At 66.8% G+C, this 57,314-nt stretch carries 53 protein-coding genes (2 of these 53 cut by a window edge); 24 read left to right on the top strand and 29 right to left on the bottom strand.

Annotated features, from left to right (window positions below; all coding sequences use genetic code 11):
* From CYU59_RS25510 to CYU59_RS25525, 4 genes are all read left to right on the top strand, one after another.
* Positions 1–179 carry the 3' portion of a hypothetical protein gene (locus CYU59_RS25510; protein WP_293004074.1) on the top strand. It extends 1 nt beyond the left edge of the window, so the window shows 179 of its 180 coding nt (coding positions 2–180); the start codon is cut by the window's left edge — 2 of its three bases fall inside, at positions 1–2; it ends in the stop codon at positions 177–179.
* Positions 172–552 (top strand): Asp23/Gls24 family envelope stress response protein, encoded by a 381-nt coding sequence (locus tag CYU59_RS25515; protein ID WP_293004075.1) that lies wholly within the window; start codon positions 172–174, stop codon positions 550–552. Before CYU59_RS25510 ends, CYU59_RS25515 begins: the two co-directional genes overlap by 8 nt.
* Positions 553–680: 128 nt before the next feature.
* On the top strand, positions 681–1,142 hold the full coding sequence (locus tag CYU59_RS25520) for a DUF6286 domain-containing protein (RefSeq protein ID WP_293004076.1): 462 nt from the start codon (positions 681–683) through the stop codon (positions 1,140–1,142).
* A complete protein-coding gene (locus tag CYU59_RS25525; RefSeq protein ID WP_293004077.1) occupies positions 1,139–1,675 on the top strand; it encodes a hypothetical protein in 537 nt (178 codons plus the stop codon). The genes CYU59_RS25520 and CYU59_RS25525 overlap by 4 nt, the downstream gene beginning before the upstream one ends.
* Before the next feature lie 69 nt (positions 1,676–1,744).
* Here CYU59_RS25525 and CYU59_RS25530 read toward each other — a convergent pair whose 3' ends face one another.
* Complete coding sequence (locus CYU59_RS25530; RefSeq protein WP_293004078.1) at positions 1,745–3,226, bottom strand: aldehyde dehydrogenase; 1,482 nt, start codon at positions 3,224–3,226, stop codon at positions 1,745–1,747.
* 45 nt (positions 3,227–3,271) lie between these two features.
* The gene (locus CYU59_RS25535; RefSeq protein ID WP_293004079.1) at positions 3,272–4,039 is read right to left on the bottom strand and encodes a class I SAM-dependent methyltransferase; all 768 of its coding nucleotides are present in this window, start codon (positions 4,037–4,039) and stop codon (positions 3,272–3,274) included.
* 123 nt (positions 4,040–4,162) lie between these two features.
* Here CYU59_RS25535 and CYU59_RS25540 point away from each other — a divergent pair, with 123 nt between their 5' ends.
* Positions 4,163–5,317, top strand: coding sequence for a glycosyltransferase family 4 protein (locus CYU59_RS25540; protein WP_293004080.1), 1,155 nt, complete (start codon positions 4,163–4,165; stop codon positions 5,315–5,317).
* Positions 5,318–5,374: 57 nt separating this feature from the next.
* Here CYU59_RS25540 and CYU59_RS25545 read toward each other — a convergent pair whose 3' ends face one another.
* Positions 5,375–7,072 (bottom strand): hypothetical protein, encoded by a 1,698-nt coding sequence (locus tag CYU59_RS25545; protein WP_293004081.1) that lies wholly within the window; start codon positions 7,070–7,072, stop codon positions 5,375–5,377.
* 12 nt (positions 7,073–7,084) lie between these two features.
* A complete protein-coding gene (locus tag CYU59_RS25550) occupies positions 7,085–8,329 on the bottom strand; it encodes a DUF3068 domain-containing protein (RefSeq protein ID WP_293004082.1) in 1,245 nt (414 codons plus the stop codon).
* Positions 8,330–8,533: 204 nt separating this feature from the next.
* Between CYU59_RS25550 and CYU59_RS25555 the strand changes: the two genes are divergently transcribed.
* Positions 8,534–9,718, top strand: a complete 1,185-nt coding sequence (locus CYU59_RS25555; protein WP_293004083.1) for an acyltransferase — start codon at positions 8,534–8,536, stop codon at positions 9,716–9,718.
* Here the strand turns inward: CYU59_RS25555 and CYU59_RS25560 are convergent.
* A complete protein-coding gene (locus tag CYU59_RS25560) occupies positions 9,684–11,150 on the bottom strand; it encodes an AMP-binding protein (protein ID WP_293004084.1) in 1,467 nt (488 codons plus the stop codon). The genes CYU59_RS25555 and CYU59_RS25560 overlap by 35 nt on opposite strands.
* Positions 11,147–12,127, bottom strand: a complete 981-nt coding sequence (locus CYU59_RS25565; RefSeq protein WP_293004085.1) for a phosphotriesterase-related protein — start codon at positions 12,125–12,127, stop codon at positions 11,147–11,149. Before CYU59_RS25565 ends, CYU59_RS25560 begins: the two co-directional genes overlap by 4 nt.
* A gap of 57 nt (positions 12,128–12,184) precedes the next feature.
* On the opposite strand from CYU59_RS25565, the gene CYU59_RS25570 reads away from it, so the two are divergent.
* The 3 genes from CYU59_RS25570 to CYU59_RS25580 all read left to right on the top strand — a co-directional run bounded on the left by CYU59_RS25570 (position 12,185) and on the right by CYU59_RS25580 (position 14,475).
* Entirely contained in the window at positions 12,185–12,655 is a 471-nt protein-coding gene (locus tag CYU59_RS25570; RefSeq protein WP_293004086.1) for a hypothetical protein, read from the top strand.
* Positions 12,656–12,855: 200 nt separating this feature from the next.
* Complete coding sequence (locus CYU59_RS25575) at positions 12,856–13,530, top strand: TetR/AcrR family transcriptional regulator (protein ID WP_293004087.1); 675 nt, start codon at positions 12,856–12,858, stop codon at positions 13,528–13,530.
* A gap of 9 nt (positions 13,531–13,539) precedes the next feature.
* Positions 13,540–14,475, top strand: a complete 936-nt coding sequence (locus CYU59_RS25580) for a R2-like ligand-binding oxidase (RefSeq protein ID WP_293004088.1) — start codon at positions 13,540–13,542, stop codon at positions 14,473–14,475.
* A gap of 86 nt (positions 14,476–14,561) precedes the next feature.
* Here the strand turns inward: CYU59_RS25580 and CYU59_RS25585 are convergent, their stop codons facing one another.
* Entirely contained in the window at positions 14,562–15,938 is a 1,377-nt protein-coding gene (locus tag CYU59_RS25585; RefSeq protein ID WP_293004089.1) for an NADP-dependent succinic semialdehyde dehydrogenase, read from the bottom strand.
* An 83-nt stretch (positions 15,939–16,021) separates the two neighbouring features.
* Here CYU59_RS25585 and CYU59_RS25590 point away from each other — a divergent pair, with 83 nt between their 5' ends.
* The gene (locus CYU59_RS25590) at positions 16,022–17,668 is read left to right on the top strand and encodes an acetolactate synthase large subunit (RefSeq protein ID WP_293004090.1); all 1,647 of its coding nucleotides are present in this window, start codon (positions 16,022–16,024) and stop codon (positions 17,666–17,668) included.
* Here the strand turns inward: CYU59_RS25590 and CYU59_RS25595 are convergent.
* The gene (locus CYU59_RS25595) at positions 17,611–21,798 is read right to left on the bottom strand and encodes an alpha-(1->3)-arabinofuranosyltransferase (RefSeq protein WP_293004128.1); all 4,188 of its coding nucleotides are present in this window, start codon (positions 21,796–21,798) and stop codon (positions 17,611–17,613) included. The two genes, CYU59_RS25590 and CYU59_RS25595, sit on opposite strands and share 58 nt — an antisense overlap.
* A gap of 115 nt (positions 21,799–21,913) precedes the next feature.
* The gene (locus tag CYU59_RS25600; protein WP_067342410.1) at positions 21,914–22,087 is read right to left on the bottom strand and encodes a DUF2613 domain-containing protein; all 174 of its coding nucleotides are present in this window, start codon (positions 22,085–22,087) and stop codon (positions 21,914–21,916) included.
* 125 nt (positions 22,088–22,212) lie between these two features.
* Here CYU59_RS25600 and CYU59_RS25605 point away from each other — a divergent pair, with 125 nt between their 5' ends.
* From CYU59_RS25605 to CYU59_RS25615, 3 genes are all read left to right on the top strand, one after another.
* Positions 22,213–23,325 carry a glycoside hydrolase family 3 N-terminal domain-containing protein gene (locus CYU59_RS25605; RefSeq protein ID WP_293004129.1) on the top strand — a complete coding sequence of 371 codons (1,113 nt, stop codon included), beginning with the start codon at positions 22,213–22,215 and terminating at the stop codon, positions 23,323–23,325.
* 61 nt (positions 23,326–23,386) lie between these two features.
* The gene (locus tag CYU59_RS25610) at positions 23,387–24,016 is read left to right on the top strand and encodes a TetR/AcrR family transcriptional regulator (RefSeq protein WP_293004091.1); all 630 of its coding nucleotides are present in this window, start codon (positions 23,387–23,389) and stop codon (positions 24,014–24,016) included.
* 4 nt (positions 24,017–24,020) lie between these two features.
* Positions 24,021–25,244 (top strand): chloride channel protein, encoded by a 1,224-nt coding sequence (locus tag CYU59_RS25615; RefSeq protein ID WP_293004092.1) that lies wholly within the window; start codon positions 24,021–24,023, stop codon positions 25,242–25,244.
* Here the strand turns inward: CYU59_RS25615 and CYU59_RS25620 are convergent.
* Positions 25,241–26,089: a MaoC/PaaZ C-terminal domain-containing protein gene (locus CYU59_RS25620; protein ID WP_293004093.1), complete on the bottom strand. Its 849-nt coding sequence runs from the start codon at positions 26,087–26,089 to the stop codon at positions 25,241–25,243. The two genes, CYU59_RS25615 and CYU59_RS25620, sit on opposite strands and share 4 nt — an antisense overlap.
* 47 nt (positions 26,090–26,136) lie before the next feature.
* A complete protein-coding gene (locus CYU59_RS25625) occupies positions 26,137–27,489 on the bottom strand; it encodes a 3-oxoacyl-ACP reductase (protein ID WP_293004094.1) in 1,353 nt (450 codons plus the stop codon).
* Positions 27,490–27,610: 121 nt separating this feature from the next.
* Between CYU59_RS25625 and CYU59_RS25630 the strand changes: the two genes are divergently transcribed.
* Positions 27,611–28,957 carry an acetyl-CoA C-acetyltransferase gene (locus CYU59_RS25630; RefSeq protein ID WP_293004095.1) on the top strand — a complete coding sequence of 449 codons (1,347 nt, stop codon included), beginning with the start codon at positions 27,611–27,613 and terminating at the stop codon, positions 28,955–28,957.
* Positions 28,958–29,233: 276 nt separating this feature from the next.
* Here CYU59_RS25630 and CYU59_RS25635 read toward each other — a convergent pair whose 3' ends face one another.
* Positions 29,234–31,069, bottom strand: coding sequence for an acyl-CoA dehydrogenase (locus CYU59_RS25635; protein ID WP_293004096.1), 1,836 nt, complete (start codon positions 31,067–31,069; stop codon positions 29,234–29,236).
* 197 nt (positions 31,070–31,266) lie between these two features.
* Here CYU59_RS25635 and CYU59_RS25640 point away from each other — a divergent pair, with 197 nt between their 5' ends.
* Together CYU59_RS25640 and CYU59_RS25645 are read left to right on the top strand one after the other, a co-directional pair.
* Positions 31,267–32,271 carry a 2-oxoglutarate and iron-dependent oxygenase domain-containing protein gene (locus tag CYU59_RS25640; RefSeq protein WP_293004130.1) on the top strand — a complete coding sequence of 335 codons (1,005 nt, stop codon included), beginning with the start codon at positions 31,267–31,269 and terminating at the stop codon, positions 32,269–32,271.
* A gap of 40 nt (positions 32,272–32,311) precedes the next feature.
* Entirely contained in the window at positions 32,312–32,800 is a 489-nt protein-coding gene (locus CYU59_RS25645) for a flavin reductase family protein (protein ID WP_293004097.1), read from the top strand.
* Between the two features lie 57 nt (positions 32,801–32,857).
* Here CYU59_RS25645 and CYU59_RS25650 read toward each other — a convergent pair whose 3' ends face one another.
* The 5 genes from CYU59_RS25650 to CYU59_RS25670 all read right to left on the bottom strand — a co-directional run bounded on the left by CYU59_RS25650 (position 32,858) and on the right by CYU59_RS25670 (position 37,427).
* On the bottom strand, positions 32,858–33,604 hold the full coding sequence (locus CYU59_RS25650) for a succinate dehydrogenase/fumarate reductase iron-sulfur subunit (protein ID WP_293004098.1): 747 nt from the start codon (positions 33,602–33,604) through the stop codon (positions 32,858–32,860).
* Positions 33,605–33,655: 51 nt separating this feature from the next.
* Positions 33,656–35,575 (bottom strand): fumarate reductase/succinate dehydrogenase flavoprotein subunit, encoded by a 1,920-nt coding sequence (locus CYU59_RS25655; RefSeq protein ID WP_293004099.1) that lies wholly within the window; start codon positions 35,573–35,575, stop codon positions 33,656–33,658.
* 43 nt (positions 35,576–35,618) lie between these two features.
* On the bottom strand, positions 35,619–36,449 hold the full coding sequence (locus CYU59_RS25660) for a hypothetical protein (RefSeq protein ID WP_293004100.1): 831 nt from the start codon (positions 36,447–36,449) through the stop codon (positions 35,619–35,621).
* 77 nt (positions 36,450–36,526) lie between these two features.
* Positions 36,527–36,823: a hypothetical protein gene (locus tag CYU59_RS25665; protein WP_293004101.1), complete on the bottom strand. Its 297-nt coding sequence runs from the start codon at positions 36,821–36,823 to the stop codon at positions 36,527–36,529.
* Positions 36,824–36,917: 94 nt separating this feature from the next.
* Positions 36,918–37,427 carry a helix-turn-helix domain-containing protein gene (locus CYU59_RS25670; protein WP_293004102.1) on the bottom strand — a complete coding sequence of 170 codons (510 nt, stop codon included), beginning with the start codon at positions 37,425–37,427 and terminating at the stop codon, positions 36,918–36,920.
* A gap of 83 nt (positions 37,428–37,510) precedes the next feature.
* Here CYU59_RS25670 and CYU59_RS25675 point away from each other — a divergent pair, with 83 nt between their 5' ends.
* Positions 37,511–38,026 carry a DUF302 domain-containing protein gene (locus tag CYU59_RS25675; RefSeq protein ID WP_293004103.1) on the top strand — a complete coding sequence of 172 codons (516 nt, stop codon included), beginning with the start codon at positions 37,511–37,513 and terminating at the stop codon, positions 38,024–38,026.
* Positions 38,027–38,078: 52 nt separating this feature from the next.
* On the opposite strand, the gene CYU59_RS25680 is transcribed toward CYU59_RS25675, so the two are convergent.
* From CYU59_RS25680 to CYU59_RS25700, 5 genes are all read right to left on the bottom strand, one after another.
* The gene (locus tag CYU59_RS25680) at positions 38,079–38,624 is read right to left on the bottom strand and encodes a GNAT family N-acetyltransferase (RefSeq protein ID WP_293004104.1); all 546 of its coding nucleotides are present in this window, start codon (positions 38,622–38,624) and stop codon (positions 38,079–38,081) included.
* Between the two features lie 9 nt (positions 38,625–38,633).
* Entirely contained in the window at positions 38,634–39,527 is an 894-nt protein-coding gene (locus tag CYU59_RS25685) for a 5-oxoprolinase/urea amidolyase family protein (RefSeq protein WP_293004105.1), read from the bottom strand.
* Positions 39,524–40,141 (bottom strand): allophanate hydrolase subunit 1, encoded by a 618-nt coding sequence (locus CYU59_RS25690; protein ID WP_293004106.1) that lies wholly within the window; start codon positions 40,139–40,141, stop codon positions 39,524–39,526. The genes CYU59_RS25685 and CYU59_RS25690 overlap by 4 nt, the downstream gene beginning before the upstream one ends.
* Before the next feature lie 3 nt (positions 40,142–40,144).
* Positions 40,145–41,122: an ABC transporter substrate-binding protein gene (locus CYU59_RS25695; RefSeq protein WP_293004107.1), complete on the bottom strand. Its 978-nt coding sequence runs from the start codon at positions 41,120–41,122 to the stop codon at positions 40,145–40,147.
* A gap of 66 nt (positions 41,123–41,188) precedes the next feature.
* Complete coding sequence (locus CYU59_RS25700) at positions 41,189–42,418, bottom strand: DNA polymerase domain-containing protein (protein WP_293004108.1); 1,230 nt, start codon at positions 42,416–42,418, stop codon at positions 41,189–41,191.
* Positions 42,419–42,484: 66 nt separating this feature from the next.
* Here CYU59_RS25700 and fadD2 point away from each other — a divergent pair, with 66 nt between their 5' ends.
* A complete protein-coding gene (fadD2, locus tag CYU59_RS25705) occupies positions 42,485–44,173 on the top strand; it encodes a long-chain-fatty-acid--CoA ligase FadD2 (protein WP_293004109.1) in 1,689 nt (562 codons plus the stop codon).
* 74 nt (positions 44,174–44,247) lie between these two features.
* On the opposite strand, the gene CYU59_RS25710 is transcribed toward fadD2, so the two are convergent.
* Both CYU59_RS25710 and CYU59_RS25715 read right to left on the bottom strand, forming a co-directional pair.
* Positions 44,248–44,757 (bottom strand): DinB family protein, encoded by a 510-nt coding sequence (locus tag CYU59_RS25710; RefSeq protein WP_293004110.1) that lies wholly within the window; start codon positions 44,755–44,757, stop codon positions 44,248–44,250.
* A 25-nt stretch (positions 44,758–44,782) separates the two neighbouring features.
* Positions 44,783–45,100, bottom strand: coding sequence for a hypothetical protein (locus tag CYU59_RS25715; protein WP_293004111.1), 318 nt, complete (start codon positions 45,098–45,100; stop codon positions 44,783–44,785).
* Between the two features lie 569 nt (positions 45,101–45,669).
* Between CYU59_RS25715 and CYU59_RS25720 the strand changes: the two genes are divergently transcribed.
* Positions 45,670–46,059 carry a hypothetical protein gene (locus tag CYU59_RS25720; RefSeq protein ID WP_293004112.1) on the top strand — a complete coding sequence of 130 codons (390 nt, stop codon included), beginning with the start codon at positions 45,670–45,672 and terminating at the stop codon, positions 46,057–46,059.
* 126 nt (positions 46,060–46,185) lie between these two features.
* Here the strand turns inward: CYU59_RS25720 and CYU59_RS25725 are convergent, their stop codons facing one another.
* Genes CYU59_RS25725 through CYU59_RS25740 form a run of 4 tightly spaced genes read right to left on the bottom strand, consistent with a single transcriptional unit; the run spans position 46,186 to position 51,142 of the window.
* On the bottom strand, positions 46,186–48,384 hold the full coding sequence (locus tag CYU59_RS25725; protein ID WP_293004113.1) for an acyl-CoA dehydrogenase: 2,199 nt from the start codon (positions 48,382–48,384) through the stop codon (positions 46,186–46,188).
* 48 nt (positions 48,385–48,432) lie between these two features.
* Positions 48,433–49,398 (bottom strand): 2-hydroxyacid dehydrogenase, encoded by a 966-nt coding sequence (locus CYU59_RS25730; protein ID WP_293004114.1) that lies wholly within the window; start codon positions 49,396–49,398, stop codon positions 48,433–48,435.
* Entirely contained in the window at positions 49,374–50,507 is a 1,134-nt protein-coding gene (locus CYU59_RS25735; RefSeq protein ID WP_293004115.1) for an alpha/beta hydrolase, read from the bottom strand. The genes CYU59_RS25730 and CYU59_RS25735 overlap by 25 nt, the downstream gene beginning before the upstream one ends.
* Positions 50,504–51,142 carry a TetR/AcrR family transcriptional regulator gene (locus CYU59_RS25740; RefSeq protein WP_293004116.1) on the bottom strand — a complete coding sequence of 213 codons (639 nt, stop codon included), beginning with the start codon at positions 51,140–51,142 and terminating at the stop codon, positions 50,504–50,506. Before CYU59_RS25740 ends, CYU59_RS25735 begins: the two co-directional genes overlap by 4 nt.
* A gap of 150 nt (positions 51,143–51,292) precedes the next feature.
* Here CYU59_RS25740 and CYU59_RS25745 point away from each other — a divergent pair, with 150 nt between their 5' ends.
* On the top strand, positions 51,293–51,868 hold the full coding sequence (locus CYU59_RS25745) for a VOC family protein (protein ID WP_293004131.1): 576 nt from the start codon (positions 51,293–51,295) through the stop codon (positions 51,866–51,868).
* Here the strand turns inward: CYU59_RS25745 and CYU59_RS25750 are convergent, their stop codons facing one another.
* Positions 51,869–52,501 (bottom strand): TetR/AcrR family transcriptional regulator, encoded by a 633-nt coding sequence (locus CYU59_RS25750; RefSeq protein WP_293004117.1) that lies wholly within the window; start codon positions 52,499–52,501, stop codon positions 51,869–51,871. It lies immediately after the preceding gene.
* Between the two features lie 79 nt (positions 52,502–52,580).
* On the opposite strand from CYU59_RS25750, the gene CYU59_RS25755 reads away from it, so the two are divergent.
* The 4 genes from CYU59_RS25755 to eccB form a co-directional block, all read left to right on the top strand.
* The gene (locus tag CYU59_RS25755; RefSeq protein WP_293004118.1) at positions 52,581–53,474 is read left to right on the top strand and encodes an oxygenase MpaB family protein; all 894 of its coding nucleotides are present in this window, start codon (positions 52,581–52,583) and stop codon (positions 53,472–53,474) included.
* Positions 53,475–53,594: 120 nt separating this feature from the next.
* Positions 53,595–54,500 carry a class I SAM-dependent methyltransferase gene (locus tag CYU59_RS25760; protein ID WP_293004119.1) on the top strand — a complete coding sequence of 302 codons (906 nt, stop codon included), beginning with the start codon at positions 53,595–53,597 and terminating at the stop codon, positions 54,498–54,500.
* 269 nt (positions 54,501–54,769) lie between these two features.
* Positions 54,770–56,611, top strand: a complete 1,842-nt coding sequence (gene eccA, locus CYU59_RS25765) for a type VII secretion AAA-ATPase EccA (protein WP_293004120.1) — start codon at positions 54,770–54,772, stop codon at positions 56,609–56,611.
* A gap of 48 nt (positions 56,612–56,659) precedes the next feature.
* Positions 56,660–57,314, top strand: partial view of a type VII secretion protein EccB gene (gene eccB / locus CYU59_RS25770; protein WP_293004121.1) — the 5' portion only. Its footprint extends 917 nt past the window's final position; only the first 655 of its 1,572 coding nucleotides appear in the window; the start codon lies at positions 56,660–56,662; its stop codon lies beyond the right edge, outside the window.

Genomic DNA, 57,314 nt, shown 5'->3' on the forward strand with positions numbered 1-57,314 from the left:
TGACGACAGCAACAGCCGGCATGTTGGCCGGTGTGCTTCTCGGGGTGGCGGGCGCCGCCGGCGGATTCACGGGATTTTTACTGGCATTGGTTCTGGGCGCCATCGGATATGTCATCGGCGGTCACCGGGACGGTGAATTCGATGCCACCACGTGGCTGCGGGGGCGCGGCCGTGGCTGACCTTGCTGCATCTGCGCCCCCTGACTCAGGCGACGCGGGCCGACTGGAGATACGCGAGCGCGCTGTTCAGAGCATCGTCGTCGCAGCGGCGTTGACGTCGCCCGACGTCTACCGACACCGCAGCGGACCGGGGAAGCTGGCCGGGCGGGCTCTGCCGCGGGCCACGGTCGCCGTCGCCGGTGAGCGGGTCTGCGCCGACGTCGAGATTGCGGTGGGCTGGGGCCGGCCGCTGAGTGACGTTGCGGCTGCCACTCGCGCTCACGTTCGCGACGCTCTTGAGTCTGTGAGCGGATTGGCGGTCGACCGCGTCACTGTGCATGTGGGCGCCGTCGTCCCGCCAGGCGACCCGACCTACGGGAGGGGACTGCTGTGAACACGACGGATCTGCACGCGACTGGCGCGGTCTCTGTTGATCGCGTCGGTCTGCACGTTCTTCCGGCGCCAGCGCCTGTAGCGGCGGCCGGCGCCAGCCGTGTCGGCGTTGCGATTGCTCTCGTCCTTGTGGCGAGCGGTGCAGTCGCGGTGCGTGATGCGGTGCTGTCGGCGGGATGGACGCAAGGTTCACCTTGGCTTCCGGTGGTGTTGCGGGCGATCGACAACGTGCGGCCGGGGCCTTGGCTGGTGCCCGCGGGCATCTTCCTGGCCGTGGTCGGCCTCGGACTGGCGCTGACCGCGCTGGCTCCCAGACGTCGTACGGCCCGTCTGTTGGCAGCCGACACCGCGGTGTATTTGCGCATCAAGGACGTCGGCAAGATCGCCGTCGCTGCGGCGCAAACCGTCGGCGGGGTGCTGGAGGCGCGGGCGAAGGTGTCTCGGCGACGGGTGGTGGTTCGATGCCGGATCACCGGAACCGCCAGCCGCGATGTCAAAAACTCCATTGCCGCAGCGGTGTCCGACGAATTGAGCAGCCTGAGAACACCACCGCGTGTCGTTGTCCGGCTCCGCACGGAGAGCCGCTCGTGACCCGGCGCGCCGTGGCTTTGGATCGGGTGGTGACGCTGCTGTCGGGCATCGGTCTGTTGGCGCTCGGCTGTTTCCTCGTCGCGTGGCAACAGAGAATCGTCAGCCCGCGAATCGAGCTGGCAAACTACGTGCAGGCTTGGTGGTGGCCGTGGGCCTGCGCCGCGACGGGGTTGGTGTCGGTAGCGCTGGGGTGCCGTTGGCTGGCAGCACACCGATACCCGCGGAAGGCGTCGAGGGTTTCCTTGGCCGCCAAGACCTACGACTTCACCGCCGACGCAGACTGCGTCGCCACCGCTGCCGCTGCCGCGCTCGGTCAAGAGACTGGCGTTGTCAAAGCCCGCGGCAGCGCAGTCATCGAACGCGGTCAACCGACGGTGACGCTCACGGCGGTAGTGCCGGCACGGCGCGGCATCCAGCCCGGAATCGCAGCGGCCGATCGCACAGCGCAGACGGTCGGCCGGATGCTGGGCGAGGAAGTGGCGGTGCGCAGCGTGCTGCGGATCGACTTCAAGCGTGGCGTGGTTGTGCAGTGAAACATTGCTGAGATAGATGGCCGCGCAGTCGAATTCGTACGCGCGGGCAACTGCCTCGGCGACCCGAAACTAGTCGGTGGTGTAGCCCATCGGCATCAGCACGCTCTTCTGCTGGGTGAAGTGTTCGACACCCTCGGGGCCGTTCTCGCGACCGATCCCGGAGTTCTTGTAACCGCCGAACGGACAGCACGGGTCGAACGCATACCAGTTGATCGCGTATGTCCCGGTGCGGATCTGCTCGGAGATCTTGATGCCGCGCGGCACATCGGTGGTCCACACGCTGCCGGCCAATCCGTACGCCGAGTCGTTGGCGATCTTGATCGCGTCCTCTTCGGTGTCGTAGGCAATGATGCTCAGCACCGGGCCGAAGATTTCCTCCTGGGCGATCGTCATTTTGTTGTCGACGTCGGCGAATACCGTTGGCTGAACGAAGAAGCCGTTGTCCAGTCCTTCGGGACGCCCACCGCCGGTCACCAGTCGGGCACCCTCCTCGACGCCCTTGGCGATGTACCCCTCGACGCGTTCCCGCTGCTTCGCCGAGATCAGCGATCCGATCTGCGCGCCCGGGTCCGACGGCGGTCCGACGGGCAGCGAGGCCGCGAAATTGCCGACGGCCTCGACGATTTCGTCGTAGCGTGAGCGTGGCGCCAGGATGCGGGTCTGGGCCACACAGGCTTGCCCGCTGTTCATGACGCCGGAGAACACCAGCATCGGCACCGACGCGGCCAAGTCGACATCCTCGAGCAGGATCGCGGCCGACTTTCCGCCGAGTTCGAGCGTGCAAGGCTTGAGCATTTCGGCGGCGCGCTTGCCGATCTCCTTGCCGACCGCCGAGCTCCCGGTGAACGAGAAGATGTCGATGTCGGGGTTGGCCGTCAGCGCCTGGCCGGTCTCGATGCCGCCGGGGACGATCGAGAGCACGCCCTCGGGCAGACCGGCCTCGGCGAACACCTCCGCCAAAGCGTTTGCGCTCAGCGGTGTTTCGGCGGCCGGCTTGAGCACCACGGTGCAACCGGCCAGCAGTGCCGGGCCCAGCTTGTTGATCGCCAGGAACAGCGGGACATTCCACGCCACGATCGCGCCCACCACGCCGAGCGGCTCACGGTGGACGATGGTCTGGCCGTAGCCACCGTTACGTACTTCTTGCCACTTGACCTGGTCGACGGCGGGGCCGGCGAAAAAGTTCAGGCAGCCGATACCGCTCATCCACTGCATCGTCTCGACCGACATCGACGGCTGACCGGTCTCGTCGCCGAGCAGTTTGACGAAGTGGTCCTTGCGCTCTTCCATCAGCTTGAGTGCGCCGGCGATCACGGCCGCGCGCTCTTTCGGCGGCGTCGAGGGCCATGGTCCGTGGTCGAAGGCCGCTCGGGCCGCGGCGACCGCGGCGTCGACGTCGGCTGCCGCAGCCAGGGGCACCTTGCCGACGTATTCGCCGGTCGCCGGGCAGTGCACCTCGATGACCTCGGACGTCGACGGTTCGGTCCATTTACCGCCGATGAAAAGCTTGTCGTACTCCGTCGTAGCTTGCTCGGTTGTGACTTGGGTCATGGTCGTCACCCTACCGAAGCCGCCGCGAAACGAGAACACGTTTCATTACTGCGGTTGGAGCACCAGCACGAGATTGCTCACCAGGAACTCGCGTACCACCGGCAGCGACGTCAGCCACCAAGCCCATTTCGGGTGGTAGCGCGGGAACGCGGCGATCAGCGCCCCCGTGCTGGACGCCCAGTCCAGCCCGTCCGCCGCCGACACCGCAAACAACGACGACCCGTAGTTGTTCTTGGCCGGATGGCCGTGTTTGCGGGCGTAGCGCGCCGCCGCGCGGGCTCCGCCCAGATAGTGGGTCAGGCCCATTTCGTGGCCGCCGAACGGGCCGAGCCAGACGGTGTACGACAGCACCACCAATCCGCCGGGACGTGTCACGCGGAGCATCTCGCTGCCAAGCTCCCAGGGGCGCGGGACGTGCTCGGCGACGTTCGACGACAGGCAGATGTCGACACAGTTGTCCGCGAAGGGCAGCGCCATCCCCGAAGCCCGCACGAAGGTCCCTGCCTTACGGGTCAAAACCGTTGCTGGAGAATGCATTTCACGGGGGTCTGGCTCGACCCCGATGTAGCGCAACCCGGCGTCGTCGAACGCCGAGGCGAAGTAACCCGGCCCGCCGCCGACGTCGAGCACGCTGCGCCCGGTCGGCCGCTCGCCGTGAACGCCCTGCCACAGGTCGGCGACCATGGCGGCGGTGTCGACGGCCAGTGGACCGTAGAACTTTGGCGGCTCACCCTGCTCATGGCGAAAGCTCGCCAGCAGCCGCACCGACCGGCGCAACGTCGCCCGTCGGGCGAACACTTCTGCCACGGCCACCGGCCAACCCTAAAGCCGCTCGCCGTTTTCGCGGCGAGCATCGTCACCCGGCTAGGTCGAAGTGCCGGGTTCCTCGGCTCGCCGTTTTCGCGGCGAGCATCGTCACCCGGCTAGGCTGACCCGATGTCCGCCGTTCGCTCAGTGCTGCTGCTGTGCTGGCGCGATACCGGTCACCCGCAGGGCGGCGGCAGCGAAACCTACCTGCAGCGCATCGGCGCCCAGTTGGCCGCTTCCGGGGTGGACGTCACTCTGCGGACCGCGCGCTACCGCGGCGCCGCCCGACGCGAGGTTGTCGACGGCGTCCGCGTCAGCCGCTCAGGTGGGCGCTACTCCGTCTACATCTGGGCCCTGCTGGCGATGGCGGCGGCCCGGCTCGGCGTCGGGTCGTTGCGCCACGTCCGACCGGACGTCGTCGTGGACACTCAGAACGGCTTGCCGTTTCTGGCCCGGCTCATCTACGGCCGCCGCGTCGTGGTGCTGGTACACCACTGCCATCGGGAACAGTGGCCGGTCGCCGGCTGGTTTCTCGGCAGGGTGGGGTGGTTCGTCGAATCGTGGCTGTCGCCGCGGCTGCATCGCGGCAACCAGTACGTGACAGTGTCCCTCCCGTCTGCGCGCGACCTGGTCGGCCTCGGTGTCGAGGACGCGCGAATTGCTGTGGTACGCAACGGGCTTGACGAGGCACCCGAGGCATCCCTGACCGGTGCCCGGGCGCGCGGCCCACGGGTGGTGGTGCTCTCGCGGCTGGTGCCGCACAAGCAGATCGAGGACGCGCTGGACGCGGTGGCCCGGCTGCGGGCGTCGATTCCAGACCTGCACCTCGACGTCGTCGGCGGCGGTTGGTGGGATCGGCGATTGACCGACCACGCTCGACGCCTGGGCATCAGCGATGCGGTGACGTTTCACGGGCACGTCGACGATGTTGCGAAACACCTTGTCATGCAACAGGCCTGGGTGCACGTGCTGCCGTCACGCAAAGAAGGATGGGGCCTGGCGGTCATCGAGGCGGCTCAGCATGCGGTGCCCACCATCGGCTATCGCTCGTCGGGCGGGCTGGCCGACTCGATCATCGACGGGGTGACCGGTGTACTCGTCGACCACCACGCCGAGCTCGTCAACCGGCTCGAGCGCCTGCTCACCGACCCGGTGCTGCGCGATCAGCTCGGCGCCAAGGCGCAGGCGCGCAGCGCAGAGTTTTCGTGGCGGCAGACCGCCGACGCGCTGCGGTCGGTGCTGGAGTCGGTCGTCGCTGGTGACCGCGTCTCCGGCGTGGTGTAGCGGAGGCCGTCGTCGCCGAGAGCCCTGCTGCGCGGGCGCTCGAAGTCGACGGCCCGGTCAGCCGGGCGCTCGTGGGCGCATGACCACCCAGCCGGCAGCTCCGCCGATCAGCGTCGCCAGCCAGATCAGGTGCGCGACGATCACCCCCGCCCGACGACCCGGCGACGCGCCGGGCGTGTCACCGCCGACCCGGTAGAGCACCAGGTCCCGTCCGCGATAGGCCACCGGCAACCGCGCCGACGTGTCGGCGGCCGCGCTGACGTCGCCGGGCGTCCCACGCTCGACCACCAGCCACCCCACGCCGGCGGCCCGTAGCTGGTCCGGGTCGGCGCCCGTCAGGAGCAGACGCTGCACCGCCCGGGCCCGGTCACCCTCGCCGAGCACCGTCGTCCCCGAGATGTTCAGGTCGCCGGTCGTCAACACGTCGGCACGCAGCCAGCGCGGCAGCGGGTCGAGCACCGGCGCCCGGCCGGACCAGGCGAAGCGCCGCATGCTGTCGGCCGGCAACACCGCAACCTGGGCGGGTGCGCGATTGATCGTCGCGGCGACGGCCGGCCAGTCGGCGGGATAGTGCACCGACTGGACCTTCCCCGCGACGCCCCACGCCAGATCGGGAAGCGACAGCAGCAGCACGAGGCAGCACGTCAGCGCAGGGCCCACCGGGCCCCGGAATCCGAGCCACCGGCGCAATGTCGAGACCGCGGCAGCTGCGGCCAGCGAGTAACCGGGCATCGCCAGCGCGACCCACTTCTGCCCGTCGCGCAGCACGCCCAGGCCCGGCACCGCGTCGACCAACGCGTGCAAGGCGGACAGGCCCGCGCCGGTGGCCAGCGCAGCCGGTATCAGCACCGAGGCGAAGGCCAGCACCAGCAGCGGGCGCGCTGGACGCGAATGCTGCAACCCGAACACCCCGGCGGCGACCACCGACAGCAGCACCACTGCCGAGACCAGGGTGAAAAGCGTTGTGCGCGAGGCTGGTACAGCATCGCCGTTCCACATCCCACCCATGCTGGCGAGGCTGCCGAGGGTGCCCAGCCCCGGTTCGGCGCGTGCCGCGAACGCGGCGATGCCCGGGGTGTGCGCCCACATGCGGTCCGCTGACGACAGGCCCAGTAGCGCCGCCGTCAGCCACGGCAGTGCGGCCAGCGCGGCCTCTCCCACGACGACTGCCGCGCAAATCCGGCGCGAGAGCCTGCCCGGAACGGCGATGCACGCCAGTCCGGTGATGGCGGCCAGGATCAGCCCGGTCGGTGTCAGGCCGGCCAGGGCGATCCAGGAGGCGAGTGCGAAAACAATGGGCCAGCAGACACTTTCGCCCGAGCGCAGCACGACGACGGATCGTGCGATCCAGGGCAGGCAGCCGTACCCGAGCAGCAGACTCCAGTGCCCCTGCAAAAGACGTTCTCCCACATAGGGATTCCAGATCGCCAGGGTGATCGCGGCGAATTGTCCACCCGCACCGGTTTCGGGCAGTAACGCGGCGACCAAGCGGCCGGCGCCCCACCCGGCCAGGAACAGACCCAACACCAGCAGGGCCTTCACCACGACGCCGCCGTCGACGACATGCGAGGCCAGCGCGACCCCGAAATCCTGTGGGGTCGCCCGCGGAGCGGAGACCAGGCCGAGTGCGCTATCGGTGAGATAGGACCGCGGCGTCGACACCGCGTCGCGCAACAACAGATAGCCGGGGCTCAGCAGCGGCGCCACCACCAGGAGCGCCAGGACCAATGCGTACCCGGGACGAGACCACCGCACGCGCTGAACTGGCTAGGGGAGGTCCGGTGGCGCGGGAGTCGAAGAACTCCCCGAACTCGACGGACCCTCGCGCTTGGGATCTTTGGGCGGGGTGGGTATCTTCTCGGTCTCGGCTTCGGCGCCGGACACCCGCTCGACCGGTGGTTCGCCGCGGCCGAAGAACCCGCGATCGGACTTCTCCAGCTCGGGGTCGTTCAGAGCCGTCTCGGTCCGCAGGCTGAACGAGCCGAGCAGCAGCCCACCGATCAACGCGATGACGCCCGCCGCGGTGAAGGTGATCGGTAGCACCCGCGACCACAGCGCCAACCGGTCGCGCTCATTGCGGGCGGCGTTGACCTGCGACTCGACTGTCTCTTCGTTGGAGGTGACCTTGTAGTCGGCCAGCGTCACCTCGGGTTTGAGGGCGTCGCGGGCGTAGTAGTGATTGGCCCGCTCCTGCTCTTTGACGATTGTGCCGGACTCGGGATCGACCCAGAACGTCCGCTGTGCCGCGTAGTAGCGGGTCATCGTGATCTTCTCGTCGGGATCGCCGGGCAGGCCCCACATCGAAGCGCTGTTGGTGACCTTGCTGTCCGCGTCGTCGGCGTAGAGCGACGGATACCGGATCGGCTCGGCCAGCTTGCCGTCGGCGTCGTAGCCGACGTCCTGAGTGAACTTGTACGCGGTCAAACCGTTGACGTCTTCTTCGCCGGTGTAATTGGCCTCGAACGCCTTCTGCGCGATCGGGTCGAAATACGGGTAAGAGCGCTTCTCGGTGTGAAAGGGGAACCGGTAGGACAGCCCATCGTGCGGCAGCGCGATGTTGGTGGCCGGGCTCTCGTCTTTGAAGCCGCGCGGCTTCTGCACCGCACCGCCGGGATGGGTGTCGTCCGACACCGCCGAGGCGGTTTTCCGGTTGAGCGTGACGGTATCGACCAGGGCGAGCAGTAACCCGGAATCCTTCTGCTTGTCGCTGCGCCGAACCGAGCTACCCACCTGGAACGTGACGACGTCGGCATTGGCGGGGGACTCGACGTCGATCTGCTGCTGGGCCACCACTGGAACGTTCTTGTCGACGACGAGCTTGGGGCTGTACAGCGAAGCCGGGTCGACGGTCGTGCCGCTTCCCTCGCCGATCAGCGTCGCGTCCAGATCGAGCGGAATCTTGGTGATTCTGCTGCCCGTGTAGGTCGACAACAGCAGCGCGGCGATCAGCAACGCGGCCCCGAGTCCCATGATTCCGCACGCGGCCATCCGCAACATGACTGCTCGGTTCACGTTGCCGTGACCTCCTTCTGGTCTCGTCTGGTTCAGGCCAGCAAACCTGTTCCGCCCGAACCCCACGTCGACCTGGGGTTCTGCCGCTGGCGGCGCTGCAGCGAAGCAAAACTCGTTCGACCCTAACAGCATTATTTAAGGTCCCTGTTTATGTCCCCGGGGTGGGCAAACGGGGTGTACCCATTCACCGGGCAGACTGTCGGCATGCGATCGAGCGGCCAATCCGGCGACGGCGAGACGGTCGGCGGCACCCGCAAATTCCTGCCCGCCGTCGAGGGCATGAGGGCCTGCGCTGCTGTCGGCGTCGTCGTCACCCACGTCGCCTTCGACACCGGACACAACGGTGGGGTCGACGGCCGGTTGTTCGGTCGATTCGATCTGGCCGTCGCGGTGTTCTTCGCGCTGTCGGGATTCCTGCTGTGGCGCAGCCACGCGGCCGCGGCTCGGGGGCTGGCGCCGCGGCCGGCGAGCGGTCACTACCTGCGGTCGCGGATCGTCCGGATCATGCCGGCCTATCTGGTTGCGGTCGTGGTGATTCTGACCCTGCTGCCGCAGGGCAATCACCCGAGCCTGACCGTGTGGCTGGCGAATCTCTCGCTCACCCAGGTGTACGTGCCGCTGACGTTGACCGCCGGCCTGACCCAGATGTGGAGCCTGTCGGTCGAGGTCAGCTTCTACCTGGCGCTGCCGATCCTCGCGATGCTCGCCGCCCGGCTACCGCTGCGCGCCCGGGTGCCCGCCATCGCCGTCGTCGCGGTCGCGAGTCTGTTCTGGGGCTGGATCCCGTTTCATTCGCCGCCCGGACTCAATCCGCTGACCTGGCCGCCGGCCTTCTTCTCGTGGTTCGCCGCCGGGATGCTGCTTGCCGAGTGGATTCATGCCCCGATCGGCTGGCCGCATCGACTGGCGCGACACCGTTTTTTGCTGGCCGCCGCGGTGCTGGTGGCCTACCTGGTGGCGGCGTCGCCGTTGGCCGGTCCCGCCGGCCTGGTCCCGAGCAGCAGTGCGCAGTTCACCGTGAAGACCGCGATGGGTGCACTGGTGGCCGCCGGACTGGTGGCGCCGTTGGTGCTCGATCGCCCCGGGGACGGTCATCGGTTTCTGGGCAGCCCTGCGATGGTCACGCTCGGACGCTGGTCGTATGGCATCTTCGTGTGGCATCTTGCCGCGCTGACGATGGTGTTCCCGGTCATCGGTCTGTTCGCGTTCCACGGACACATGCCCAAGGTGTTGCTGTTGACCCTGGTCTTCACCATTGCGATCTCTGCGGTGAGCTATGCGCTCGTCGAGTCACCGTGCCGGGAGGCGTTGCGGCGCTGGGAATCTCGCCGCAGCGCGCGTCGCGACGAGCCGGTCAGCCCGCGTCAAGAAGAGGCAATCGCGCCATGATGTCCGCGCGGACCGCCGAGCGGCGGGCCTTACCGGCGTCGTCGCGCAGGGGAGTGTCCACGAACTCGACGGTCTGCGGCACCTTGTAATGGGCGATGCGGTCGCGCAGGAAATGCTGCACCGTGTCCTCGTCCAGATCGGCCCCGGCCTGAACCAGGGCGTAGGGCACCTGCCCGAGATCCTGGTGCGGCACGCCGACAACCAAGCAGGACAACACCTTCGGGTGCTCCGACAGCGCCGCCTCGATCTCGGCCGGATAGACGTTGCGTCCACCGACGGTGAACATGTCGACCCGCCGGTCGGAGATGTAGAGAAACCCGTCTTGGTCGAAGTAGCCGAGATCGCCCAGCGAATCCCAGCCGTCGCGCGAGCGCGCGGTCGCACCGACGTAGCGGTAGGTCGGTGCGCTACCCGGGCTCGGCCGCATGTAGATTTCGCCGACTTCACCGGGCGGGCACGGGTTGCCGTCGTCGTCGAGCACCTTCATCTCACCGGCCACCACAACGCCGACCGAGCCGCGGTGAGCCAACCACTGGTCGCCGGAGATGAAGGTCAGCGCCTGTAACTCGGTGCCGCCGTACAGTTCCCACACTTTCTCCGGGCCGAGCAGATCGATCCAGGCCTGCTTGATGGCGGGCGGGCAGGGCGCCCCGAGATGCCAGAACCGGCGCAGCGACGACAGGTCGTAGGCGTCGGGGTTTTCGTGGTAGACCGGCAGACACCGCTGCATGATGGTCGGCACCGTCGTCAAGAATGTGACATGAAATTCGCTGATCAGTCGCAGGAAGTTCGCCGGCTCGAACCGGCTCATCAGCACCAGGTGGTGGCGCATCAGCAGCGCGATGGTCGCCGTCGTGAAGCCGGTGTTGTGCGACAGCGGCACCGGCACCAAGGTGACGTCGCCCTCCTGCGCACCCAGCGGGTAACCGATTGCCGCCGGAATTCTGCTGTCGCCCCCGGATTCGATGAGCTTGGGCCTTCCGGTGCTGCCGCCCGATCCCATCGCCTTCCACACCGGCGACACCGCCTCGGGCAGCGGATCGTCGGACAGTGTCGGGTCGGGCACGAATCCGGTTGGCACGCTAGATATTTCGTCGTGAACCCGGCCGACCAGCAAGGTCGGTGGGCGCAGCTCGAGCAGGCCGGCCAGCTCCGCATCGGGAAGGCGCGCCGACAGCGGCTGGGGCACCGCGCCCAGCTTCCAGCACGCCACCGCGGCCTGGATCCACTCGATCGAGTTGGGTAGCACCATCGTCACGTAATCGCCGACACCGACCCCGCGTTCGGCATAGGCACGGGCCAGCCGGTTGGTGGAGCGGTCGAGTTCGCTGCGGGACAACGTGCGCCCGTCGCAGGTGACGGCTGGCTCGTCGGGAGCGAGTGCGGCCAGCGCGGAGATCTGGGCGCCGATCGGGGGGACCGGCGCGGTCATGCGTAGGCGCCCTGCCGCTCGAAGATGCGACGGGGGTTGTCGACGAGCATGGTGTGCAGTTGCTCATCGGTGACCCCGCGTTCTTTGAGCGCGGGGATGACGTCGTTGTGGATGTGCAGGTAGTGCCAGTTCGGCGCCATCTGCGGCACCAACTCTTCCGGCAGGGCGTCGAAATAGCAGTTGGCGTCGTGGGACAACACCATCTTGTCGGCGTGCCCGCGCTCACACATCTGCGCGACGATGTCGACCCGGTCCTCGAACGGTGAGATCAGGTCCAGGCCGAACCGATCCATCCCGAGGTAGGAGCCGGGGGCGATCAGCTCTTCGAGGTAGCCGATGTCGGTGCTGTCACCGGAGTGTCCGATGATCACCCGGCTCAGGTCCACGCCCTCTTCCTCGAAGATCTTCTGCTGCTCGAGCCCGCGTCGCAGCCCGGCATGGGTGTGGGTGGAGATCGGCACCCCGGTTCGCTTGTGCGCCTGGGCGACCGCGCGCAGCACCCGCTCGACACCCGGGGTGATACCGGGTTCGTCGGTGGCGCACTTGAGGATTCCCGCCTTGACACCGGTGTCGGCGATGCCCTCCTCGATGTCGCGGACGAACATGTCGGACATGATCTCCGGGCCACCCAGCAGTCCGCCGGGGCCCTCGTAATGGAACCGGAAAGGAATGTCGTTGTAGGTGTAGAGACCGGTGGCGACGACGATGTTGAGATCGGTGGCGGCGGCGACCCGGGCGATGCGCGGGATGTAGCGGCCCAGCCCGATCACGGTCAGATCGACGATGGTGTCGACGCCGCGTGACTTCAGTTCGTTGAGTCGGTCGATGGCATCGGCAACCCGTTTGTCCTCATCGCCCCAGGCTTCGGGGTAGTTCATCGCGATCTCGGTGGTCATGATGAACACGTGTTCGTGCATCAGCGTGACGCCGATATCAGTGGTAGTGACAGGTCCGGAAGCGGTATTCACTGACGACACGTAGCCGACTCTAGGACGACCCGTCACCGCTTGTGGGCGGTTCGAGAAGTGGCTCCGGTGACGGCATCGCCGGCGCACAATGTCGGCATGGCCGACGAACTCGACCAACTCGACGGCACTTCCGGCTCAGTGCGACTCGACCACCGGGCGCAGACGCTGGTGTTCGAGCACTGGGGTTCGGTGGCGACCGACGAGCAAAGAGCCGCGTCTCCGGTAGTGATTCCGCTGGGTGCGATCGGCGCGGTGGAACACCGGCGCGGCCGCTCCACCAACTGGTTCTGGGTTGTCCGGCGTGGTCACAAGCCGTGGCGCAAAGGCGTGTGGAGCGATCCGTGCGGGATGGTGTCGACCGCCGATCCAGCGGACTTCGCCGAACGGGTCCGGGTCGCGGTCGCAAGCGCCACACCGGCACCGGACGAAGCGCCGGTCGATGCCGACGTTGCCCGGGCGCGACGCCGCGGCTGGCGCGGCAAGTTCGCCAAGGGCGTCGGGCGAGCGGTCGTCGACGGCTTCTTCAACACCCGTTGAGGGCATAGCCGTCGGGTCAGAAGGCCTCGTCGTTGGCCGCTGCGCAGCAGTATGGCGAAACTTGCGTTCCACGAAGCATTTCGGGGGTATCAACTTCTGCGGCCAGCGGAGCCATGACGCGATTTATCTGGCCGTACCCCCTTGTGACGTGACGTGGCTCACAGTAGTGCGACCACTGGTCATCCAGTGGAGGAGGGCTGATGCCGACGGTCACCTGGGCTCGCGTGGATCCCGCGCGTCGCGCTGCCGTCGTCGAAGCCGCCGAGGCGGAGTTCGGTGCGCACGGCTTCTCCGGCGGCAGCCTCAATGTGATCGCCCGGCGGGCGGGTGTGGCCAAAGGCAGCCTGTTCCAATACTTTGCCGACAAGCGTGACCTCTATGCATTCATCACCGACGTCGTGAGCCAGCGGGTGCGGGCCCACATGGAAGCGCAGATCGATCAGCTCGACCCGAGTCGGCCGTTCTTCGAATTCCTGACCGACTGGCTCGACGTGTGGATCGCGTACTTCGCCGATCACCCGCACGAACGGGCCGTGCACGCGGCGGCGACCCTCGAGGTGGACACCGATGCCCGCGTCAGCGTGCGCAACGTCATCCACCGCCACTACCTGGAGGTGCTGCGACCACTGGTCCGCGATGCCCAACTGCGGGGCGATTTTCGCAAGGACGCCGACGTCGAAGCGTTGATGTCGTTGCTGCTGTTGATCTTTCCCCACCTGGCCCTCGCGCCGTACGTACGCGGCCTGGACCCGATTCTCGGCCTCGACGACCCCAGCCCGGATCAGCCCGCGCTGGCGGTCCGTCGCCTGGTTGCAGTGCTCGCGGCCGCATTCGCGCCCGTAAACAACAAAAATGTTCAGCCACAAAAGATCTGAGGAGGTCTGATGACACGCACCGGTTCGAACTCACTGTCCGCCGGCGGTCTCAACTGGGACAGCCTGCCGCTCAAGCTGTTCGCGGGAGGCAACGCCAAATTCTGGAATCCCGCCGACATCGACTTCTCCCGCGACCGTGCCGACTGGGAGCGGCTCGACGACGACGAACGCGATTTCGCCACCCGGTTGTGCGCGCAGTTCATCGCCGGCGAGGAAGCGGTGACCGAAGACATCCAGCCGTTCATGTCCGCGATGCGCGAAGAGGGACGCCTCGGCGACGAGATGTACCTGACCCAGTTCGCGTTCGAAGAGGCCAAGCACACCCAGGTGTTTCGGCTCTGGCTCGACGCCGTCGGAATGACCGGTGACCTGCAGAGCTATCTGGAACCCCTGCCGGCGTACCGCACGATGTTCTACGACGAACTGCCGGACTGTCTCAACGCTCTGTCGTCCGACGCCTCACCCGCGGCCCAGATCCGCGCGTCGGTCACCTACAACCACGTTGTCGAGGGAATGCTGGCGCTCACCGGGTACTACGCGTGGCACAAGATCTGCGTGGCGCGCGGAATCCTGCCCGGCATGCAGGAATTGGTGCGTCGCATCGGCGACGACGAGCGTCGGCACATGGCCTGGGGCACCTTCACCTGCCGTCGCCACGTCGCCGCCGACGACGCCAACTGGGCGGTCTTCGAGAACCGGATGAACGAGTTGATGCCGCTGGCACTGGAGGCCACCGTGCAGGGGTTCGCGCTGTTCGACGTGATGCCGTTCGATCTGGTCCAGGACGAGTTCATGCAGTACGCCGCGGACAAGGGGATGCGCCGGTTCGGCACGATCTCCAGCGCGCGGGGCCGTCCGCTCGGCGAGATAGACCTCGACTACTCGCCGGTCCAGCTGGAAGACACCTTCGCCGCCGAGGACGAGAAGGCACTGGCGGCTGTCTGACGGCGCCGAAATCGACGTCAGCGCGAGATCGTCCGAGAAGGATCCGCGCTGCCGTCGATCTCGACGAGCCTGGCGCCCCGTGGTGTCTAGCCGACCCACACCGTCTTGGCGTTGCAGAACGCCCGGATGCCCAGGTCGGCCAGCTCGCGGCCGTAGCCGGAACGCTTGACCCCGCCGAAGCCGAGCTCGGGGTAGGAGACCGTCATCCCGTTGATGAAGACCTGGCCGGCCTCGATGTCGTCGATGAACCGCTCCTGCTCGGCTACGTCGTTGGTCCACGCGTTGGACCCGAGACCGAACGTGGTGGCGTTGGCGATCTCGATCGCCTCGTCGATGTCCGAGGCGCGGTACATCGAGGCGACCGGGCCGAACACCTCCTCGGTGTAGAGAGCCATGTCCTTGGTGATCTCGGTGACGACGGTCGGCGGGTAGAACCAGCCGGGCTGGTCGGGCTTGGTGCCACCGAGGCGCACCTTGGCGCCCGCGGCGACGGCGTCGTCGACCTGCTTGGCGATCTCTTCGCGGCCCGACTCGGTGGCCAGCGGACCCACGTCGGTGTCCGGGTCGGTCGGGTCGCCGACCTTGAGCGCTTGCATCTTCTCGACGAACTTGTCGACGAAGGCGTCATAGACATCGGTGTGCACGATGAAACGCTTTGCGGCGATACAGGATTGACCATTGTTCTGCACCCGGGCGGTGACCGCGGTCTTGACCGCCTCGTCGAGGTCCACCGACGGCATCACAATGAACGGGTCGCTGCCGCCGAGTTCCATCACGCTCGGCTTGATCTCGTCACCGCAGATGGCGGCAACCGCCTGGCCGGCCGGTTCGCTACCGGTGAGGGTGGCCGCCTTGACCCGCGGGTCGCGCAGGATCGACTCGACCGCGCTGGACGACACCAGCAGGGTCTGGAAACAGCCGTCCGGAAAGCCGCCGCGGGCGATGACGTCGGCCAGATACAGCGCCGACTGCGGCACGTTGGAGGCGTGCTTGAGCAGGCCGACGTTGCCCGCCATCAGTGCGGGCGCGGCGAATCGCACGGCCTGCCAGAGCGGGAAGTTCCACGGCATCACGGCCAGTACCACCCCGAGCGGCTGCCACCGGGTGTAAGCCCGTTTGGCGCCGACCTTGGACGCCTCGGCCGGCTCGTCGGCCAACAGCTTCTCGGCGTTCTCCGCGTAGTAGCGAAAACCCTTGGCGCACTTGATTGCTTCGGCTTTCGCCGACTTGAGCGTCTTGCCCATCTCGAGGGTCATCAGCGCGCCGACTTCGTCGGCTTCTTTCTCGAGCAGGTCTGCGGTCGCGTTTGCCCACTCGGCGCGCTGGGCAAACGTGGTGGAGTGACGGTAGTCGAGGAATCGCTCGTGGGCTTTGGCGATTGCTGCTTCCACATCACTGTCGGTAGCCGGGGTGAAGGTTTTGACTGTCTCGCCGGTGGCCGGGTTGACGGTGGCGATGGGCACGCTGACATCCTTCGGTTGCGAAATAGTTGTTGAGCCTTTCAACACCTAGCCTGCCACTAACGTTCCCAACAAGGGAGAGGCCGATGAGCAAAGCCGCAGAGCTGATAGTCAAGTGCCTGGAAAACGAGGGCGTCGAGGTGGTCTTCGGACTGCCGGGCGAAGAGAACATCCGCTTCGTGCAGGCCCTGGCATCGTCGAGCATCCGCTATGTCCTGACCCGGCACGAGCAGGCGGCGTCGTTCATGGCCGAGATGTACGGCCGGGTCACCGGGCGTGCGGCGGTGGTCTCCGCCACCCTGGGCCCGGGTGCGATCAACATGCAGCTCGGTGTCGCCGACGCCACCACCAACAGCACCCCGCTGGTCGCGATCTCCGCCCAGGTCGGTCAGAACCGCGAGTACAAGGAGTCACACCAGTACGTCGACCTGGTGTCGATGTTCGCCCCGATCACCCGCTGGGCCGCCGACATCCCGACCGCGCAGGCGATACCGGAGATGGTCCGCAAAGCATTCAAGCTGGCCGAGACCGAGCGCCCCGCCGCGGTGTATCTCGCGGTGCCCGAGCACATCGACGCCGACGAAGCCGACTACGAGCTGGGGCCGTTGCCGCGCAACGTCGTTCACGCCGAGGCGCCGGCCTTCCGTCAGGTGGCCCGCGCCGTCGACATCCTGCGCGAGGCGAAGCGGCCGGTGTTGCTGGCCGGGCATGGCGCCGCCCGCTCCAATGCGACCGAGGCCCTGGTGCGATTCTCCGAGAAGTTCGGCGTCCCGGTGGCCAACACGTTCCACGGCAAGGGCGTCATGCCCGACGACCACCCCAACAGCATCGGGGCGCTGGGGTTCATGCGCCACGACTACGTGAACTTCGGGTTCGACAACGCCGACGTCGTGATCGCGGTCGGCTACGAGCTGCAGGAGTTCGACCCGGTGCGGATCAATCCGAAGGCCGACAAGAAGATCATCCACATCCACCGATTCCCCGCCGAAGTCGACGCGCACTACTCGGTCGCTGTCGGCATCATCGGCGACATCAGCGCCTCACTCGACGCGGTCACCGAAGCGCTCGACGATCACGTCTTCGTCGCCGACCCGGAGATTCCGGGTGCCGGTCTGCTCAGCGAGGAATTCAGCCGCGGACAACAGGATTCGCGATTCCCGCTGGCGCCCGCCCGGGTGGTCGCCGACACCCGCGCCGCACTGGATCGCAGCGACGTGGTGCTGGTCGACACCGGCGCCACCAAGATGTGGATGGCCCGGCTCTACCCGACTTACGAGCGCAACACCTGCCTGATCTCGAATGGGCTGTCCACCATGAGCTTTGCGCTGCCCGGTGCGATGGGGGTCAAACTGGCGCAGCCGGACTCGAAGGTGCTGGCGGTGGCCGGTGACGGCGCCTTCCTGATGAACTCGCAGGAGATCGAGACCGCTGTCCGGGAGAAGATCCCGCTGGTGGTGCTGATCTGGGAAGACGGCGGCTACGGCTTGATCGAGTGGAAGATGGACCTCGAACTCGGTGAGCACCACTACGTCAAGTTCGGCAATCCCGACATCGTGAAATATGCGGAAAGCTTTGGAGCCAAGGGCTATCGGATCTCCAACGCCGATGAATTGCTGCCGACGCTGCAGGCCGCGCTGGCCGATGACGGGGTGTCGTTGATCTGCTGCCCGGTGGACTACTCCGATAACCTGCGGCTGACCGACCGGCTCGGCGAGCTCGACGAGTCGCTCTGACGCGGTCCGTTGCGCGTCACGGTCGAGACGGCCAGCGCGGCAAGGGAAGTCAGGGCCAGCAGCTGCACTCCGGCGGAATGGCCGGCGTATCCGTCGACCGACCGCCACGGGTGGCGCGAGAGCGCCGCGCCGGCCAGGATCAGGCCACCGGCGCTCAGCCACAGCGTGGCCTGGTCGCGTCGCAGTGGACGATCGCGCAGCACCCATCGCAGACCCAACGCGGCACCGAAGATCACCAGGCCCGCCCATCCGGCTATGGCAAAGCCGGCTGCCAGGACCGGCGCCGCGACCCACGGTCCGGCGTGCCAGGGCAGCGCGGCAGGGTCGGTGCTGCGCCGCCGCGACGGCCACCAGGCCAGCGCGGCCAGCAGCGGTAGCAGCGCCAGCCCACCGGCCAATCCCACCCGGTACAGCGAATTCGGCGCAAAGGTCAAGGTGATCGTGCCCGTCGTCCCGGGGGGTACGACCCAGGCCTGCTGCCACCCGTTGACCGCCAACGCCGTCAGGCGGGTTCCGGCGTCGGTGCGGGCCACCCAGCCGGCGTTGATGCTCTCCGGCACGACCAACACCCTCGGCGTCACGGCCGCCGCGACCCGCACCTCGCGGCGGGCCGGGGTCCACGAGCCGGTCTCCGCGGGGGTGGCGCCGGCCGACGGTACGGCCGCCGGACCGGCGAGCTGCGCGCCGTCGACGACGAATTGCGACCCGGGGCTGACCACCAGCTCCTGCTGACCTGCGGGTAACGTGAGCGGATCGCGGTCGCACGGGTGGGCGCTCACCGGGGTGCCGGCCAGCAGCGCACCCACTGTCGTGTGCACCTCGGTGTGCACGAATCGGCCGGCGATCGCGATGACCGGGCCGTGCTCGCAGTCGACGGTGACCGGACGGTCCCGGTTGCGACGTGCGTCGGCCGCCGCAATCGGCTCGCCCCGGCCGTCGAGCACTGAGACTTCGGCCAGGCCGGGTGGTTTGAGCTGGTCGAACCCCAACGCGGTGCGGTCGATGACGTCTTTCCAGTCGAGCAGGCTGATCGTGACGGTGTCGGTCTGCCGCGGATGAAGTGAAAGAGTTTGTGGCCCAGACGTTTCCAGTGTTCGGACCTGCGGGCCGTCGCCGAGGTCGACGGCCACCATCGTCGGGTGGGCGGGCACCGGGGAGGAGCTGGGGGTCAGTCGCAGGCCGGTCACCTCGGTGGGCCGGGGCAGGGTGACGGTGAGCGTCGGCGCCGTCCTGTGCTGCACCACGCGCTGCGGTGCCGTCCAGGCGGTGGCCGGGTCGCCGTCGGTGGCGGCGTAGGCCGCGCCGAGCACGTCGACCGAATCGGCGTCTCCATGGGCCTGCGTGGTGTCCGGTTCGGCGATCAGCTCGGCCAGGTTCGGCCCCTGGCGTGCCCGCACCCAGATCGTCGGCGTCACCTGCATAGGCGTGGGCACGGTCAAGGTGCGGCTGAAGGTGGCGGGTGTTTCGGTCGCCAACGCCATCGACGGCGCGCACTGCATGCCGGTCAGTCCCGGCGCGCAACCCGGCCGACCCAGCGGTTCGGATCCCAGGTCCCATTGTGCGACAGCAGCATTCGGGGGAGCGCCGGGCACCAGCGCGGTGTGCCGGATGTTGATCGGGTGCGCGAAGCCCTTCGCGTCGTACTGGGTGATCGACAAGTCGGTGATGGCGAACTGCACGCCCGGTGATCCATCGTCGGTCCCGATCGCGGTGATCCGGACCCACGGGGTCTCGCCGTAGGGCAGTGCTGCGGTGACCGGTTTGCCGGCCTCGTCGAAGCGCAGAGTCGTTGTACCGGTGACGGTTTCGATCTCGACACGGCGGACCTGGGCTCCGACGGTGGTTGCGCTGGGGGTGATGGTGATGACGCTGTTGGTCACCGGCTGGTCGAAGTCGACCTGAAGCCATTGCCCGACAGCGGATTGCAGCGCGTTGGACACCCAGGCGGTCGCCGAATCGGCGTCGATGGCTGCGGCCGGTGATGCCGCGGTGGCCACGTCGGGCAGAGCCGTCGAATCCGACGACGAGCTCGACGCCGTCAACCGGCCACCGCTCCAGGCGCCGTAGACGGTGTCGGCACCGGGGCTCGGATAGTCCGGCACCCGGTTGAAGGTGTGCCGGGTGTCGCCCTGCGCTCGGATCGCCGACGAATGCTCGTCCACCCGGCCGTAATCGACCTCCCGCGCCAACGGGGTGTCGGTGACCGTGACCACCGGCACCGGCAGGCCGGCCGCCACGGCGTCGGCGGTCAGCAGGGCCGGACCGAGCGCGGGCTGCCCGGTCAGCCGGCGACGTCCGTCGAGGCGCAGCAGCGCCTCGGGGCCGCCGTCCACGCGCGGCATCTGCTCGACCTCGGCGAGGTACGGAGCGGCGGGATTGCGGGCGCCCGCGGTGACGCGGTAGATCTCGACGGCGGGGTACCGCGGGCGCAGGCCGCTGTCGGAGACGAATCCCGTCATCGGGTCGGATCCGACCGGCGCGCCGAATTCGGCGACCTTCTGCAGCCTCGGTGAGCCCGTGATCGCCCGGTGCACCAGGATCGGGCGGGCCGACCGCGAGGTGTCGGGATCCAGGTCGTTGCGCACCACCAGGTACGAAATACCCTGTCCAACAAGCGTATCGGCAAGCCCGGCCGACGGTGTCCCGGCGGCGAACAGGCGCTGTACCGAGTCCAGCGCACGAATCGTCTGCGGCGGAGTCAACGGAATCGAATCGCGCACCCCCCAGGGACTCTCGCCGAGCACCTGCAGCGGCTCGTCGTGGCTGGTGCCCCACAACTGGGTGGCGAACGGCGCGCCGGGCACCACCAGGACCCGGCCGGGCGTCGGAGTGCCGCTGTTGTGGACGGTCAGCCAATCCGCCGTCTCCTGCCAGTATCGCGGTATCGCCGTGAAGGTGCCCGGTGCGGACAATCGCCCGGTCCACGCCAGCGAGGTGCCGGCCATCAACGCCGTCAACACCACGATCCCCACCGCGACCCGCCTGTCGCGTTCCGGGTGGGCAAATGCGCTCACCCACAACGCCTTTGGTGCGCTACCGGGCAGCGGGACCCGGCCCAGCAGCTGCGCCAGACCCAACACGACGGGGATGCGGATCAGCGACTCCAGCTTGTGCACATTGCGAACGGGTGCGCCGGCCGCGTCCAGGAATGCCTGAACCTGGTGTGCCACCGGCGAACCCAGTCCACCGCTGTATCCGACGCCCAGCAGGACCATGCCGACCAGCAGCATCGTCACCAGCCGGCCGCGCGCGGGCATGCCGGTCATCGCGAGCCCGGCCAGACCGGCCGCCGCCACCAGGCAGGTCGCCAGAATCGCGACGGATCCGGTGACCAGCGGTGCGCCCGCGGTGGCGTTGGGCGCCACGAACGGTGTCCAGCTGTCGGTGCCACGCAGCACCTCGACCACCGACGACCACTGCGTCGTGACACCGGACGACTCGATGAAATCCAGGAACGGCGGGCTGATCCGGGCCATCAGAATCAGCGCCACCAGCCACCACGTCACAGCCAGTGCGGTGGCCAGCAACGACCACGCCGTGTAGCGCCACCAGCGGCGGTTGGGCCGGTGGCTAGCCCACCACAGCACCGCGGGCAGGCAGCCGGCCAGCGTCGCGATCGCATTGACGGCGCCCATCAGCGCGACGGCCACCCCGGCCTGGCCGGCCAGCCGGCGCACCGAGCGCCCGTCCTGCCGCAGCGCCAGGATCGTCGGCAGCAACACCCAGGGCGCCAACATGATCGGCAGGGTCTCCGACGAGATGGAACCCACGGTGGTCAGCACCCGCGGCGACAGCGCGAACGCCGTGGCCGCGATCACCCTCGACGCCGGGCTGCCGATACCCAGTGCCTCGGCGACCCGGAGCAATCCCCAGAAGCCGACGGTCAGCAGCAGCGCCCACCACAGCCGCTGGGTGACCCAGCCCGGCAGCCCCGCCAGATGACCGATCAGAAAGAAGGTGCCATGCGGAAAGAGGTAGCCGTAGGCCTGATTCTGCGCCTGCCCGAAGGGCAGCTCGCTGTTCCACAGGTTGGTGGCCCGGTGCAGAAAACGCAGCGGGTTGGCGGTGAGGTCGAGCTTGGTGTCCGGGGAGATCCGGCCGGGTTCCGAGCCGAAGCTCAGCGCCAGCATGACCGCCGCGACAAGCCACAGCCAGCGTCGAGACAAAGGACCGCCGGACGGCTCGGCTTGGTTGCCCGGCTGCTCACCGGGCCCGGCATCGGCCCGCACGCTGACCTGGGCCAGGCTAGCTGCGGTTGCCGTACTCGACCCGGTTGAGCACCGACGACTGCGGGTCACCTCCGGGCAGCGGTGGCTTGGTGTCCTGCTGCACCATCAGCGTGATCCCGAAGATCGCGGCCGCCCCCAGCAACAGGCCGACCACGACACTGGCGGCGGCGGGCGCGACAAACCGGTTCATCGCTGACCAACCTAGCAGAGCGCGAGGTCGCCGCCCTCGAGGTCGCCGGGCGTCCCACCGGGTCGCGCGCATGACAGCATGGCCTGATGGGTTTGCCACGCCTCCTGGCCGTGCCTGTCGCCGTCATGACGCTGATCACCGGTTGTAGCCATTCGTCGCAGAAGTCCGGGCCCGCCCCGTCGTCGTCGCCGACAATCAGCGCGCTGCCGCCGGCCAAGCCGGCATGCGGGGACCCGGCCTCGCTGCCGGCCCGCGAGAAGCTATCGCAGCTGCTGATGGTGGGCGTTCGCGATGGCGCCGACGCCAAGGCAGTGGTGACGACGTACCACGTCGGCGGCATCTTCATCGGTAGCTGGACCGACATGTCGATGCTGGGACCCAATCTGGTCAGGGACCTGAGCGTGAACACCGCGCTGCCGGTGGCGGTCAGCGTCGACGAGGAGGGCGGCCGGGTGGCGCGGCTGTCCAAGCTGATCGGGCCGGCGCCGTCGGCGCGCGAGCTGGCCAAGAAGTACACGCCAGAGCAGGTCTACGGCATGGCCCTGGACCGGGGCCACCGGATGCGCGGCCTCGGCATCACCGTCGACTTCGCGCCGGACGTCGACGTCACCGATGCCCCTGACGACACGGTGATCGGCGACCGGTCCTTCGCCGGGGACCCGGAGAAGGTCGTCGAATATGCCCGGCAGTATGCCCGAGGCCTGCACGACGCCGAAATACTGCCTGTGCTCAAGCATTTCCCTGGTCACGGCCACGGATCGGGCGACTCGCACACCGGCTCGGTGATCGTGACGCCGCCGCTGGCCCAGTTGCAGGACGACGACCTGGTGCCCTACCGGGTGTTGCTGACCGCCCTGGACAAGCAGGGCGCGATGGTCGGTCACCTGCAGGTTCCAGACCTGACCGGCAACGAACCGGCCAGCGTCAGCCGGGCCGCCGTGCAGATGCTGCGCACCGGCTCGGGATACAACGGACCGCACTTCGACGGGCCGATATTCAGCGACGACCTGTCCAGCATGGCCGCGATCAAGGACCACTACACCGTGCCCGAAGCGGTCCTGCGCACCCTGCAGGCCGGCACCGACGTTGCGCTGTGGATCACCACCGACGAGGTGCCAGCGGTGCTGGACCGGTTGGCAAAGGCCTTGGACGCGAAAGAGTTGAAGATGTCCGACGTCGACGACTCGGTTCGCCGTATCGAGAAGTTCAAAGGCCACAAGTCGGACTGCGGACCGTAATTCGGCGTCCCGCCCGCTGATTGCTTAGTCTGAACGGGCGAAGCAGCTAGAAGGGGACAGCATGGCCGGTGGTACCAAGCGATTGCCGCGTGCTGTCCGAGAACAGCAGATGCTCGACGCCGCCGTCGAAATGTTCTCCATCAACGGGTATCACGACACCTCGATGGACGTGATCGCGGCCAAAGCCGAAATCTCCAAGCCGATGCTCTACCTGTATTACGGCTCCAAAGAGGAACTGTTCGGCGCGTGCCTGGACCGCGAGCTGGCGCGATTCGTCGACGGTGTGCGCGAGGACATCAACCTCGATCAGAGCCCGAGAGACTTGCTGCACAACACAATCGTGGCGTTCATGCGTTACATCGATGCCAACCGCGCGTCGTGGATCGTGATGTACGCCCAGGCCACCAACTCGCAGGCGTTCGCCCACACCGTGCGCGAAGGCCGTGACCGCATCATCGCCCTGGTGGTCCGGGTGCTGCAGGCGGGAACTCGAAACCCCGATCCGGACACCGACTTCGAGATGATCGCGGCGGCGTTGGTGGGCGCGGGTGAGGCGATCGCGACCCGGCTGAGCACCGGAGACACCGATGTCGACGGGGCGGCCGACGTGATGATCAACCTGTTCTGGCGCGGACTCAAGGGCAAGCCGACCGACAAAGACGCGGCCGAACCCCTCGCCGAATCCGGTTAACCGAATGCGCAGCCGCAACACTGATTTCGTGGCTGCCGTTGTGATCGTCGGGCTGCTGGCCGGCTGCGCCGGGTTGGCGACGACGACGCTGCTGCGCTTCATCGAGCATCTCACCTACCACTACACGTTCGGATCGTTGCTCGAGGGCGTGACCGCGAGCAGCCCCATCCGTCAGGCCGTCGGGCCGATGCTCGGCGGTGGTCTGGCCGGGCTGGGCTGGTGGATCCTCCGGTCGAGGTCTGAGGTGGCGCCGCTGGCCGCGGCCGTCGCACATCGTGAGCGTATCCGCTTGTTGCCCTTCACTTTCGACGCCGCCCTGCAGGTGCTGGTCGTCGGCTCCGGTGCTTCGCTGGGCCGAGAGGTGGCGCCACGCCAATTCGCGGTCGCACTGAGCAATCTGGTCACCGGTTGGCTCAAGCGGCTGAGCGAGCGCGACCGCGAGATCCTGCTGGCATGCGCGGCCGGCGCCGGACTGGGCGCGGTGTACGCGGTACCGCTCGGCGGTGCGGTGTTCACCCTGCGGATCATGCTGAAGTCCTGGCATCCGCGGGCGGTCGGTGCCGCGCTGATCAGTTCGAGCCTGGCCGTCTCGGTGTCGTCGTTCGTCACGCACGACAAACCGAACCTCCTCTGGCCCAACCCGAATGTGTCCTACTTTCTCGTCGCGTACGCGGTGGCGCTGGCCCCGTTGTCGCTGGGCGTCGGGCTGGTGTTCAACCGGCTCATGGGCTGGGCGGCGCAACGCGAGCTGCCCAAGTCGTGGCTGCTGATACCCGGGATCGCCGGCGCCGGGCTGCTGGTCGGTGTGTGCTCGCATTGGTGGCCCGAGCTGCCCGGCAACGGCCGCTCGATTCTCAACGTGATCTTGGCGGGCGGGATGACGCTGAACACCGCGGCCATCGTGCTGGTCCTCAAACTCCTTGTGACGGCCGCGTTCCTACGCGTCGGCGCCAGGGGTGGTCTGTTCACGCCGGCGCTGGCGACCGGCGCGGCGGCCGGCACGATCCTCGTGCTGACCATCAACGCCGTCGCCGGCACCCAGTTCCACGTGCCGGCCGTCGCCCTGGCCGGCTCGGCCGGCGTGCTGGCCATCACCCAGAACGCGCCACTGTGGGCGGCGATCTTCGTCTGGGAACTGGCCAGGCCGCCGTTGTGGCTGTTGGCGGTGTTCTTGACCGCCGCCTCGAGCGCCCACGGACTGCGGCTACTGGTGCAGCGCAGCCGCTAAAGCGCCCGCACTGTGCCCGTCAGGTAGGGATAACCCTTGGCGATGTTGCGAAGGCTGATGTCCCAACCGTTCTGGCCCTGATCGACGTACAACCCAGCGCTGGCCGGCAGCAGCAGCGGCTTGCCGAACCGCACCGAATATGTCACCGCATCAGGGAGGCTGGCCTCCAGGTTCGCCAATACCGCTGCCGCGCTGAACATTCCATGCGCGATGGCAGTGGGAAATCCGAACAGCTTGGCGCCCACAGAGCTGGTGTGGATCGGGTTGTGATCACCGCCCACCGATGCGTAGCGGCGAATCTGACCGGGGCTGACCCGCAGGATCGCTTTGGGGGCGGGCAATTTGGGTTGCTTCTGCGGTGGCGGCTTCGGCTCGCCGGACAGGCTGGTGCGTTGCTGGTGCAGGAAGGTCGTGACCTGATGCCAGGCCACCTCGTTGCCCACGCTGATATCGGTGAGGACGTCGACCAGTAGGCCCTTGCGATGTTCCCGCAGATTTTCGGCGTGGACCGCGATACCGATCGTGTCGGTCACCCGAATCGGTCGGTGCTGGGTGATCTCGTTCTCCAGATGCACGGATCCCATTGCGGCAAAGGGGAAGTCGAAGCCAGACACCAGCGACATCACGGCCGGGAAAGCCAGCGCGAACGGATATGTCAAAGGGACCGAATCGCCGTAGCGAAGGCCGGTGACCTCCGCGTACTCGGCCACGTTCGCGCGGTCGATGGGCAACTCGTCGACCGTCACGGTCCGATCCGGCAGGTGGCTGCCGCGTGGCACGAACGGCAGCGCACCGGCCGCCGCTCGCAGCATGTTCCTCAGCCCGCTCGGTTGCACGTCAGCCATCCGCGCCGCTCCTCGTCATCGCTGTGCTCTGCTTCGTCATCGGCGCGTTACGCTCCCAACATGGCTTGGCCGCACACCCGAATCGTGTTGCCAGTCACCGCGTTCGACGCCGGGCTGGCGAAGTAGGCGATCGCCTCGGCGACGTCGACCGGTTGACCGCCCTGGTACAGCGAGTTGAGTCGACGGCCAACCTCGCGGGTGGCCAGCGGGATCGCCTCCGTCATCTTGGTCTCGATGAAGCCAGGAGCGATCGCGTTGATCGTGACGCCCTTCTCGGCCAGCTTTGGCGCGAGCGCCTGGGTGAGCCCGATCATGCCGGCCTTGGTGGTGGCGTAGTTGGTCTGCCCGCGGTTGCCCGCGATGCCCGCCATCGACGACAGACCGATCACCCGGCCGCCTTCTCCGATGCTGCCGTTGTCGACCAGACCTTCGGTAAGACGTTGCGGCGCAAGCAGGTTGACGGCCAGCACAGAGTTCCACCGAGCGTCGTCCATGTTGGCCAGCAGCTTGTCGCGGGTGATCCCGGCGTTGTTGACCAGGATGTCGGCGTGGCCGTTGTAGTGGTCGCGCAGATGCTCGGTGATCTTCTCGACCGCGTCGGGGGCGGTGACGTCGAGCGCCAGCGCGGTGCCGCCGATCCTGGTGGCCGTCTCGGCCAGCGGCTCCGCGGCGGATTCCACGTCGATCGCCACGACGCGCGCGCCGTCACGTGCGAACACCTCGGCGATCGTGGCGCCGATACCGCGGGCTGCGCCGGTCACCACGGCGACCTTGCCGTCCAGTGGCTTGTCCCAGTCTTTCGGCGGTGTGGAGTCGGCGGCGCCGACGTAGAAGACCTGGCCGTCGACGTAGGCCGACTTGGCCGAGAGCAGGAAGCGGAGCGTCGACTCGATGCCGGTCGCGGCCGGTTTGGCGTCAGGGGACAGGTACACCAGCGACACGGTGGCACCGCGCTGCAACTCTTTGCCCAGCGAGCGGGTGAAGCCTTCGAGCGAGCGTTGCGCGATCTGCTCGTCGCTGTTCTCGGCTTTGTCGGGGGTGGTGCCGATGACGACGATGCGACCGGAGTGGCCGAGGTTGCGCAACAGCGGGGTGAAGAACTCGTGCAGCGCCGTCAACTTGGTCGGGTTGGTGATGCCGGTGGCGTCGAACACCAGTCCGCCGAAGGAATCCGCCCAGCGCCCGCCGAGATTCGCGCCCACCACCTCGTAGTCGGCATCCAGCGCCGCCCGCAGCGGCTCGACGACCCGGCCCTCACCGCCGATCAGCAGCGACCCGGCCAGAGGCGGCTCACCGACCCGATACCGTCGCAGCTTCTCGGGCTGCGGTACGCCGAGTTGCTTGGCGAGAAACGCACCGGGCCCGGAGTTGACGACTTGGGAGAATAAATCGGCTGCCACTAGGTTGCCTTCCATGGTGTCGGGTATCTGTACGTTAGTCGAGAGCTAACTTACTCCAGAGTAAGAACAGTGGGTAGTATGGCTCCCAACACCGGATAACCATCGATTGACGGAGATAAGCGTGCCTACTGAAAGCACTCCAGCTGAAGGCTCCACTGCTAGTTCCCAGGCGACCGTCGCCAAACGACGCGTTGCGGTACTGGGTGGCAACCGGATCCCGTTCGCGCGCTCGGACCGCGCCTACGCCCAGGCCTCCAACCAGGACATGTTCACCGCCGCCCTCGGCGGGCTGGTCGACCGGTTCGGCCTGTCGGGCGAGCGACTGGGGGCGGTCATCGGCGGTGCCGTGCTCAAGCACAGCCGTGACTTCAACCTGATGCGCGAATCCGTGCTCGGTTCCGCGTTGTCGTCCTACACCCCGGCCTTCGACCTGCAGCAAGCGTGCGGCACCGGGTTGCAGGCGGCCATCGCCGCCGCCGACGGCATCGCTGCCGGCCGGTACGAGTCGGCGGCGGCGGGCGGAGTCGACACCACCTCCGACGCGCCGATCGCCCTGGGCAACAACCTCCGTCACACCCTGCTCGGGCTGCGCCGGGCCAAGTCCAACGTCGACCGGCTCAAGCTGGTCGGCAAGCTGCCGGCCAGCCTCGGCGTCGAGATCCCGGTCAACAGCGAGCCGCGCACCGGGCTGTCGATGGGTGAGCATCAGGCGGTCACCGCCAAGCAGATGGGCATCAAACGGGTCGACCAGGACGAGCTGTCCGCGGCCAGCCACCGCAACATGGCGGCGGCCTATGACCGCGGTTTCTTCGACGACCTGATCACCCCGTTCCTGGGCCTCTACCGCGACGACAACCTGCGGGCGGACTCGTCGGCGGAGAAGCTGGCCAAGCTCAAGCCGGTGTTCGGCGTGAAGGCCGGCGACGCGACCATGACCGCGGGTAACTCGACCCCGCTGACCGACGGCGCCTCGGTGGCGCTGCTGTCCACCGAGGAGTGGGCCGCCGAGCGCTCGCTGACCCCGCTGGCCTACTGGGTGGATGCGGAGACGGCATCGGTCGACTACGTCAACGGCGCCGACGGCCTGCTGATGGCCCCGACCTACGCCGTACCGCGGCTGCTGGCCCGCAATGGGCTCACCCTGCAGGACTTCGACTTCTACGAGATCCACGAGGCTTTCGCCTCGGTGGTGCTGGCCCACCTGCAGGCCTGGGAGTCCGAGGAGTACTGCAAGGAGCGGCTCGGCCTGGACTCCGCTCTGGGCTCGATCGACAAGTCCAAGCTGAACGTCAACGGATCGTCGCTGGCGGCCGGGCATCCGTTCGCCGCAACCGGCGGTCGGATCCTGGCGCAACTGGCCAAGCAGCTACATGAGGCCAAATCCAAGAATGGCGGCAAGCCGGTGCGTGGCCTGATCTCGATCTGCGCGGCCGGCGGTCAGGGCGTCGCAGCCATCCTGGAAGCCTGATCTGCGCGGCTGGGTCCCCGTTTAACCACGTCAGCGCTCGGGTAGCCGAATTATCGGATAGCTCCGTGTTGTCGTCCGACCCCCGACCCGATGGCAGCGCGGGGCTTCCCCGACATCGGCCACAGGCCTGTCGCCGGGCCTGCGGTCGAGACCGGGGCCGCCGACGGAATGAGGGGATCTCCCGGCGGCCCCCATCGCGAGTTGTCTCGCCGGCACAGCAAAATCCCCCGTCTCTCTCGAGAGCGGGGGATTTCGCAGTTCTGGTGATCGCGAAGGTCAGAACGAAGCTTCGTCGAGCTCCATGACCTCGTTGTCGAGCGTCTCCAACACCGTGCGGGTGCTGGTCAGCAGCGGCAGGAAGTTCTTCGCGAAGAACGACGCCACGGCGATCTTGCCTTCGTAGAAGGCGCGATCGGCGTCGCTGACGCCGGCGTCCAGAGCCTCCAGGGCCACCGCGGCCTGACGCTGCAGCAACCAGCCGAGCACCAGGTCACCGACGCTCATCAGGAAGCGAACCGAGCCCAGGCCGACCTTGTAGATGCTCGAGATGTCTTCCTGCGCGGCCATCAAGTAGCCGGTCAACGTCGAGGCCATCGCCTGGACGTCGGCCAACGCGGTCGCGAGAAGCGCCCGCTCGCCCTTGAGGCGACCGTTGCCGGACTCGTTCTTGATGAACTCCTCGATCTCGCCGGCCACGTGGCCCAGCGCCACACCCTTGTCGCGGACGATCTTCCGGAAGAAGAAGTCCTGCGCCTGGATGGCCGTGGTGCCTTCGTAGAGCGAGTCGATCTTGGCGTCACGGATGTACTGCTCGATCGGGTAGTCCTGCAGGAAGCCGGATCCGCCGAAGGTCTGCAGGCTCTCGGTGAGCTTGGCGTAAGCCTGCTCCGAGCCGACACCCTTGACGATCGGCAGCATCAGGTCGTTGACCTTGACCGCCAGGTCCGCGTCCACACCGTGCAGTGTCTTGGCTACCGCCGAGTCCTGGTAGGTCGCGGTGTAGAGGTACAGCGCACGCAGACCCTCGGCGTAGGCCTTCTGGGTCATCAGGCTGCGACGCACGTCCGGGTGGTGGGTGATAGTCACCCGCGGAGCGGTCTTGTCGGTCATCTGAGTCAGGTCGGCGCCCTGCACCCGCTCCTTGGCGTAAGCCAGCGCGTTCAGGTAACCGGTCGACAGCGTGGCGATGGCCTTGGTGCCGACCAGCATCCGCGCGTTCTCGATGACCTCGAACATCTGCGCGATGCCGTTGTGCACCTCGCCCACCAGCCAGCCCTTGGCCGGCACGTCGTGCTGACCGAAGGTCAACTCGCACGTCGCGGAGACCTTGAGGCCCATCTTGTGTTCGACGTTGGTGACGAAGACGCCGTTGCGCTCGCCGAGCTCGCCGGTTTCGAAGTCGAACAGGAACTTCGGCACGAAGAACAGCGACAGACCCTTGGTGCCGGGACCGGCGCCCTCGGGACGGGCCAGCACCAGGTGGAAGATGTTCTCGAACATGTCGTCCGAGTCACCCGAGGTGATGAACCGCTTCACGCCGTCGATGTGCCACGAGCCGTCGTCCTGCTGGACGGCCTTGGTGCGACCGGCGCCGACGTCGGAGCCGGCGTCCGGCTCGGTGAGCACCATGGTCGAGCCCCAGCCGCGCTCGGCGGCGATGATGGCCCACTTCTTCTGCTCTTCGGTGGCCAGGTTGTAGAAGATCTGCGCGAAGCCCGCGCCGCCGGCGTACATCCAAACGGCCGGGTTGGCGCCGAGCAGGTGCTCGTGCAGAGCCCACAGCATCGCCTTGGGCATCGGCATCCCGCCGAGTGCCTCGTCCAGACCGACCTTGTCCCATCCTGCTTCGATGACCGCGTGCACCGAGGCCTTGAAGCTCTCCGGCAGGGTCACCGTGTGGGTCTCGGGGTCGAAAACCGGCGGGTTGCGGTCGCCCTCGACGAAGGAGTCAGCGACGGGCCCTTCGGCCAGTCGGCTCATCTCCGTCAGCATTTCGCGGGCGGTATCGGCATCCAGGTCGCTGTAATCGCCTTCGCCGAATGTCTTGTCAACGCCTAGGACTTCGAACAGGTTGAATACCTGGTCCCGGACATTGCTCTTGTAGTGGCTCACTAGTTCCTCCTCGATGAGAACGCCACCTAGGTTGGGTACTCGGGCTAAGTTACCCACCAGTAACGTGCCTAAGTTATACCCCCCGGTAACCGAGCGCAACCGACTGTGAGCTAAATATCAACCAACCAGTTGGCTTCATCCGGATCGAGACGGTGGCATACCCGCCTAGCTGCGGTGATGATGGAAACGTGCCAACTGTGCCCGCGGTCACCGCGCTGCCGGAAGTCGACCTGCGCCACCCCACTGACCAATTGAGAAAGCGCCTGCGGGAGGTGGCTCACGAGGTCGGATTCTTCTATCTGACCGGGCACCAGGTGCCGCCGTCGCTGACCCGCCGGATGCTGGCCGCGGCCCGGCAGTTGTTCGCGCTGCCACAGTCCGCCAAGGACGAGGTCGCGATGGTCCGCAGTCCACACTTCCGCGGTTACACCCGGTTGGGCGGTGAGCTGACCCGGGGCGAGGTGGACTGGCGCGAGCAGATTGACATCGGCCCGGAGCGTGAGCCGATCGGCGGTGCGGGCAAGCCGGATTACCTCTGGCTGCAGGGACCCAACCAATGGCCGGCGGGTCTGCCGGAGTTGCCGGGCGTGATCGCGGAGTGGGATGCGGCGCTCGCCGCGGTTTCCCGCGCTCTGCTGCGGCACTGGGCGGCGGCGCTGGGCAGTCCCTCGGACGTGTTCGACGCCGCATTCGAGACGGCGCCGGCGACGCTGATCAAGGTCGTGCACTATCCGGCCACCGCCGCCACCCCGCAGGGTGTCGGCGCGCACCGGGACTCCGGGGTGTTGACGCTGCTGCTCGCCGAGCCGGGCAGCGCGGGGTTGCAGGTGCGCGGACGGAACGGCGACTGGATCGACGTTCCCGCACTGGACGGCGCTTTCATCGTCAACATCGGTGAACTGCTGGAATTGGCGACCGGCGGTTACCTGCGGGCGACCGAGCACCGGGTGAACCTGCTGGAGGAGTCTGACCGGATCTCGGTGCCGTACTTCTTCAATCCACGACTCGACGCGCAGATACCGAGGCTGACGCTGCCGGGTGACCTCGCGCGACGGGCGCAACCGCGGGCAGACCCATCGGACCCGATCCACCCGGTCTACGGGCGCAACGCCTGGAAGAGCAGGCTGCGGGCCCATCCGGACGTCGCCGCGGCCCATGGTTACGTGACGGGCAGCGCGGAAGTTGTAACGCCCGGCGGGTAGGGTCGTCAGGTGAAAATCCCGTCGACGCGAGTGAAGCCCGGTGAATACACCTGACAAGCTGACGCCCACCTCCCTGCGCGAGGCCTTCGGCCATTTCCCGTCCGGCATCATCGCCATCGCCGCCGAAATCGACGGGGTCCGGGAAGGCCTCGCGGCCAGCACGTTCGTCCCAGTGTCGCTGGAGCCGCCGCTGGTGTCGTTCTGCGTGCAGAACACCTCGACGACCTGGCCCAAGCTCAAGGACGTTCGCGCGCTGGGCATCAGCGTGCTGGGCGAGTCCCATGACCGCGCCGCACGGTCACTGGCAGCCAAGACCGGCGATCGATTCGCCGACTTGGAGACCGAGTCCTACAGCAGCGGTGCGGTGTTCATCCACGGCACCAGCCTGTGGATGGAGACCGCGATCGAGCAACTGATCCCGGCCGGCGACCACACGATCGTCGTGCTGCGGGTCAGCGACGTCCGGGTGGACCCGGACATCGCGCCGATTGTGTTCCACCGCAGCGCTTTTCGCCGCCTCGGCGTATAACCCGCCGAGGGGCAGGCATCCGCGCGGCCGGCCGGAGACGCCGGCCGAGCCCGCGGCTCAGCGTCGGAAGAGCTTGTTCCCCAGCCAGACGACGGGGTCGTACTTGCGGTCGGCCACGCGCTCCTTCATCGGGATCAGCGCGTTGTCAGTGATCTTGATGCCCTCAGGGCAGACTTCGGTGCAGCACTTGGTGATGTTGCAGTAACCGAGCCCGTGTTGCTCCTGGGCCTCGTCGCGCCGGTCGCGAGTGTCCAGCGGGTGCATCTCCAACTCCGAGATCCGCATCAGGAAGCGCGGACCGGCGAAGTTCTCTTTGTTCTCTTCGTGGTCACGGATCACGTGACAGACGTTGTTGCACAGGAAGCACTCGATGCACTTACGGAACTCCTGGGAACGCTCGACATCCTGCTGCTGCATGCGGTACTCACCGGGCTGCAGATCCTTCGGCGGCGTGAATGACGGGATCTCCCTGGCCTTCTCGTAGTTGAAGGACACGTCGGTCACCAGGTCGCGGATGATCGGGAAGGTGCGGATCGGTGTCACGGTGACCACCTCGTCCTCGCCGAAGGTCGACATCCGCGTCATGCACATCAGCCGCGGCTTGCCGTTGACCTCGGCTGAGCACGAACCACACTTGCCCGCCTTGCAGTTCCACCGCACCGCCAGGTCCGGCGTCTGCGTCTGCTGCAGGCGGTGGATGATGTCGAGCACCACTTCGCCCTCGTTGACCTCGACGGTGAAGTCCTGGAGGTCACCGCCGTCGTCGTCGCCGCGCCACACCCGCAGGGTTGCGTCATAAGTCATGAGCGCTGCTCCTTCTCATCGCTTCGCTTTGCATCGTCGTCAGCGCGAGGCTCACAAGCCTGTCCGTCCTGGGTGGTCGGCCAGCTCTTCCTCGGTGTAGTACTTCTCCAATTCCGAGATCTCGAACGCCTCGAGCAGGTCGGGCCGCATCGGGGTCTGGTCTTTGCGGGTGACCGTGACGTCGGGGACGATCGGGTCGTCGCCGGAGGCGCTGCACACCAGCAGCACCTTGCGCCACGACGAGTCCATCCCGGGGTGATCGTCTCGGGTGTGACCGCCACGGCTCTCGGTGCGCTCCAGCGCCGCCTTGGCCACGCACTCGCTGACCAGCAACAGGTTGCGCAGGTCGAGGGCCAGGTTCCAGCCCGGGTTGTACGCGCGGCCACCGTCGACGTGCAGGTGCTTGAACCGCTCGCGAAGCTGGTCGAGCCGACCAAGGGCCTCGGTGATCTCTTCGGACTTGCGGATGATCCCCACCAGGTCGTTCATCGACTGCTGCAGCTCCAGCTGCAACGTGTAGGGGTTCTCCGCGGCGGTTCCGTTGGTCGGCGTCTCGAAGGGGGCGAGGGCCCGCTTCGCCGCCGTCTCGACGGCGTCTTCGGAAACCTTCGGACGGTTGCTCAACGCCCGTACGTAGTCGGACGCGCCCAGACCGGCCCGGCGACCGAAGACCAGCAGGTCGCTCAGCGAGTTGCCGCCCAACCGGTTCGAGCCGTGCATTCCGCCGGAGCATTCGCCCGCGGCGAACAGCCCCGGAACGGTGGCGGCGCCGGAGTCGGCGTCCACCTCGACGCCGCCCATCACGTAGTGGCAGGTCGGTCCGACTTCCATCGGCTCCTTGGTGATGTCGACGCCGGCCAGCTCCTTGAACTGGTGATACATCGACGGGAGCCGCTTCTTGATCTGGTCGGGCGTCAGCCGCGAGGCGATGTCGAGGTAGACGCCGCCGTGCGGGGTGCCGCGGCCGGCCTTGACCTCGGAGTTGATCGCCCGGGCCACCTCGTCGCGGGGCAGCAGGTCCGGCGTGCGACGGGCCGAGTCGTTGTCCTTGAGCCAGTCATCGGCCTCTTGCTCGCTCTCGGCGTACTGGCCTTTGAACACCGCCGGGATGTAACCGAACATGAACCGGGTGTCGTCGGAGTTCTTCAGCACGCCGCCGTCGCCGCGTACACCCTCGGTGACCAGGATGCCCTTCACGCTGGGCGGCCAGACCATGCCGGTCGGGTGGAACTGGACGAACTCCATGTTGATCAGCGTCGCGCCGGCACGCAGTGCGAGCGCGTGGCCGTCACCGGTGTACTCCCAGGAGTTCGAGGTGACCTTGAACGATTTGCCGATACCGCCGGTGGCCAACACGACCGCGGGGGCCTCGAACAAGATGAACTTGCCGGTCTCGCGCACGTAGCCGAAGGCTCCGGAGATCGCGTCGCCGTCCTTGATCAGTTCGGTGATCGTGGTCTCGGCGAACACCCGGATCCGGGCTTCGTAGTCGCCGAGCTCGGCGTGGTCTTCCTGCTGCAGCGAGACGATCTTCTGCTGCATGGTGCGGATCAGCTCCAAGCCGGTGCGGTCACCGACGTGGGCCAGCCGCGGGTAGGTGTGCCCGCCGAAGTTGCGCTGGCTGATCTTGCCGTCCTTGAGGCGGTCGAACAGCGCGCCGTAGGTCTCCAGCTCCCAGACCCGGTCGGGCGCTTCCTTGGCGTGCAGCTCGGCCATCCGCCAGTTGTTCAGGAACTTCCCGCCACGCATGGTGTCGCCGAAGTGGGTTTTCCAGTTGTCTTTCGGGTTGGTGTTACCCATCGCCGCCGCGCAGCCGCCCTCGGCCATCACCGTGTGGGCCTTACCGAACAGTGACTTGGACACCACGGCGACCTTGAGGCCGCGTTCCCGCGCCTCGATGACCGCGCGCAGACCCGCGCCCCCGGCACCGATGACAACAACGTCGTAAGAGTGCCGTTCGACCTCAGTCATTTGAAAACCTCGCTCAACTCTGTAGAAATCGTGAAATGGCTTCTCAGCCAACAAACCTCAGGTCGGAGATCGTGCCGCTGGCAACCAGCGCGACGTAGGCATCGGTGAGCATCAGCGTGCCCAACGTGATCCAGGCGTACAGCTTGTGCCGGGTGTTGAGGTGGCTCACCTGAGTCCAGATCCAATACCGCACAGGGTGTTTGGAGAAGTGCTTGAGCCGCCCGCCGGTGACGTGCCGGCACGAGTGGCAGGACAGCGTGTACACCCAGAGCATGATCACGTTGCCGAGCAGGATCACGTTGCCCAGGCCGAAGCCAAAACCGCCGGGGCCCGAGTCGGAGTGGAAGGCGACGATCGCGTCGAAGGTGTTGATGATCGAGATCAGACCGGCGGCGTAGAAGAAGTACCGGTGGGTGTTCTGGACGATCAGCGGGAACTTGGTCTCACCGGTGTAGTGCACGCGGGGCTCTGCCACACCGCAGGCGGTGGGTGACTGCCAGACCGTGCGGTAGTAGGCGCCGCGGTAGTAGTAGCAGGTCAGCCGGAACAGCAGCAGGAACGGCAGCGTCAGCGCCGCGTACGGCAGCCACCACACGTCGGGCAGGATCTGCGGCCAGAAGTCGCTGGCTTCCTTGATGCAGCCCCGGCTGACACACGGCGAGTAGAACGGCGTCAGGTAGTGGTACTTCGCGACGAAGTAGTGGTCCTGCTGAAATGAGCGCAATGTCGCGTAGATGATGAATGCGGCGAAGCCCAAATCGATCCGAAGAGGCGACAGCCACCACCGGTCAGTGCGGAGCGTCCGTAGTTGGATGCGGGCGCGCGTAGGTGAAAAAACACCTGACGCAGGATGGTTCGCCGTGGGTGCGCTCATCAATTGTTCCTCTTCGAACGGGCTGTTGATCGAAGAGTACCCAGGGATGCCCCAAAGATTCTCGGCGGGGCTTGAAATTAGGCGCGGTTGTGACCACCGACTCCTTCTTGGTCTACGTCGCGCCAAAAGTCGCGGTCGTAATCGGTGTCGGGAATGGTGATCTTTTCGCTGGATTGATGCACTGCGGCCCGAGTTAAATCGAATTCGGAAACATCGGTGTCAAGTAATTCGACGTCACCGAGAATGCGGTCTGCGTCGATGACGATGCGACGCATCGCGGGGCTGTCGCCGTAACGCGCTTTGAGCGAGCCGACGCACCGCCGCAGGCCGCCGATCAGGTCGTGCAGTTCGGCCAGTTCGGACGTGGAGGACAACGGATCTCCCTGGAGGCGAAGGTGTCATGGGTCACATGCGACTTTCATACTATCGAGCGAACGGCCGCGGCGTGAGACAGATCACGTGTGACGGCTATCCCGCGTCGATCGGATCCAGGAGTCGGTGCGGCTTGCGCAGCACGAGGCTGACCGGATCGCTTCGGTGATCGCGCGGCCGCCGCGGCGGGTGCAGGACCAGGTCGGCGGCGTCGGGGGTCCGGCCACACTCTCCGCACACCTGGTCGGGGCCGATGGTGCCGCCGCATTCCGCGTGCCGGTAGCTGCGTTGATTCGGTTGGTCGATGTAGTTCTCGTTCCCCCAGCTGAGCAGCGACCAGATGGTCGGCCACAGTCGCAGCCCCTTGGGCGTCAGCGTGTATTCGCCGCCCACTTTCGACTTGGCGAGCACGCCTTCCTCAACGAGTAAGGAAAGCCGTTCGGCCAGAACGGCTTTCGGTATGCCCAGGTGGGCGCGGAAGTCACTGAATCGGCGGACCCCGTAGAACGAGTCGCGGATCAGCAGCAAGGTCCATCGCTCGCCGACGATCTCCAGCGATCGGGCGATGGGGCACACCTCGGAGGTGTATTCGCGGGGCAGGGCCACCAGGCCATCATAGCTTGCAGGTTCGTTCAATGAACCATATGCTGTCTTTAGTTCGGTCAATGAACCATGGAGAGGTGCAGGGTATGAGCTTTCATCGCGAGCCGCACGGCATGACCCGCGTCGACATCAACACCGGAATTCCGTTCGAGCAGTTCATCGCCGCGTTGGAGGAGGCCGCACCCCCGGTCGACCAGACAGCGTTGCAACGCATTGCCGCCGAAGGCGGAGATTGGGACGACGTACTTGCCGCCGCGGCCAAGAACGCACCGAACGATCTGATGACGTACGCCAAGATCGACGCCCGCACCTATTTCGCCATCGCCGGGCATCACACGCCGGCGGTCGAGTACCTGATCGGCAACCACGTGATCGCCGAGACGATGTTCCGCCACGATCCGAAGGCGATGCTCTACGCGCCGCTGCGCATGCTGGTGCACGGAGACGCCGACGGCAACGCGGTGTTCACGATGGACCAGCCCGGTCCGGCGTTCGGCAGTCTCGGCATCGCCGACGTGGCCAAGGTGGGGCTGGATCTCGATCGCAAAGTGGCGAATCTGCTGCGGGTCGTCGGAGTCGACGTCGGGGACGCGTTCGCCTGATGCGAGAATCCGGCGGAGCCTTTGCGCCCCAGCGGATCCGGCTATAGCAGCTCTACCAGACGTCGCCGTCGCGCCAGTCGCAGGCCAGCGGCGCGGCCACGTCCAGCCCGTCCTCCGGCGGGAAGACGAACACCGAGCCGTCGTCCTCGGGAGTACGGATAGGGCCGGTGGGCGCCAACACCGAAGTCGGGCCGCGCCAGGGCAGCCAGCCGCGCAGCGCATACAACCGTCGTCCCCGGTCCGACGAACTCAGCGCGCCCAGCTGATAACCCCCACGGATCACCTGCTCACACGCGTCGAGTATCGCTATCGCCAGACCCTGGCCGCGCCAATCCTCCCGTACCGCAACGGCTTCGACGTAGCCACAGCGCAAGGCAACACCTTGATAGAGCAGACGGCGCTGCACGACGGCACCGTGCGCGATGATCGCGCCATGGTGCCAGACCAGCGCGTGCATGCCGCCGAGGGCGTGGTCCCAGTCTGTCTCGGAGAAGTCGCCGGCGAACGCCTTGCTGACCATCTCGTGCGCGCGCTGCCGCGCGTCGGACTCCAGGTCGGCGGTGTGGACCAGGCGGGCGGTGTGAACCTGGGTAGGCACACTGCTGGTCTACCAGTTCGACTGCATCGCCGCCAGACCTCCGGGTCGCGACCAGCGCAGCCGGACCGATTGGCCGGGTCGCACCTGCGCAACCTTGTCGATGTCGGCATCGGCGACCACGCCGACTACCGGGTAACCGCCTGTGACCGGGTGATCGGGGCCGAGGATGACCGGTAATCCGTTGGGTGGCAACTGGATCGCGCCACGGACGGCGCCCTCGCTGGGCAGCTGTCGACCCGGGTCGCGGTGCGTCAAAGGTCGTCCCTGCAGCCGCATGCCGACGCGGTCGCTGCGCTCGGAGGTGGTCCAGTCGGTGTGCACCAGGGCGTCGACGTCGGCGATCCAGTCGTCGCGGGGGCCGGGTATGACCATCAGTTCCACGAGTTGACCGGTGATCGGCGCGACGGGCGCCTGGTCCAGCTCGGGGTACTGCTCGGCGTGCGCTCCGATCGCCAGCACGTCGCCGGGCCGCAGCGGCGCCGGGCCGATTCCCGACAGCACGTCATAGCTGCGGGATCCGAGGACCGGGGTGGCGTCGATGCCCCCGCGCACCGCCAGGTAGCTGCGCAGCCCGGTCTGCGGGATGCCCAGCGTGACCACCTGGCCGTCGGGTATGTGCTGAATGCTGTTGGCGCCGAACCGGGTCGAGCCGACCCTCGCGTGAGCGTCGGCGCCGGTGACCGCGATGTCGGCGCCACCGCCGCGGACGCGCGCGGCGAATCCGCCCATTGTCACCTCGATGGTGGCCCGGTCGTCCGGGTTGGCCACCAGTCGGTTGGCCAGCGCGTGGGCGCGCCGATCGGCGGCCCCGGACCGGGTGACGCCCAGGTGGGCGAACCCGGGCCGACCGAGGTCCTCGACGATGGCCAGTGGCCCGGTGGACAGGACCTCTAGCGTCGTCATGTCCGAGTGGCCCGGAATTGCACCCCGACGCCCGGCGTCAGCAACGCCGGTTCGGGTCGATCGAGGTTCCATAGCGCGGCATCGGTGTGACCGATCACCTGCCATCCGCCGGGGGAGGAGCGCGGATAGATGCCGGTGAATTCTCCGGCCAGCGCGACCGCGCCGGCTGGAACGGAGGTACGCGGCTCGGCCCGACGCGGCACGGCCAGGCGCGGGTCACCGCCGACCAGATACGCGAAACCCGGTGCGAATCCGCAGAATCCGACAAGCCATGGCTTCGCGGTGTGTGCGGCGATCACTTCGGCGGTGGTCAGGCCGGTCAGACCGGCTACCTCGTCGAGGTCGGCACCGTCGTACTCGACGTCGATCACCAATGGCTCACCCGACATGGTCGCCGCCGCGCCGGGTGTCACCCGCAGCGCGGCGAGCCGACGGCGGACCGCGGCCTGCCGGCCGGGGCCGTCGAGCCCCAGCAGCACTGTGCGCGCGGCCGGGACAATGTCGAGCACCTCAGGCAGAGCGGCCGCACGCAACTCGGCGGCCCACGCCAAAACCTCGGCGGTGCTGTCGAATTGCAACAACAGCGCCTGGTCTCCGTAGTCGAGAACGGTCACGTTCTAGCGCAGGATGCCGGCGATCAGCGGGGGCAGCTGCTCGGCCACCAGCGGATAGCTCAGCGGTGACGCGTACGCGATTGCTCCGGCCTGCTCCTTGGTGGTGAATATGCTGCGCGAACGATGTTCTGCCACATCATGATTGGCGAGCAGGGCGGCCCGGTCCTGGTCGTTTTCGGTCGTCCAGATCAACAGGTCGGTGTCTCCGAGGACGGACTTGACCTTGTCGCGGGGGATGAAAGCGCGCCGCTGATCGACGGCCAGCGAGCCGAGGCTGTCGGGGATCGCCAGACCCATCTGGGTGAGGAAATCGGTTTGCCAGCCGGTGGTCGCCACCACGTTGTCGTCATGCAGCCTGCCCTGCAGCAGCAGTACCCGCTTGTTCTTGAACTGTTGATATTTGTCCGCGACGCCGGCGAATGCCTTGTCGACGCCGTCGATCAGCGAGGCGACCTGGCCGGCCTGGAAGACCGCCTGGCCGATGGCTTTGGCCTGCTCTTTCCAGGGTTCGAAGAACGCCTCACCGTCGGACTGCGCCAGCGTCGGCGCGATCGCGGCCAGCTTCTGGTAGGTGTCCTGATCCAGTCCCGCGTCGGTGGCGACGATCAGGTCGGGTTTGAGCGTCGAGATCTGCTTGACCTGAATCCCGTTGTCCAGACTCAGCACAACGGGTTTGGCAGCGCCGAGTTTGGGCTGGGCCCACGGCCACACGCCGAACGGCTGGTCGCCGAACCAGTTGGTCACCGCGATCGGGACGACCCCGAGCGCCAGCAGATCGTCCTGCCCGGTGAAACCCGCACTGACCACTCGCTTCGGCGGCTGCGGGATGGTCGTCTCACCGAAGACGTGGGTGATGGTGACCGGCCCGTCACGCCCGCCCCCGGCGGGCGGGGACTTATCCGAGGAGCAGCCCGCGAGCACCAGCAGGCCGGCTGTCGCGCCGGCGCGCAGGAACCCGCGCCGATTCCAGTCCTCGCCCATGGCGTGAGCCTAACGGGCGAGGATGCAGAGCGTGTATCGATAGCCCGCTGATCGGACCTCGCGCGGTCACGGCGTCGGCCGACTCGGCCAAGGGCTGTAGTCGGCAATCAGATCCTCCTGCGGCGGGCGCTGGTCGTCCGGCACATGCTGCAGGTTGATCCGGATCCGGTACCAGATCGAGCTCGGTCCGCGCATGCCGTCGACCAGTACGTCCGCCGGCTGCAGACGCTCGGCCGCCGCGGGATGACGCTCGCGCCAGGTGTCCAATGCGGCCATCGCTTCATCCTTGGTCTTGGTGCGGGCGACCTCGATCAGCGGCATCACCGATTGGCGTCGCCCCGACCCGTCTCGCCGCGCACCCTTCGGCGCTTTCTCCGCGGGGCCGAGTTCCTCAGCGAGCGTAAGCAATTGGTCGAGACCACCGGCGGAATCGTCCATCCCGGCCCATGGGTCGCCGATGCCGGCGAACCGCTGCGGCACTGTCCGCACGGTGAAGTCGGCGGGGTTGCAGCCGGCAACCTCGTCCCACGCCAAGGGTGTGGACACCCGCGCATCCGGGGTGGCCCGCACCGAGTACGCCGATGCGACAGTGCGGTCTTTGGCGTTCTGATTGAAGTCGACGAAGACGCCCTCGCGTTCTTCTTTCCACCACCGGCTGGTGGCCAGTTCGGGTGCGCGTCGTTCCACCTCGCGGGCCACCGTCTGGGCAGCGAGCCGCACGTGCCGGAACGACCAGTTCGGTGCGATGCGCGCGTAGATGTGGAAACCGCGCGAGCCGGACGTCTTGGGCCAGGCGGTAAGCCCATGATCCTCGAGCACCTCGCGCGCCACCTGTGCCACGTCGACGATCTGCGGCCACGTCACGCCGGGCATCGGGTCCAGATCGACGCGCAGTTCGTCGGGATGCTCCAGATCGTCGGCGAGCACGGGGTGCGGATTGAGGTCGACGCAGCCCAGATTGATCGCCCAGGCCAGTCCGGCCGCGTCATGGAGAACCGCCTCTTTGGCCGAGGTGCCTCGTGCGTAACGCAATTCGGCGACGTCGACCCAGTCGGGCCGCTTCTCCGGGGCGCGCTTCTGGAAAACGGCCTCCTGGTCGATGCCCTTGACGAAACGCTTGAGGATCATCGGCCGCCCTGCCACTCCGCGCAGGGCGCCGTCGGCGACCGCCAGATAGTAGTGGATCAGGTCCAGCTTGGTGAGACCGGTCTGCCCGTCCCGGTCTGGGAAGACCACCTTGTCGGGGTGGGTGACCTCGACCTGGCGTCCGCCGACGTTTAGCGACACCGGAGCCATGGGCACATGCTAATTCGGCACAGCGTTCCGACCGCCGTGCGACCTACGTCACATAGGGTGGACGACATGCCAAATCCGATCGATCTGCCTGGGCAGGCGGTAGCCAAGGTCCAGCAATACGCCGAACGCGGCCTGTCCGAGCTGCACTATCTCCGCAAGATCATCGAATCCGGCACGTTCAGGTTGGAGAACCCACTGAACTACGCCGCGATGGCCGCCGAGATCGCGAAGTGGGGCGAAATCGGGATGCTGCCGTCGTTCAACGCGCGGCGCACGCCCGATCGCGCCGCGATCATCGACGACGACGGCGAGCTGACCTATCAGGAGCTCGACGAGGCCGCGAACGCTGTCGCCCACGGCTTGCTCGCCAAAGGCGTCAAGGGCGGCGACGGGGTGGCGATCCTGGCGCGCAACCATCGGTGGTTCGCCATCGCCGAGTTCGGCTGCGCACGGGTCGGGGCCCGGATCATTCTGCTCAACAGCTCGTTCTCCGGCCCGCAGATCAAGGAGGTGTCTGAGCGCGAGGGCGCCAAGCTGATCATTTACGACGACGAGTACACCGAAGACGTCAGCAAAGCCGATCCGCCGCTGGGCAAACTGCGGGCACTTCCCACCAACCCGGACGGCGAGGACTCCGGCAGCACCGACGAGACCCTGGCCGACCTGGTCGCCGCCAACAGCAGGTCGGCGGCGCCGAAAGCCAGCAAGCATTCCTCGATCATCATCCTGACCAGCGGAACCACCGGTACGCCGAAGGGGGCGAACCGCAGCACCCCGCCGACCCTGGCGCCGATCGGCGGAATCCTGTCGCACGTCCCGTTCAAGGCCAACGAAGTGACTTCGCTGCCGGCGCCGATGTTCCACGCCCTGGGATTTCTGCACGCCACCATCGGCATGTTCCTGGGGTCGACGCTGGTGTTGCACAGCAAGTTCAAGCCGGAGCAGGTGTTCGAGGACATCGAGAAGCACAAGGTGAGTGCGGTTGTCGTGGTGCCGGTGATGCTGTCGCGGATGCTCGAGGCGCTGGAGAAGATCGACAGCAAGCCCGACCTGTCCAGCCTGCGGATCATCTTCGTCTCGGGTTCGGCGCTGGGCGCCGATGTCGCCGAGCGGGCGTTGAAGGACATCGGTCCGGTCGTCTACAACATGTATGGCTCCACCGAGATCGCGTTCGCCACGATCGCCGGGCCCGAGCACTTGGAGTACAACTCCACCACGGCCGGGCCGCCGGTCAAGGGCGTGAAGGTCAGGATCTACGACGACAACGGCAAGGAGCTGCCGCAGGGCGAGGTGGGCCGGATTTTCGTCGGCACCAGCTTCCCGTTCGAGGGTTACACCGGCGGCGGCAACAAGCAGATCATCGACGGTTTGCTGTCCTCGGGCGACGTCGGCTACTTCGACGAGAAGGGTCTGCTCTACATCAGTGGCCGCGACGACGAGATGATCGTCTCCGGCGGGGAGAACGTCTTTCCGGCCGAAGTGGAGGACTGCATCAGCGGCCATCCCGACGTCGTGGAGGCCACCGCGATCGGCGTCGAGGACAAGGAGTGGGGTCACCGGCTGCGGGCCTTCGTCGTCAAGAAGAACAACGCGAGCCTCGACGAGGACGCCGTCAAGAAGCATGTGAAGGACCAGCTGGCCAAGTACAAGGTGCCGCGTGAGGTGATCTTCCTCGACGAGCTACCGCGTAACCCGACCGGAAAGATCCTCAAGCGCGAGCTGCGTGAAATGGACGCCGACGCCGACGCCGACTAGCCGGGGATCGCGAAACAGAAGTCAGGGCTGCGTATTCGGGACAACCGCAGCCCTGCTTTCTGTCCGGCGGTCGTTTACTCGAATCCGGTGCTGCCGTCGAGCTGCTCTCGCAGGATGTCGATCTGGCCGGTGTGCCGGGCGATCTCCTGGATCATGTGCAGATAGATCCAGCGCAGCGACACCGTGGTGCCGAGTCGCCCGTGGCGCAGCTCGTGGTCGAGCGGATATTGCGCGGCAATGCGACGGGATTCCTCGCATTGCGTCCGGTATTCGGTGATCAGGCTCGGCAGTGAATCGTCGGGCTGCATGTCGAACTCCCAGGCCCGGTCATGCGTGCGACGGTTGTCGTCCAGTCGGCCCTGTAGGAACTGGTCGAACCAGCCGTACTCCGCCCAGCGCAGGTGTTTGACCAACCCGCCCACGGTGGTGGCCGACGTGACGAGATGTCGACGAGCGTCGGCGTCGGACAGGCCGGAAACCTTGCTTATCAGGATGTCTCGGTAGTCGTCGAGAAAGGCTTCCAACGTGGCGCGTTCGCCGGTGACACCCTGCTCACGCCGATTGGTCCACTGAGTTTCTGCCATGTCGGCGAAGCTAGCACCGCCGGCGTCAGCGACGGTCGCGGATACTCCGCGTCACTTCGGCGGACAGCTTCGCGTCTGACAGCAGCAGCTCGATGAGTGCGGAGATCACTTCCTGTCCGGTGACTCGCGCGTATCCGAGTCGGTCGGCGGCCTCTCGCTGCCAGATGTCGAGCGCCCGGTGGGTGGCGGGGGAGAGGTCGACGGTACGACGGGTGCGCTGGCCACGGGGGCTGGGTTTCTTGTCATCGAATTTCTGCCGGATGCTCGAGAAGCGCTCGGTCTGCGCTGAGGCATCAGCGCGGCTGGGCGGTTTGGCTCGAAACGACGGGGAGCTGGAATCCATCGGCTGAACGACCTTCAGTTGACGTGAGCTTTCAGTACATCAGGAACCGAGTATGTCGGTCAAAGGCGCATCTCGCAGTGACGGCGCGCCGCGCCTTGCGGTGGCGCCGCGCCGTACCGGTCCGGTCCCGCCGGTGAACCCCCTACGTCTCGCCATTGCTGCATCAGAGTAACTACTATTCAATAGACGTAGCGATTTCGCGAAAAGCAATTCGCTCAAACCTCCTCAACCGATAGATAATGTCGGATAATCACAAATAATGGAATGAGTGCTTCCGCAATTACTGGTATGCGTCTTCACTGACTTCAGTAGCTGCTGATATTGCTGTCTAGCAGGATAGATACCGATTGCAGTAGGTACTGACACCAGTAGAACCACAGTTCAGGACCTACTGGAAGCAGTACGTACACAATGGTGTTTTCTGGAGGATAGGGCCTGAAGACAATGAATTAGCTGGTCAAAGGCTAAAACGACATTCTCAGGCGATTTAATCGCTTTATTTATCGTTTGCTAAGCATCAGGCCTTAGCGTTCTCGGTGTCAGTCACCAGATGACGAAGGAGCAATCGAATGTCGTTCTCACTCTCTTCAGCCCGCCGCTTCGCCGCGAGCGCAGTCGGCGCAGGCGCGGTGGCCGGCGCAATGTTCTTAGGCGCGGCGCCCGCAGCCAACGCTGCCCCGGCAGCGCCGATCCCGGCAGTCGGCCCGGCGTACATCGCGCCGATGCCGCTACGGCCTCACGTACCCGGCTTCGGCCACCACGGTCCTCACATCCCCGGCTTCGGTCACCACGGCTTCTGGGGACACCGGGGCTTCTGGGGTGGACACCACCACGGGTGGGGTCTGGGACACGGCGGTTGGGGTCACCACTGGGGCTGGGGGCACCGCGGTTGGGGACTCGGGCACCACGGCTTCTGGGGCCACCCAGGCTTCTGGGGTGGTCACCACCGTTGGTGGTGACCCCCAGTAACCAGGGGGAATAAGGCTGGCCCCGTTCTTGGACAAACGGGGCCAGCCGCCCCCTCACAAAAAGTTCACGCCGATCTGAGCTCCGTCAGGTCGGCGTGAACTTCGTGGTGGGCGGGCCTACGGGTCGCGAGGAAGACCCAGAAGTCGCTCGGCGATGATGTTGAGCTGGACCTCCGACGTGCCGCCGTAGATAGTGGTCGCGCGGCTGGCCAGCAGGTATTCCGCCCACTTCCCGGACGGCTGGCCGGGATCTCCGATCGCTCCCTCGGCACCGAATGAGGACAACCCGAATTCGGCGTAGCCCTGCCCGGTGCGCATCGACAACAGCTTGGAGATGGCGGCCGACGGCATCGCGTCTCCACCCGCCAGCGTCAACAACGTCGAGCGCAGGTTGAGCAGCTTGGCGGCGTGCCCTTCGGCGATCAACTGACCGGCGCGGTTCTGTGCGATCTGGTCGAAGTGCCCGTCGCGGACGAACTCGACGAACTGATCGAGGCTGGCCAGGAACGGCGCCTCGCTGCTGCCGATCGAAACCCGTTCTGCGGTCAGGGTATTGCGGCTGACCTCCCAGCCGCGGTCGACCTCACCGAGCACCAGTTCGTCGGGCACGAACACGTCGTCGATGAAGACGGTGTTGAACATCGCTCCGCCGGTCAGTTCGCGTAGCGGCTTGACCTCGACGCCCTCACTTTTCATGTCCAGCAGGAAATACGTGATGCCGTTGTGTTTGGGTGCACTGGGGTCCGTCCTGGCCAGCAGCGCGCCCCACTGCGAGAACTGCGCCGCGGTGGTCCAGATCTTCTGACCGGTGATACGCCAGCCGCCGTCGACCTTGGTCGCCTTGGTGCTCAAGCCGGCCAGGTCTGATCCGGCGCCGGGCTCGGAAAACAGCTGGCACCAGATCATTTCGCCGCGGAAGGTGGGCGGCAGAAAGCGCTGCTTCTGTTCGTCGGTGCCGAACGCCACAATCGACGGCACGATCCATGCCGCGATACCGAGCGGTGGCCGCCGGACCCGCCCGGTGTTGAATTCCTGGGCGATGATGATCTGCTCGACGGGGTTCGCGTCACGGCCCCATGGTTTGGGCAGATAGGGCAGCACCCAGCCGCCCTCGGCGATCGCGGTGGTGCGGTCGTCGCGTGAGATGTCCTTCAGCGCGGAGACTTCCGCGCGGATCTCGTCGCGCACCTTCTCGGTGTCGGGGTCCAGGTCGATATCGAGGGTGCGCATTCCGGTGCTGGTGGCGGTGTCGACAACCCGCTGGGGGTACTCGGTCTTACGTCCGAAGCCGGCGGCGATCACCAGTGCCCGGCGGTAGTAGACGTTCGTGTCGTGCTCCCAGGTGAACCCGATGCCACCGTGCACCTGAATGCAGTCCTGGGCGCAACGCTGGGCGGCCGCCGGCGCCAGCGTCGCCGCCACTGCGGCAGCGAACTCGACCTTGGCAGCCTCAGTGTCCCAGTCGTTTTCGCGAGCCTGGTCTACCGCGCGCGCGGCGTCCCATACGGCGGCCGTCGCGCGCTCGGTGTCGGCGATCATCTCCGAGCACTTGTGCTTGACGGCTTGGAACTGCCCGATCGGCCGACCGAACTGCTCGCGGATCTTGGCGTATTCCGACGCGGTGTCGGTGGCCCACCGCGCCACCCCGACGGCTTCGGCCGACAGCAGCGTCGAGATCAGCGCCCGGGCTCCTACCGCGTCGAGGCTGCTCAGCGCGACCTCATCGGAGACCTCGACGGCGTTGGCGCGCACGTGGGCGATGGGTCGCAGCGGGTCGACGCCGGCGACGGGTTCGATCTCGAGTTGGTCGGACTGCAGCACCACCCACTCTTCGCCGCTGTCGATCGCCACCGGCAACACCAGCAGCGACGCTTGCGCCGCGGCCGGCACCGCTCGGGCCTCGCCGCGGATCACCAGGGAAGCGCCCTGCCGGGTGGCGGTCAGTGCCGAGTCCAGTGCGTACGCCGCGATCGCGGACCCGGACGCCAGGTCGGCCAGGATCTTGGCGTCGGGGTCGTGCGCGGCGATCAGCGCGCTCGCGATCGCTGACGGAACGAATGGCCCGGGCACGGCCCCGTAGCCGAACTCGGCCAGCGTGATGGCGAGCTCCAGGATTCCGAACCCTTGTCCGCCAACGGATTCGGCGAGGTGAACTCCCTGGAGGCCCTGGTCGGCCGCGGCCTGCCAGTACGGCGGCGGATTGTCGATCGGCGTCTCGAGTGCGGCGTGCAGGACCTCCGATGGCGCCACCCGAGAGACAAGTGCACGCACCGAGTCGGCCAGGTCTTGGTGTTCAGGATTGATTGCGATCGGCATTGGTCGCCTTCCTCGAATTCAGCGAGCTGTGCCAGCTCGTCCCCCAAGCTAACAACCGGTGGGTTGGTTGACCACATGGGCCAGTGGCTCGCCGTCCCGCAGCCGGCGGCAATTGGCGACGGCCTCGACCAGATAGCGCCGCATGGTGTCGACGGTGTACCAGGTGACATGCGGGGTGAGCACCACGTTGTCGAGCTCCAACAGCGGGTTGTCCGCCGCGACGGGCTCGGCGCCGAAGACGTCCAGCCCGGCCGCGGTCAGCCGCCCGTCGCGCAGTGCCTCCGCAAGAGCCGCCTCGTCGACGATCGGCCCACGCGAGGTGTTGACCAGTACCGCGCCGGCCTTCATCCCCGCTATCGCGGCCCGGTCGATAAGACCATCGGTATCCGCGGTCAACGGCAGGTGCAGCGAGACGATGTCGCTGTCGGCGAGCAACTCGCGCAGCGGCCGCCAGCTCGAAAGCCCGTCGTCGGTCGTGCTGGTGTGCAGCACCGTCGCGCCCATCGCGGCGAGGATTCCCGCGACCTGCTTGGCGACGTTGCCGTAACCGACCAATCCGACGGTGCAGGCGCCGATGTCGCGAACGGTCTCACCGAGCTGCGGATCGGACGGCCAGCCGCGGCCGAGGCGAGTGGCCCGGTCGAGCACCGGCAGCCGGCGCAAAGCCGCCAGCATCAGCAACAGCGTGCCCTCGGCGACCGAGGGTGCGTTGGCGCCGGGCATGTTCGCCACCGCGATGCCCTGCCTGGTGGCGGCCTCGACGTCGACGGTGTTGACCCCGGCGCCGAATTTGTGCACCAGCCGCGTCCGGTTGGCGCGGCTCAGGTCGGACTCCGACAGCGGCCGCAGTACGTGCCAGATCACCTCGGCGTCGGGTAGCTCGCGGTAAAACGTCTCGTCATCGGGGCACCAGACGATATCGAGCCAATCAGTCTCGGTCGCAAGGAAATCCAGAACTTTCGGGCCCGGATCGAAGTGGGCGAGGACTCTCAGCGCCACCGCTTGGCAATCCATTTGGCGATGGTGTCGGCCTGCTCGCTACGTGCACCCGGGGTGGTGAAGTAGTGGTCGGTGTCGATGGATACCTGCGATTTGTCGGCGCTGGCCAGCGCGTCGTGGATCCGCTGCGCGTCGGACGGGAACACGCCGGTGTCCGCCTCGGCGTTGATCACCAGAGCGGGACAGCCGATCCGGGCCAGGTGCGGCTCGGCCCGCGTCTGAGCGGTACGCAGGCTCCACATGGCCAGCCAGCCGCGCAGGGTGCAGGCGGCGGCAATGCCGTGTGCCGAGCGGTTGGCCTTGGCGGGTAAGCCCGCGTAGCAGAAGTTGGGCTGGCGATGAGTCGGCTCGATCGTCGGGTCGACCATCCGCGGGTCGGCCCACGTCCGCATCACACTGAATGGTCGATCCGAAAAGCCAGCGGCGCGAACACGTTTCAACTCGGCTTCGGCCCAGTCGGTGATCGCGTTGTTACGGGCGACCTGCGCAGAGCGGTAGCGTTTGAGAAAGTCCGCGGAAAACGGTGGTCCGTTGCGCTCGTCGAACAGATCCAGGTCCGGGTTCGTGGCGATCGGGTCGTTCTCGTCGACGACGGAGCCGTCCATCCACGCGGTCAACACGTCCGGCCGTCCCGGGTGTGCCGCACTGGCCACGTAACCGTCGGCGGGCAGCAGGTCGGTCAGCCCCGCGGCCGGCCGCATGCCGGGCGTCGCCGTCACGTGCGGGTCGGTGGCCTGTGCCTGGTAGGCGGCCATCAGCGAGCCTCCGCCGGAATTGCCCAGCAGCACAACCCTTTCCACCGCCTGGGTCTCGCGTAGCCAGCGCACTCCGACGCCGATGTCGACCAGCGCGTGGTCGAGCAGAAAGCTGCTCTCGAATCCGCGGAAGCGGGTGTTCCAGCCCAGGAATCCGATGCCCCGAGTGGCCAGGTAGTCGGCGAGATAGTGCTCGGAGAAGTCGATTTGGTAGTGGGTGGCGATCACCGCGACCTTCGGCTTGCGTCCGACGCCACGGTGATAGAGGCCTTGGCACGGGTGCCCGCCCGCACCTGCGCGTCGACCGGTTGGCGACGGTAGACCGATGAATTCCCGGACAACCCCGGGCGTGCCGGCGGTACGACTCACTCAGCGGCCTCCTGGTGGTAGATGGCGCGGTAAAAGATATTCGCCAGCGTGGCGATGCAAGCTTGGTCGTCGGGTTCGCCGGTCGGGCTGGTCAATTGCAGATAGCAGAACTGGTTCAGCATCGCGACGATCGCCACCGCGATCAAGCGCGGATCGTCACCCGCGCAGTAACCGTCGGCTTGAGCGCGCCGCACCATCTCGGTGATGAACGAGGTTGGGATGGCACAGATTTCAGCCCAGTACTGGGCGAAGTCGTCGTTGATCATCGCCAGCTGCGAGACGCTGATCATCTCCGCGAGCCGATGCTTGTAGGTGTGCCAGTGTGCCGCCGCGGCCTGGAAGGCGCGCTCTCGGATCGACAGGCCGTGCTGGGTAACCGGTTTCGCCCGTTCGCTGACTTCGTTGCGAAACCTCAGTGCCCATTCGCCGACCATCGCCTCCTTCGAGTCGTAGTAGTTGTAGAACGACGCCGTCGAACACCCGGCCTCGGCGGTGATGTCGGCGATCGTGGTGGCCAGAAAGCCTTTACGCGCGATCACCGATCGGGCGGCGGCGTTGATGGCGGCGTGTGTCCGACGGCCCCGGGTCGTCGGTAGCGGCGCGCGGTGAGCCGGAGGGTCGGACACAGTAGGCACCGACGGGCCTCCTTCGTCGTGGCTGCGGGATCGTTGCGACCCCCGGGACGGCGGATTCACTGGAATAGACCTGAATCTGATGTTAGGTTCAGATTCAGATCTCCGCCACGGAACCAGCGAAGCTCGATGCCGACGGACGGGAGCCCGGGGATGATCAAGCCGCACAACCCGAACTCCGAATTCGACCTCGGCGGCATCAACCATGTCGCACTGGTGTGTTCGGACATGGCCCGCACGGTGGACTTCTACACCAACGTCCTGGGCATGCCGCTGGTCAAGTCGCTCGACCTGCCCGGCGGGATGGGGCAGCACTTCTTCTTCGACGCCGGCAACGGCGACTGCGTTGCGTTCTTCTGGTTCGCCGACGCGCCCGATCGAGTGCCGGGGTTGTCGTCGCCGGCGGCCATTCCGGGCATCGGTGAGATCACCAGCGCCGTGAGCACCATGAACCACTTGGCGTTTCACGTGCCGGCCGAGAAATTCGACGGCTACCGGCAGCGGCTCAAGGACAAGGGCGTGCGGGTCGGGCCGGTGCTCAACCACGACGAGAGCGAGCGTCAGGTGGCGGCCGCGGTGCATCCCGGGGTCTACGTACGGTCGTTCTACTTCCAGGATCCCGACGGGATCACGCTCGAATTTGCTTGCTGGATCAAGGAATTCACCGAAAGCGACGTACAGGCGGTGCCCAGGACGTCGGCCGATCGCCACATTCCGGCTGCGCATTAGTCAGTCGCGGTACAGATTCGGGTCGGCCAGACCGTCGAGCAGCGACGCGAGGTGATCGACCAGCTGCTCGGGATCGAGCCGCACGTCGCCGGCCAGCCATGCGCCGATCGTCTGCCCCACCCCGCCGACCACGAAATGCGCGGCGGCCTTGATCCGGTCGTTTTCGGGCACTCGCAGCGCGTTCTCGACGTACTGGCCGGAGAGCATTGCGAACAGCGCGCTGGACTCGACTCGCTTGCGCACCAGGACCGCGTTGGCCGGTTGCGCGCTGAACAACAGTCGCCCCACCCGCGGATCGCCACTGATGGTGTGGACGATGTTGGCCATACCGGCGCGGGTGTGTTCCTCGGGCGGCGCTGAGGCGACTGCCGCCTGAGTGGTGGCAGCCATCTCGGCGATCACCCAGTCGAATACCGAGGCGACGAATTCGTCTTTGTCGGTGAAGCTTTCGTAGAAATAGCGGGCAGCCAGGCCGGCCTGCCGGCAGACGGCCCGCACCGTCAACTCCGGGGCTTGGTCGCCGCCCAGTAGATCGAGCCCGGCCTGCAGCAATCCGGCCCGTCGGCTCGCCAGCCGCTCGGCGGCGTCGACGCCACGGTAGGGCCGCGGTCGTGTCGTCGGGGCGGAGGCCATGGTCTCCATCTTGACACCGGTCTAACCGCCCTGCAAAATCAGGAAACAAGCGTTCTCAGAATTAGCGGCAGGCGGGGCTATGACGGTCAGTGAACCCACGAGGCATGTCGAGCGTCCGGTCAGCGAGCCGCCGATCAGCGGCCGTCGACGGAAGCGCACACCACAACTCGACGACACCCTGATGGGGATGGCGTTGCTACTCGGTCCGGCCAACGTGATCATGCAGTTGGCCCGCCCGGGGGTGGGCTACGGCGTGATGGAGAGCCGGGTGGAGAGCGGACGCATCGACCTGCATCCGATCAAGCGGGCTCGCACCACGTTCACCTACCTCGCGGTCGCAATGGCCGGCAGCGACATCCAGAAGGCCGCGTTCCGCCGCGCCGTGAATCGCGCCCATGCCCAGGTGTATTCGACTCCCGACAGCCCGGTGCAGTACAACGCATTCGACCACGATCTGCAGTTGTGGGTGGCGGCCTGTCTCTACAAGGGCGGAGTGGACTTCTACCGGCTGTTCATCGGCGAGATGGACCACGACGAAGCCGACCGCCACTACCAGGAAGCGGTGGTGCTCGGATCCACGCTGCAGGTGCCGCCGGAGATGTGGCCCGCGGACCGACCGGCGTTCGACCGCTACTGGGCCGCCCAACTCGACAAGGTCCACATCGACGACGCCGTCCGCGGCTTTCTGTATCCCATTGCGGTGGGGCGCATACAGAAGCTGCGACTGCCCGATGCCCTTCGCAGGCAACCCGAGAAGCTCGGTCTGCTACTGACCGCGGGGTTTCTGCCGCAGCGGTTCCGCGACGAGATGCAGTTCGCCTGGGATGCCGCCTCCCAGCGCCGTTTCGACCGGGTGATCGCCGGCCTTCGCACGCTGAACAACGCGATGCCGCGGTTCGTCCGGCGGTTTCCGTTCAACGTCCTACTGTGGGACCTGGATCGGCGGATCAAGGCCGGCCGCCCGTTGGTGTAGCGGCGAATACCCCCTACCGGGACGGGGTCTTGTATCTACGACGCAATGTCGTATTCAATTCCGTCGTGGCTGAATTGGTCGACGTCGGCGCGCTGCTGGGCGCGCGTAGGGTCGGTTGCCGTGCGTACTGACGACGACAATTGGGACATCACGACGAGCGTCGGTTCGACCGCCTTGTTCGTGGCCACCGCCCGAGCGCTGGAAGCGCAGAAGCCGAATCCGTTGGCCGTCGATCCCTATGCCGAGGTCTTCTGTCGCGCGGTGGGCGGTTCCGCTGCCGACGTGCTGGACGGCAAGGATCCCGAACACCAGCTCAGGACGGCCGATTTCGGCGAGAACTTCGTCAACTTCCAGGGCGCTCGCACCAAGTTCTTCGACGAGTACTTCCGCCGGGCCGCCGAGGCCGGTGCCCGGCAAGTGGTGATCTTGGCCGCGGGCCTGGACTCGCGCGCCTACCGGCTGTCCTGGCCGGATGGCACGACGATCTTCGAGCTGGATCGTCCGCAGGTGCTCGATTTCAAGCGCGAGGTGCTCGACGATCAAGGCGCCTCACCCAACGCCGAGCGGCGCGAGATCGCCATCGACCTCCGTGAGGACTGGCCACAGGCATTGCGCGACAGCGGTTTCGACGCGTCCCAGCCGTCCGCGTGGATCGCCGAGGGCTTGCTGATCTATCTGCCCGCCGCCGCCCAGCAGCAATTGTTCACCGGCATCGACGCGCTGGCCAGCGCAGGCAGTCATGTCGCCGTCGAGGACGGCGCGCCCATGCCGGCCGAGGCGTTCGAAGCCGCGGTGGAGGCCGAGCGTGCGGCCCAGGCCGCGGGGGACGACCGGCTGTTCTTCCAGTTGGTCTACAACGAGCGGCACGCGCCGGCGGAGCAGTGGTTCGAGGACAACGGATGGGACGCCGTCGCGACGCCGCTGGCCGAATATCTGGGCGAGGTGGGTCGGCCGGTGCCGGGGCCGGACACCGAGGCCGGGCCGATGATTGCCCGCAACACTTTGGTCAGGGCGGTGAAACGGTGAACACCCGATGGCGTACAGTTCCCTGCTAATGACAGTCATTTTCAATAAGCGACCGGCGTGCGGGGAATGTAGACAATTGTCTCCACGCTGGCGAAAAGTTCGCAGCGGAGGCGATTTTGACGACTGACCTGGGTTTTCGTCGTCGCCGAGCGTCGACGAACGAGACCACGTATCCACCCGTTACGTGCGTCTCGACACATAGCATGTGTGATGCTAACTTCGCCCGAAGTTAGCTTAGGCAATACTACGTCCGAAGGGGAGACTGAGGCGTGGAAACCGCTGAAACCGGCGCCGTCGCAACCCGGCCTACTACGGCCCGGGTTGACGATGATGTAGCGAGCCGCTTCGCGACCTGTAGCCGGGCGCTCGGGCTGACCGTGTACGACCGGACCCGGCCGGCGGACTTGGCCGCAGCCCGTTCCGGATTCAGCGGTCTGGTTCGCATCGCTCACGATCAGGCCGACGCCTGGGTCGGGCTGGCTGCCGCCGGTGACACGTCTCTTCCTGTGCTGGAAGCGATTTCGCACAATGCTGCGACGGCGGGTGTCTTGCGGCGCCGGGTCGAACTGCCCGAGGGGGCGCTCGGATTCCGTTACGACACCGGGCTGTACCTCAAGTTCCGAGCCACTGAGCCTGACGACTTCCATCTGGCCTACGCGTCGGCTCTCGCCGGCGCGGGTCGGTTTGCCGAAGCCCACGATCTGGTCTCCGCGGTCAGCCGGCGCAAGCCGAGTTCGAACGAGGCGCGCTGGGTAGCCACGACCATCCACTACCGCGCTGAGCGGTGGGCGGACGTGGTCAAACTGCTGTCCCCGATCGTCAACGACGCCAAGCTCGACGAGCACTTCGCCCACGCCGCGAAGATCGCCCTCGGAATCGCGCTGGCCCGCCTCGGCATGTTTGCCGCGGCGCTGGCTTACCTCGAGGAGCCGGAAGGCCCGGTCGCCGTCGCAGCGGTCGACGGTGCACTCGCCCGGGCGCTGTCGCTGCGTGCCGACGGTGACGAGGACACCGCCCGCGAGGTGCTGCAGGACCTCTACGCCGCCAACCCGGAAAACGCTCAGGTCGAAGAGGCTCTGACGGACACCAGCTTCGGAATCGTTCCCACCACGTCGGACCGCATCAGCGCCCGCCTCGATCCCTGGGATGTCGGCACCGAGCCCAAGCCCGGGGACTTCGTCGACCCCGGTGCGCAGGAGCGCAAAGCCGTGCTGTTGTCCGAGGCCGAGCGTGAACTAGACGAGTTCATCGGACTGGAGAAGGTCAAGGATCAGGTCGCGCGGCTCAAGAGCGCGGTGGCCATGGAGCTGGTTCGCAAGGAGCGCGGACTCGAAGTCGCGCAGCGCACTCACCACCTGGTGTTCACCGGCCCGCCCGGGACCGGCAAGACCACGATCGCCCGTGTGGTCGCGAAGATCTATTGCGGCCTGGGGCTTTTGAAGAAAGAGAACATCAAAGAGGTGCACCGGGCCGACCTGATCGGTCAACACATCGGAGAGACCGAAGCCAAGACCAACGCGATCATCGACAGCGCTCTGGACGGTGTGCTGTTCCTGGACGAGGCGTACGCACTGGTCGCCACCGGCGCCAAGAACGACTTCGGGTTGGTGGCCATCGACACCTTGCTGGCCAGGATGGAAAACGACCGTGACCGCCTGGTGGTCATCATCGCGGGGTACCGGGCAGACCTGGACCGGTTCCTGGACACCAACCAGGGTCTGCGCTCGCGGTTCACCCGCACCATCGACTTCCCGTCTTATCAGCCGGCCGAGCTCATCGAGATCGCCAACTTCATGGCGACTCGACGCGACAGCGCGTTCGAGCAGGCCGCGCTCGACGATCTCGAGGCGTTGTTCGCTCACCTGGCCAGCACCACCAAGGCCGATTCGGTCGGTGTCGAACGACGGGGCCTCGACATCGCCGGTAACGGCCGATTCGTTCGTAACGTCGTCGAAAAGTCAGAAGAAGAACGGGAATTCCGGTTGGACCACTCCGAACACGCGAAGACCGGTGAATTCACCGATGAGGAGCTCGTGACGATCACCGCCGCTGACGTGGCCAACACCGTGCCGCCCCTGCTGGAAGGCCTTCGGCTGGAGACGCCCGCATGACCGCGCCGGCGATGACGTACACCGAAGCGATCAAGAGGAGCCGAGTCAATGGCTGAGCGTGAAGCGCCCGACGACCGGCGCTCGTTCGCCTCGCGTACCCCGCAGAACGACAATCCGGAGAAAGTCGTCTACCGCCGTGGCTTCGTCACCCGCCACCAGGTGACCGGCTGGCGATTTGTCATGCGCCGCATCGCTTCTGGCGTCGCTTTGCACGACACCCGGATGCTCGTCGATCCGCTGCGCACTCAGACGCGCGCGGTTCTGATGGGCGTCGTCGTGTTGGTCACCGCGCTGGTCGGTTGCTTCGTCTTCTCGCTGATACGGCCGAACGGGTCGGCGGCGAACAACCCGATTCTGGCCGACCGGTCGACGGCCGCGCTGTACGTGCGGGTGGGCGATCAGTTGCATCCGGTGCTCAACCTGGCGTCGGCCCGGCTGATCGCCGGAAAACCGGCCAACCCGACGCAGGTGAAAAGCACTGAGCTGGACAAGTTTCCGCTCGGCAACCTGATCGGCATCCCCGGCGCGCCGCAGCGGATGGTGCAGAACACCCGCAAAGACGCCGACTGGACGGTCTGCGATGCGGCCAGCGGTGCCGCCGCCGGCGTGACGGTCATCGCCGGTGCCCCGGACAGCAGCGGCGCGCGCGCCGCGACTCTCGGCGACGGCAAAGCCGTACTGGTCAGCAACCCCAGCGGCACCT

It is taken from the genome of Mycobacterium sp. (genome assembly GCF_002863225.1).
In the GTDB taxonomy this organism is placed as follows: Bacteria; Actinomycetota; Actinomycetes; order Mycobacteriales; family Mycobacteriaceae; genus Mycobacterium.

Excerpts from the sequence above, each read along its gene's own strand:
- CYU59_RS25530 (WP_293004078.1), bottom strand. The coding sequence starts at position 3,226 with ATGACCCAAGTCACAACCGAGCAAGCTACGACGGAGTACGACAAGCTT.
- CYU59_RS25540 (WP_293004080.1), top strand. The coding sequence starts at position 4,163 with ATGTCCGCCGTTCGCTCAGTGCTGCTGCTGTGCTGGCGCGATACCGGT.
- CYU59_RS25555 (WP_293004083.1), top strand. The coding sequence starts at position 8,534 with ATGCGATCGAGCGGCCAATCCGGCGACGGCGAGACGGTCGGCGGCACC.
- CYU59_RS25560 (WP_293004084.1), bottom strand. The coding sequence starts at position 11,150 with ATGACCGCGCCGGTCCCCCCGATCGGCGCCCAGATCTCCGCGCTGGCC.
- CYU59_RS25575 (WP_293004087.1), top strand. The coding sequence starts at position 12,856 with ATGCCGACGGTCACCTGGGCTCGCGTGGATCCCGCGCGTCGCGCTGCC.
- CYU59_RS25580 (WP_293004088.1), top strand. The coding sequence starts at position 13,540 with ATGACACGCACCGGTTCGAACTCACTGTCCGCCGGCGGTCTCAACTGG.
- CYU59_RS25590 (WP_293004090.1), top strand. The coding sequence starts at position 16,022 with ATGAGCAAAGCCGCAGAGCTGATAGTCAAGTGCCTGGAAAACGAGGGC.
- CYU59_RS25595 (WP_293004128.1), bottom strand. The coding sequence starts at position 21,798 with ATGCTGGCGCTGAGCTTCGGCTCGGAACCCGGCCGGATCTCCCCGGAC.
- CYU59_RS25600 (WP_067342410.1), bottom strand. The coding sequence starts at position 22,087 with ATGAACCGGTTTGTCGCGCCCGCCGCCGCCAGTGTCGTGGTCGGCCTG.
- CYU59_RS25605 (WP_293004129.1), top strand. The coding sequence starts at position 22,213 with ATGACGCTGATCACCGGTTGTAGCCATTCGTCGCAGAAGTCCGGGCCC.
- CYU59_RS25610 (WP_293004091.1), top strand. The coding sequence starts at position 23,387 with ATGGCCGGTGGTACCAAGCGATTGCCGCGTGCTGTCCGAGAACAGCAG.
- CYU59_RS25615 (WP_293004092.1), top strand. The coding sequence starts at position 24,021 with ATGCGCAGCCGCAACACTGATTTCGTGGCTGCCGTTGTGATCGTCGGG.
- CYU59_RS25620 (WP_293004093.1), bottom strand. The coding sequence starts at position 26,089 with ATGGCTGACGTGCAACCGAGCGGGCTGAGGAACATGCTGCGAGCGGCG.
- CYU59_RS25650 (WP_293004098.1), bottom strand. The coding sequence starts at position 33,604 with ATGACTTATGACGCAACCCTGCGGGTGTGGCGCGGCGACGACGACGGC.
- CYU59_RS25655 (WP_293004099.1), bottom strand. The coding sequence starts at position 35,575 with ATGACTGAGGTCGAACGGCACTCTTACGACGTTGTTGTCATCGGTGCC.
- CYU59_RS25660 (WP_293004100.1), bottom strand. The coding sequence starts at position 36,449 with ATGAGCGCACCCACGGCGAACCATCCTGCGTCAGGTGTTTTTTCACCT.
- CYU59_RS25675 (WP_293004103.1), top strand. The coding sequence starts at position 37,511 with ATGAGCTTTCATCGCGAGCCGCACGGCATGACCCGCGTCGACATCAAC.
- CYU59_RS25685 (WP_293004105.1), bottom strand. The coding sequence starts at position 39,527 with ATGACGACGCTAGAGGTCCTGTCCACCGGGCCACTGGCCATCGTCGAG.
- CYU59_RS25695 (WP_293004107.1), bottom strand. The coding sequence starts at position 41,122 with ATGGGCGAGGACTGGAATCGGCGCGGGTTCCTGCGCGCCGGCGCGACA.
- CYU59_RS25700 (WP_293004108.1), bottom strand. The coding sequence starts at position 42,418 with ATGGCTCCGGTGTCGCTAAACGTCGGCGGACGCCAGGTCGAGGTCACC.
- fadD2 (WP_293004109.1), top strand. The coding sequence starts at position 42,485 with ATGCCAAATCCGATCGATCTGCCTGGGCAGGCGGTAGCCAAGGTCCAG.
- CYU59_RS25710 (WP_293004110.1), bottom strand. The coding sequence starts at position 44,757 with ATGGCAGAAACTCAGTGGACCAATCGGCGTGAGCAGGGTGTCACCGGC.
- CYU59_RS25715 (WP_293004111.1), bottom strand. The coding sequence starts at position 45,100 with ATGGATTCCAGCTCCCCGTCGTTTCGAGCCAAACCGCCCAGCCGCGCT.
- CYU59_RS25720 (WP_293004112.1), top strand. The coding sequence starts at position 45,670 with ATGTCGTTCTCACTCTCTTCAGCCCGCCGCTTCGCCGCGAGCGCAGTC.
- CYU59_RS25725 (WP_293004113.1), bottom strand. The coding sequence starts at position 48,384 with ATGCCGATCGCAATCAATCCTGAACACCAAGACCTGGCCGACTCGGTG.
- CYU59_RS25730 (WP_293004114.1), bottom strand. The coding sequence starts at position 49,398 with ATGGATTGCCAAGCGGTGGCGCTGAGAGTCCTCGCCCACTTCGATCCG.
- CYU59_RS25745 (WP_293004131.1), top strand. The coding sequence starts at position 51,293 with ATGATCAAGCCGCACAACCCGAACTCCGAATTCGACCTCGGCGGCATC.
- CYU59_RS25750 (WP_293004117.1), bottom strand. The coding sequence starts at position 52,501 with ATGGCCTCCGCCCCGACGACACGACCGCGGCCCTACCGTGGCGTCGAC.
- CYU59_RS25755 (WP_293004118.1), top strand. The coding sequence starts at position 52,581 with ATGACGGTCAGTGAACCCACGAGGCATGTCGAGCGTCCGGTCAGCGAG.